At 72.4% G+C, this 56,694-nt stretch carries 53 protein-coding genes, 1 pseudogene and 1 riboswitch; of the genes and pseudogenes, 35 read left to right on the top strand and 19 right to left on the bottom strand.

The features are described from left to right. Window positions 1-72: 72 nt before the first annotated feature. From AB0K00_RS44185 to AB0K00_RS44125, 13 genes and pseudogenes are all read left to right on the top strand, one after another. The gene (locus AB0K00_RS44185; RefSeq protein ID WP_363534493.1) at window positions 73-1,284 is read left to right on the top strand and encodes a nucleotide sugar dehydrogenase; all 1,212 of its coding nucleotides are present in this window, start codon (window positions 73-75) and stop codon (window positions 1,282-1,284) included. 85 nt (window positions 1,285-1,369) lie between these two features. Next, window positions 1,370-2,173 (top strand): glycosyltransferase family 2 protein, encoded by an 804-nt coding sequence (locus AB0K00_RS44180; RefSeq protein ID WP_363534490.1) that lies wholly within the window; start codon window positions 1,370-1,372, stop codon window positions 2,171-2,173. 9 nt (window positions 2,174-2,182) lie between these two features. Beyond that, window positions 2,183-3,208, top strand: a complete 1,026-nt coding sequence (locus tag AB0K00_RS44175) for an NAD-dependent epimerase/dehydratase family protein (RefSeq protein WP_363534487.1) — start codon at window positions 2,183-2,185, stop codon at window positions 3,206-3,208. Between the two features lie 69 nt (window positions 3,209-3,277). Next, a complete protein-coding gene (locus AB0K00_RS44170) occupies window positions 3,278-4,528 on the top strand; it encodes a hypothetical protein (RefSeq protein WP_363534484.1) in 1,251 nt (416 codons plus the stop codon). Window positions 4,529-4,630: 102 nt separating this feature from the next. Continuing rightward, window positions 4,631-7,348 (top strand): AAA family ATPase, encoded by a 2,718-nt coding sequence (locus AB0K00_RS44165; RefSeq protein ID WP_363534481.1) that lies wholly within the window; start codon window positions 4,631-4,633, stop codon window positions 7,346-7,348. Window positions 7,349-7,652: 304 nt separating this feature from the next. Next, window positions 7,653-8,657, top strand: a complete 1,005-nt coding sequence (gene argC / locus AB0K00_RS44160; protein WP_363534478.1) for an N-acetyl-gamma-glutamyl-phosphate reductase — start codon at window positions 7,653-7,655, stop codon at window positions 8,655-8,657. Continuing rightward, window positions 8,654-9,829 carry a bifunctional glutamate N-acetyltransferase/amino-acid acetyltransferase ArgJ gene (gene argJ / locus AB0K00_RS44155; RefSeq protein ID WP_363534475.1) on the top strand — a complete coding sequence of 392 codons (1,176 nt, stop codon included), beginning with the start codon at window positions 8,654-8,656 and terminating at the stop codon, window positions 9,827-9,829. Before argC ends, argJ begins: the two co-directional genes overlap by 4 nt. A 31-nt stretch (window positions 9,830-9,860) precedes the next feature. Next, on the top strand, window positions 9,861-10,745 hold the full coding sequence (gene argB, locus AB0K00_RS44150) for an acetylglutamate kinase (RefSeq protein ID WP_363534472.1): 885 nt from the start codon (window positions 9,861-9,863) through the stop codon (window positions 10,743-10,745). After that, window positions 10,742-11,908: an acetylornithine transaminase gene (locus AB0K00_RS44145; protein WP_363534469.1), complete on the top strand. Its 1,167-nt coding sequence runs from the start codon at window positions 10,742-10,744 to the stop codon at window positions 11,906-11,908. Before argB ends, AB0K00_RS44145 begins: the two co-directional genes overlap by 4 nt. Continuing rightward, the gene (argF, locus tag AB0K00_RS44140; RefSeq protein ID WP_363534466.1) at window positions 11,908-12,828 is read left to right on the top strand and encodes an ornithine carbamoyltransferase; all 921 of its coding nucleotides are present in this window, start codon (window positions 11,908-11,910) and stop codon (window positions 12,826-12,828) included. Before AB0K00_RS44145 ends, argF begins: the two co-directional genes overlap by 1 nt. A gap of 85 nt (window positions 12,829-12,913) precedes the next feature. Continuing rightward, window positions 12,914-13,330 (top strand): annotated as a pseudogene (gene argR, locus AB0K00_RS44135) (arginine repressor); the annotation flags it as partial. Between the two features lie 217 nt (window positions 13,331-13,547). Next, entirely contained in the window at window positions 13,548-14,987 is a 1,440-nt protein-coding gene (gene argH, locus AB0K00_RS44130; protein WP_363534463.1) for an argininosuccinate lyase, read from the top strand. After that, window positions 14,987-15,892, top strand: coding sequence for an NADP-dependent oxidoreductase (locus tag AB0K00_RS44125; RefSeq protein WP_363534460.1), 906 nt, complete (start codon window positions 14,987-14,989; stop codon window positions 15,890-15,892). Before argH ends, AB0K00_RS44125 begins: the two co-directional genes overlap by 1 nt. 6 nt (window positions 15,893-15,898) lie before the next feature. Here the strand turns inward: AB0K00_RS44125 and AB0K00_RS44120 are convergent, their stop codons facing one another. Next, on the bottom strand, window positions 15,899-16,270 hold the full coding sequence (locus AB0K00_RS44120; RefSeq protein ID WP_363534457.1) for a PH domain-containing protein: 372 nt from the start codon (window positions 16,268-16,270) through the stop codon (window positions 15,899-15,901). 84 nt (window positions 16,271-16,354) lie between these two features. Between AB0K00_RS44120 and AB0K00_RS44115 the strand changes: the two genes are divergently transcribed. Further along, a complete protein-coding gene (locus AB0K00_RS44115) occupies window positions 16,355-16,540 on the top strand; it encodes a DUF4236 domain-containing protein (protein WP_203850031.1) in 186 nt (61 codons plus the stop codon). Between the two features lie 45 nt (window positions 16,541-16,585). Here the strand turns inward: AB0K00_RS44115 and AB0K00_RS44110 are convergent, their stop codons facing one another. Continuing rightward, window positions 16,586-16,996 (bottom strand): ribonuclease domain-containing protein, encoded by a 411-nt coding sequence (locus AB0K00_RS44110; protein ID WP_363534454.1) that lies wholly within the window; start codon window positions 16,994-16,996, stop codon window positions 16,586-16,588. Between the two features lie 45 nt (window positions 16,997-17,041). Further along, window positions 17,042-17,506 carry a hypothetical protein gene (locus tag AB0K00_RS44105; RefSeq protein WP_363534561.1) on the bottom strand — a complete coding sequence of 155 codons (465 nt, stop codon included), beginning with the start codon at window positions 17,504-17,506 and terminating at the stop codon, window positions 17,042-17,044. 68 nt (window positions 17,507-17,574) lie between these two features. On the opposite strand from AB0K00_RS44105, the gene AB0K00_RS44100 reads away from it, so the two are divergent. The 3 genes from AB0K00_RS44100 to AB0K00_RS44090 are packed head-to-tail and all read left to right on the top strand — an operon-like array spanning window position 17,575 to window position 19,513. Further along, window positions 17,575-17,955, top strand: a complete 381-nt coding sequence (locus AB0K00_RS44100; RefSeq protein WP_363534451.1) for a GntR family transcriptional regulator — start codon at window positions 17,575-17,577, stop codon at window positions 17,953-17,955. Further along, window positions 17,952-18,821, top strand: coding sequence for an ABC transporter ATP-binding protein (locus AB0K00_RS44095; RefSeq protein ID WP_363534448.1), 870 nt, complete (start codon window positions 17,952-17,954; stop codon window positions 18,819-18,821). The genes AB0K00_RS44100 and AB0K00_RS44095 overlap by 4 nt, the downstream gene beginning before the upstream one ends. Next, window positions 18,818-19,513: a hypothetical protein gene (locus AB0K00_RS44090; protein ID WP_363534445.1), complete on the top strand. Its 696-nt coding sequence runs from the start codon at window positions 18,818-18,820 to the stop codon at window positions 19,511-19,513. Before AB0K00_RS44095 ends, AB0K00_RS44090 begins: the two co-directional genes overlap by 4 nt. Window positions 19,514-19,541: 28 nt before the next feature. Here the strand turns inward: AB0K00_RS44090 and AB0K00_RS44085 are convergent, their stop codons facing one another. After that, on the bottom strand, window positions 19,542-22,307 hold the full coding sequence (locus AB0K00_RS44085; protein WP_363534442.1) for a BTAD domain-containing putative transcriptional regulator: 2,766 nt from the start codon (window positions 22,305-22,307) through the stop codon (window positions 19,542-19,544). Between the two features lie 171 nt (window positions 22,308-22,478). On the opposite strand from AB0K00_RS44085, the gene AB0K00_RS44080 reads away from it, so the two are divergent. The 8 genes from AB0K00_RS44080 to AB0K00_RS44045 all read left to right on the top strand — a co-directional run bounded on the left by AB0K00_RS44080 (window position 22,479) and on the right by AB0K00_RS44045 (window position 29,065). Then, on the top strand, window positions 22,479-23,603 hold the full coding sequence (locus AB0K00_RS44080) for a M20/M25/M40 family metallo-hydrolase (protein ID WP_363534439.1): 1,125 nt from the start codon (window positions 22,479-22,481) through the stop codon (window positions 23,601-23,603). Next, window positions 23,600-24,457 carry a GNAT family N-acetyltransferase gene (locus AB0K00_RS44075; RefSeq protein WP_363534437.1) on the top strand — a complete coding sequence of 286 codons (858 nt, stop codon included), beginning with the start codon at window positions 23,600-23,602 and terminating at the stop codon, window positions 24,455-24,457. The genes AB0K00_RS44080 and AB0K00_RS44075 overlap by 4 nt, the downstream gene beginning before the upstream one ends. Then, on the top strand, window positions 24,458-25,564 hold the full coding sequence (gene menC, locus AB0K00_RS44070; protein WP_363534434.1) for an o-succinylbenzoate synthase: 1,107 nt from the start codon (window positions 24,458-24,460) through the stop codon (window positions 25,562-25,564). Window positions 25,565-25,632: 68 nt separating this feature from the next. After that, on the top strand, window positions 25,633-27,141 hold the full coding sequence (locus AB0K00_RS44065; protein WP_363534431.1) for an MFS transporter: 1,509 nt from the start codon (window positions 25,633-25,635) through the stop codon (window positions 27,139-27,141). Window positions 27,142-27,148: 7 nt separating this feature from the next. Next, window positions 27,149-27,793, top strand: coding sequence for a TetR/AcrR family transcriptional regulator (locus tag AB0K00_RS44060; protein ID WP_363534428.1), 645 nt, complete (start codon window positions 27,149-27,151; stop codon window positions 27,791-27,793). Next, on the top strand, window positions 27,790-28,395 hold the full coding sequence (locus AB0K00_RS44055) for a DNA-3-methyladenine glycosylase (RefSeq protein ID WP_363534425.1): 606 nt from the start codon (window positions 27,790-27,792) through the stop codon (window positions 28,393-28,395). Before AB0K00_RS44060 ends, AB0K00_RS44055 begins: the two co-directional genes overlap by 4 nt. Window positions 28,396-28,409: 14 nt before the next feature. Beyond that, entirely contained in the window at window positions 28,410-28,712 is a 303-nt protein-coding gene (locus tag AB0K00_RS44050) for a metalloregulator ArsR/SmtB family transcription factor (protein ID WP_363534422.1), read from the top strand. Then, window positions 28,709-29,065, top strand: coding sequence for a hypothetical protein (locus AB0K00_RS44045; RefSeq protein WP_363534420.1), 357 nt, complete (start codon window positions 28,709-28,711; stop codon window positions 29,063-29,065). The genes AB0K00_RS44050 and AB0K00_RS44045 overlap by 4 nt, the downstream gene beginning before the upstream one ends. Window positions 29,066-29,114: 49 nt before the next feature. On the opposite strand, the gene AB0K00_RS44040 is transcribed toward AB0K00_RS44045, so the two are convergent. The 7 genes from AB0K00_RS44040 to AB0K00_RS44010 form a co-directional block, all read right to left on the bottom strand. Next, window positions 29,115-30,797, bottom strand: a complete 1,683-nt coding sequence (locus tag AB0K00_RS44040; RefSeq protein WP_363534417.1) for a sodium:solute symporter family protein — start codon at window positions 30,795-30,797, stop codon at window positions 29,115-29,117. Next, complete coding sequence (locus AB0K00_RS44035; RefSeq protein WP_363534414.1) at window positions 30,794-30,991, bottom strand: DUF3311 domain-containing protein; 198 nt, start codon at window positions 30,989-30,991, stop codon at window positions 30,794-30,796. The genes AB0K00_RS44040 and AB0K00_RS44035 overlap by 4 nt, the downstream gene beginning before the upstream one ends. A gap of 20 nt (window positions 30,992-31,011) precedes the next feature. Continuing rightward, on the bottom strand, window positions 31,012-31,773 hold the full coding sequence (locus tag AB0K00_RS44030) for a LysR family transcriptional regulator (protein WP_363534411.1): 762 nt from the start codon (window positions 31,771-31,773) through the stop codon (window positions 31,012-31,014). A 7-nt stretch (window positions 31,774-31,780) separates the two neighbouring features. Continuing rightward, a complete protein-coding gene (locus AB0K00_RS44025; protein ID WP_363534408.1) occupies window positions 31,781-32,794 on the bottom strand; it encodes a LysR family transcriptional regulator in 1,014 nt (337 codons plus the stop codon). A gap of 171 nt (window positions 32,795-32,965) precedes the next feature. Beyond that, window positions 32,966-33,439 (bottom strand): cupin domain-containing protein, encoded by a 474-nt coding sequence (locus tag AB0K00_RS44020; RefSeq protein ID WP_363534405.1) that lies wholly within the window; start codon window positions 33,437-33,439, stop codon window positions 32,966-32,968. A gap of 142 nt (window positions 33,440-33,581) precedes the next feature. After that, window positions 33,582-34,724, bottom strand: a complete 1,143-nt coding sequence (locus AB0K00_RS44015; RefSeq protein ID WP_363534402.1) for an Ig-like domain-containing protein — start codon at window positions 34,722-34,724, stop codon at window positions 33,582-33,584. Window positions 34,725-34,833: 109 nt separating this feature from the next. Next, a complete protein-coding gene (locus AB0K00_RS44010) occupies window positions 34,834-35,694 on the bottom strand; it encodes a hypothetical protein (protein ID WP_363534399.1) in 861 nt (286 codons plus the stop codon). A 289-nt stretch (window positions 35,695-35,983) separates the two neighbouring features. Then, a riboswitch (cyclic di-AMP (ydaO/yuaA leader) is annotated at window positions 35,984-36,126 on the top strand. A gap of 200 nt (window positions 36,127-36,326) precedes the next feature. Here AB0K00_RS44010 and AB0K00_RS44005 point away from each other — a divergent pair. After that, window positions 36,327-37,172, top strand: coding sequence for a C39 family peptidase (locus tag AB0K00_RS44005; protein ID WP_363534396.1), 846 nt, complete (start codon window positions 36,327-36,329; stop codon window positions 37,170-37,172). Between the two features lie 43 nt (window positions 37,173-37,215). Here the strand turns inward: AB0K00_RS44005 and AB0K00_RS44000 are convergent, their stop codons facing one another. Then, complete coding sequence (locus AB0K00_RS44000; RefSeq protein ID WP_363534393.1) at window positions 37,216-39,387, bottom strand: transglycosylase domain-containing protein; 2,172 nt, start codon at window positions 39,385-39,387, stop codon at window positions 37,216-37,218. 387 nt (window positions 39,388-39,774) lie between these two features. Between AB0K00_RS44000 and asnB the strand changes: the two genes are divergently transcribed. Beyond that, window positions 39,775-41,697 (top strand): asparagine synthase (glutamine-hydrolyzing), encoded by a 1,923-nt coding sequence (asnB, locus tag AB0K00_RS43995; RefSeq protein ID WP_363534390.1) that lies wholly within the window; start codon window positions 39,775-39,777, stop codon window positions 41,695-41,697. Window positions 41,698-41,776: 79 nt separating this feature from the next. Here the strand turns inward: asnB and recQ are convergent, their stop codons facing one another. The 3 genes from recQ to AB0K00_RS43980 all read right to left on the bottom strand — a co-directional run bounded on the left by recQ (window position 41,777) and on the right by AB0K00_RS43980 (window position 45,197). After that, window positions 41,777-43,615, bottom strand: a complete 1,839-nt coding sequence (recQ, locus tag AB0K00_RS43990) for a DNA helicase RecQ (RefSeq protein ID WP_363534558.1) — start codon at window positions 43,613-43,615, stop codon at window positions 41,777-41,779. 74 nt (window positions 43,616-43,689) lie between these two features. Further along, window positions 43,690-44,040, bottom strand: a complete 351-nt coding sequence (locus tag AB0K00_RS43985) for a YciI family protein (protein WP_363534388.1) — start codon at window positions 44,038-44,040, stop codon at window positions 43,690-43,692. 68 nt (window positions 44,041-44,108) lie between these two features. After that, on the bottom strand, window positions 44,109-45,197 hold the full coding sequence (locus tag AB0K00_RS43980) for a hypothetical protein (RefSeq protein ID WP_363534385.1): 1,089 nt from the start codon (window positions 45,195-45,197) through the stop codon (window positions 44,109-44,111). Between the two features lie 119 nt (window positions 45,198-45,316). Between AB0K00_RS43980 and AB0K00_RS43975 the strand changes: the two genes are divergently transcribed. From AB0K00_RS43975 to AB0K00_RS43955, 5 genes are all read left to right on the top strand, one after another. Continuing rightward, window positions 45,317-45,913, top strand: a complete 597-nt coding sequence (locus AB0K00_RS43975; protein ID WP_363534382.1) for a hypothetical protein — start codon at window positions 45,317-45,319, stop codon at window positions 45,911-45,913. Window positions 45,914-45,976: 63 nt separating this feature from the next. Then, on the top strand, window positions 45,977-46,591 hold the full coding sequence (locus AB0K00_RS43970; protein WP_363534379.1) for a hypothetical protein: 615 nt from the start codon (window positions 45,977-45,979) through the stop codon (window positions 46,589-46,591). Window positions 46,592-46,670: 79 nt separating this feature from the next. Then, the gene (locus tag AB0K00_RS43965) at window positions 46,671-47,297 is read left to right on the top strand and encodes a helix-turn-helix transcriptional regulator (RefSeq protein ID WP_363534376.1); all 627 of its coding nucleotides are present in this window, start codon (window positions 46,671-46,673) and stop codon (window positions 47,295-47,297) included. A 197-nt stretch (window positions 47,298-47,494) separates the two neighbouring features. Beyond that, window positions 47,495-48,451: an ATP-binding cassette domain-containing protein gene (locus AB0K00_RS43960; protein WP_363534373.1), complete on the top strand. Its 957-nt coding sequence runs from the start codon at window positions 47,495-47,497 to the stop codon at window positions 48,449-48,451. Window positions 48,452-48,536: 85 nt separating this feature from the next. After that, window positions 48,537-49,262 carry an ABC transporter permease gene (locus AB0K00_RS43955; RefSeq protein WP_363534370.1) on the top strand — a complete coding sequence of 242 codons (726 nt, stop codon included), beginning with the start codon at window positions 48,537-48,539 and terminating at the stop codon, window positions 49,260-49,262. Here AB0K00_RS43955 and AB0K00_RS43950 read toward each other — a convergent pair. Further along, window positions 49,247-49,876 (bottom strand): NAD(P)H-binding protein, encoded by a 630-nt coding sequence (locus AB0K00_RS43950; protein WP_363534367.1) that lies wholly within the window; start codon window positions 49,874-49,876, stop codon window positions 49,247-49,249. The genes AB0K00_RS43955 and AB0K00_RS43950 overlap by 16 nt on opposite strands. Window positions 49,877-49,944: 68 nt before the next feature. On the opposite strand from AB0K00_RS43950, the gene AB0K00_RS43945 reads away from it, so the two are divergent. Together AB0K00_RS43945 and AB0K00_RS43940 are read left to right on the top strand one after the other, a co-directional pair. Next, entirely contained in the window at window positions 49,945-50,316 is a 372-nt protein-coding gene (locus AB0K00_RS43945; RefSeq protein WP_363534364.1) for a helix-turn-helix domain-containing protein, read from the top strand. After that, on the top strand, window positions 50,316-51,095 hold the full coding sequence (locus tag AB0K00_RS43940; protein ID WP_363534362.1) for an SGNH/GDSL hydrolase family protein: 780 nt from the start codon (window positions 50,316-50,318) through the stop codon (window positions 51,093-51,095). Before AB0K00_RS43945 ends, AB0K00_RS43940 begins: the two co-directional genes overlap by 1 nt. Before the next feature lie 673 nt (window positions 51,096-51,768). Here AB0K00_RS43940 and AB0K00_RS43935 read toward each other — a convergent pair. From AB0K00_RS43935 to AB0K00_RS43925, 3 genes are all read right to left on the bottom strand, one after another. Next, the gene (locus AB0K00_RS43935) at window positions 51,769-52,701 is read right to left on the bottom strand and encodes an NADP-dependent oxidoreductase (protein WP_363534359.1); all 933 of its coding nucleotides are present in this window, start codon (window positions 52,699-52,701) and stop codon (window positions 51,769-51,771) included. Between the two features lie 109 nt (window positions 52,702-52,810). Further along, window positions 52,811-54,316 carry a class I SAM-dependent methyltransferase gene (locus tag AB0K00_RS43930; protein WP_363534356.1) on the bottom strand — a complete coding sequence of 502 codons (1,506 nt, stop codon included), beginning with the start codon at window positions 54,314-54,316 and terminating at the stop codon, window positions 52,811-52,813. 3 nt (window positions 54,317-54,319) lie between these two features. Beyond that, window positions 54,320-54,640 carry an antibiotic biosynthesis monooxygenase gene (locus AB0K00_RS43925; RefSeq protein WP_363534353.1) on the bottom strand — a complete coding sequence of 107 codons (321 nt, stop codon included), beginning with the start codon at window positions 54,638-54,640 and terminating at the stop codon, window positions 54,320-54,322. Between the two features lie 157 nt (window positions 54,641-54,797). Between AB0K00_RS43925 and tyrS the strand changes: the two genes are divergently transcribed. After that, window positions 54,798-56,066, top strand: a complete 1,269-nt coding sequence (gene tyrS / locus AB0K00_RS43920; RefSeq protein ID WP_363534351.1) for a tyrosine--tRNA ligase — start codon at window positions 54,798-54,800, stop codon at window positions 56,064-56,066. Window positions 56,067-56,694: the final 628 nt, after the last annotated feature.

Genomic DNA, 56,694 nt, shown 5'->3' with positions numbered 1-56,694 from the left:
GTGAGGTCATCCCGAGGGTTCGGCCCGCGCCAAGCGCCGGCTTCGATCTCGGCTCTCCTGGAGGGGCAGCGCGTGTCAGACGATAGTGCATCGGCAGGCTTCACGACCGACGTCGTGATCATCGGGGGTTGCGGCCGGGTCGGATTGCCGCTCGGCATCGCCATGGCCTCCCGGGGTCTGCAGGTCACCCTGTACGACATCAACGCGGCCGCGGTCGCTGTGGTGAACGAAGGCAGGCTGCCGTTCGACGAGGAGGGCGCGGCCGAGCCGCTCGCCAGCGCCGTCAAGGACGGCAGGCTCACCGCGAGCACCGACCCGGCAAGCGTCGCGTCGGCCGAACACCTCGTCGTGATCGTCGGCACGCCCGTCGACGAACACCTCAACCCGAACATCGGCGCGGTCCCCGCGGCGATCGAGCGCTGCGCGGAGTTCCTCCGTGACGGGCAGCTCATCGTGCTGCGCAGCACCGTCCACCCCGGCGTCACCGCCCTCACCGAGAAGCTGATCAAGCGGCTCGGCGTCAAGGCCGACGTCGCGTTCTGCCCGGAGCGCATCGCCGAGGGCAAGGCGATGACGGAGCTGTTCGAGCTGCCGCAGATCGTCGCCGCCCGCAACCCGGAGGCGGCGGAGCGGGCGGAGAAGCTGTTCCGCAACCTCGCCAACCAGATCGTGCGCCTGGAGCCCGAAGAGGCCGAGCTCGCGAAGCTGTTTACCAACACCTGGCGGTACATCAAGTTCGCCGCCGCCAACCAGTTCTGGATGATGTCCAACGACTTCGGCCTGGACTTCGAGCGGATCCGGCACGCCATCCGCTTCCAGTACCCGCGCGCGTCCGACATGCCGGGCGCCGGGTTCGCGGCGGGCCCGTGCCTGCTCAAGGACACGATGCAGCTGGCGGCGTTCACCAACAACACGTTCGTCCTCGGCCACAGCGCCATGCTGATCAACGAGGGCCTGCCGCTCTACGTGGTGTCGAAGCTGCAGGAACGCTTCGACCTGTCGGAGATGACGGTCGGCATCCTGGGCATGGCGTTCAAGGGCGGCAGCGACGACATCCGCGAGTCCCTGGCCTACAAGCTGCGCAAGGTCGTCATGCTGAAGGCCAAGGAGACGCTCTGCACCGACCCGTACGTCAAGGACGACCGGTTCGTCCCCCTCGACGAGGTGCTGCAGAAGGCCGACCTGCTGATCGTGGCCGCACCTCACCCCGAGTACCGTGACCTGCAGACCGACATCCCGGTCGCGGACATGTGGGGCGTCACCAACAAGGGGGTTCGTGTATGACCGGTCCGGAGCGCAGCGGAGAGACCGGTCATCGGAATAGCAGGCTCAGGTCACGCCGGCGACGGAGCGCAGCGGAGGCGACGAAGTGACCCTCTTGCCGCAGGTTTCTGTGGTCATTCCCGTGTACAACGAGGGCGAGGCGATCGTGCCCTGCCTCGAGCGGATCCTGCGGGCCGTGCTGATGCCGGCCGAGGTGCTCGTCGTACACGACATGCCGGAGGACACCACGGTGCCCTTCGCGCACACCGTCGCGGCCCGCGACCCGCGGGTCCGCACCGTGCTCAACACCTACGGTCGCGGCCCGGCCAACGCGATCCGCTTCGGCATCGACGTGGCGCAGGCCCCGGTCGCCGTGGTCACCATGGCCGACGGCTCCGACGACCCGCGCCAGATCGAGGACCTCGCCCGGCTCGTCGAGCGTGGCGTGGTCGTGGCGGCGGCGTCGCGGTACATGCCCGGCGGCCAGCAGGTCGGCGGTCCCCGGTTCAAGCGGGCGCTGTCCCGCGGCGCGGGGCGGACCCTGCACATGTTCGCCCGGGTCGGCACCCGCGACGCGACCAACAGTTTCAAGGCGTATTCGACGACGTTCGTCCGGCAGGTCGGCATCGAGAGCAAGACCGGGTTTGAGATCGGCATCGAGCTGACCGCGAAGGCGGCGCGGCTGCGGCTGCCCGTCGCGGAGATCCCGACGATCTGGCTCGACCGGCAGCTCGGCGAGTCCCGGTTCGACGTCGGCCGGTTCCTGCCCAGCTACCTGAAGTGGTGGCGGTTCGCGTTCGGTCGCCGCCTCACCATGGAGCAGGTCGCGAAGCGGCCCGCTTCGTCGGCGGCGCGGGACGACGCGCAGGCCGCACGCGCCAACTTTTCCAGCAACGCTGTTCAGAACTAAGGAGTGTTAGTGGCAAAGGTCCTGGTCACCGGCTCGGCCGGCTTCATCGGTGGATACGTCGTCGAGGAGCTGCTGTCCCGCGGCTACCAGGTGGTCGGCCTGGACAACTACTCGAAGTACGGTCCGGTCACCCGTAGCTACGACTCGCACCCCGACTACCGGTTCGTCGAGGGCGACGCGCGTGACGTCGACCTGGTCACCGAGCTGCTCGACGGCTGTGACCACTTCATCGCCGGCGCGGCGATGATCGGTGGCATCTCCTACTTCCACGCCTACGCCTACGACCTGCTCGCCACCAACGAGCGGATCATGGCCTCCTCGTGCGACGCGGCGATCAAGGCGCACCGCGACGGCACCCTCAAGAAGATGACCTACCTGTCGTCGTCGATGGTCTTCGAGTCGACGACGCACTGGCCGTCGAAGGAGGGCGACGAGCGGCTCGTGCCGCCGCCGCTGTCGTCGTACGGCTTCCAGAAGCTGGCCGTCGAGTACTACGCGAAGGCCGCCTGGGACCAGTACAAGCTGCCCTACACGATCGTGCGCCCGTTCAACTGCGTCGGCGTCGGCGAGGGCCGCGCGCTCGGCGAGGTCGAGGTGCTGTCCGGCAACGTGAAGCTCGCGATGTCGCACGTCGTGCCCGACCTGGTGCAGAAGATCGTCAAGGGTCAGGACCCGCTGCACATCCTCGGCGCCGGCGACCAGGTCCGCCACTACACCTACGGCGGTGACCTGGCCAAGGGCATCATCGCCGCGATGGAGCACGAGGACGCGGTCAACCAGGACTTCAACATCTCCACGGCCGAGTCGACCACGGTCCTCGAACTGGCCGAGGTGATCTGGAAGAAGATCAAGGGCGCCGACGTGCCGTTCAGCGTCGTGTCCGACGACCCGTACGAGTACGACGTGCAGAAGCGCGTCCCGGACGTGTCGAAGGCCAAGCAGGTCCTCGGCTACGAGGCGAACACCTCGCTCGACGAGATGCTCGACGAGGTCATCCCGTGGGTGACCCAGGCCGTCAAGGACGGCAAGCTGTAAGGCCCACCGCCTGCAACGGGCGCCTCGCACTTCGGTGCGGGGCGCCCGTTCGTTTGACCCGGTGTGACCGTGCTGCGCTGGACCTTCCCGGTGTTCGTCGCCGTCGGCCTCTTCAGGGGCGGGCTCAACAGCGTCTGGGCCGAGGACGGGCAGGAGTTCCTCACCGACGCGCTCACCCTGCCCTGGTACGAGCCCCTCGCCACGCCGTTCAACGGGTACTTCCACACCGTGGCCCGCGCCTGCTTCGCGGTGATCGCCCTGTTCCCCGTCTCGTGGGCGGCGGCGCTGAACGCGGGGACCGCCGCCCTGCTCACCGCGCTGCTCGCACTCGCCGTCGGCGCCGCGGCCCGGGACCGGCTCGGCACCGCAGCGGCCTGCGTCATCGGCGGGAGCGCGGCCGTGCCGATGGGGTACGTGCCGAACGCCCTCGCCCAGGTGCAGTTCCCCCTCGTGTACGCGGGACTGTGGATGCTGCTGTGGACGCCGCGGCACCGCGGGTTGCGGGTCGTCGCCGTCGCGCTGCCCGCCCTGGCCGTGCTCAACTCGATCCTCGGGCTGCTGCTCGTGCCCGTCGCGCTGCTGCGCCTCGCCCGGCGCCGCGACCGGGACGCGGTGTGGCGGGTTGTCGCGCTGCTGCCCGGTGCGGTGCTGCAGCTGGCGCCGCTGCTCGCCGGCGGCTCGCGGCGCGACGTGGGGGAGCGGCCCGACCTCGACCCGGTGTCGGTGGCCGGCACGTACCTGCGCTGGGGGGTGCCGCGCTCGTTCCTCGGCGACGCGTGGCTCGCCCCGCCGGTCACCGACCCCGTGGGCCACCGGGCCCTGGTGCTGCTCGGCCTGGCCATCCCCGCCGCGCTCGTCGCCGCCGCGCTGCTGCGCTGGACCCGGCCGCAGTGGCGGCTCGCGGCGCTCCTCGCCGGGTTCGGCCTCCTCGCCGGCGTCTTCCAGCTCGCGGTGCACGGCGCGCCCGAGGGGCGGTACCTGGTGCTGATCACCCTGCCCAACATCGCGGCAGCCGTAGCGCTTGCGCTTCCGGGTGGCGGTGGGGGTACCGGCGACGCCGTCGATGCCTCCGCCGACGCTTTGGGAGGCCGTTTCGGAGCCGTCCCGTTTGTCGCGTTGGCGACACTCGTGGCCGTGGTGTGCGCGGCGAACCTGCGGCCGGGTGGCTTCACCGACGGCCTGCCGCGCTGGGACAGGACCGTCTCGGCGGCACGTGCGCAATGCCAAGCGGAGCCACGTTTGCGGAGGGTGACGGTCCATATCGCACAGTGGCCGGTCCTGGGTTGGGAGGCGGTCCTGCCCTGCGACCGGCTCCGCTGACGGTGTTCAACATCGCGTCGCCGGAAGGTCCTCGGGCGTTGGGCAGGCGTTGCGGCGCGGTGGCGTTCGGGAGAGACTCGGCGTCGTGGTGGAACAGTGGTGGTGAGCACCTGGCCGGCCGCGCCGTTCGGCCGCGCTGATCTGCTGGCTCAGGCCCGCGAGCGGCTCACGGGCGGCGGTGGCGTGCTGCTCTACGGCCCGGCCGGGATCGGCAAGTCCACCATCCTCGACGCGATCGCCGGCGCCGAGACCGACGCGCTGGTGCTGCGCGCCGCGGCCGCCGAGGCCGAGGCCGACCTGCCCTATCTCGCGCTCGTCGACCTCTTCGACGGTGCCCCCGACGTCGCCGAGCACCTGCCGCCGCACCTGCGCGCCGCCCTGGACGGTGCCCTGCTGCGCAGCGCCCTGCCGGCGACCCCGCACGACCAGCTCGCGGTGCGCCTCGCCGTCCTGGAGTTGCTGCGCGCCCTCGCCGCGGAGCGCGCCGTCCTCGTCGTCCTCGACGACGTGCAGTGGATCGACGAGCCGAGCGCCGAGGTGCTGCGGTTCGTCGCCCGCCGGCTCGGCGAGGCCCCGGTGCGCATCCTCGCCGCCGAACGCGTCCCCGACGGCGACCCGGCGACGCGCCTCGACCTGTGCCCGCCGCCGGGCACGACCCTGCCCGTGCCGCCGCTGCCGGAGAGCGACGTGGCGGACCTGCTGCGGGCCCGCTTCGGCGCTGAGGCCGGCCGGGCGCACCTGCACCGCATCTACGAGGCCAGCGCCGGCAACCCGCTCTACGCCGTCGAGCTCGGCCGGGCGCTGGGCGCCACGCCGTTCCCGACCACCGACCCGCTGCCCGTGCCGGACCGGCTCCGTTCGCTGCTGGCCGCGCGCCTTGCCGCGCTGCCTGCACCTGACTGGCCGGTGCTGCTGGTCGTGGCCGCCGCCGCCCGGCCCAGCCTGGCGCTGCTGGAGCGGTGCGGCCTCGCCGAGCACCACCTCGACGCGGCGCTCGCCTCGTCGGTGCTGGACGTCGACACCGACGGCGCGATCCGCTTCAGCCACCCGCTGCTGCGCGAGATGGTGTACGCCGACGCGACCGCCGCCGCCCGTCGCGAGGCCCACGAGCGGCTCGCCGACACCGTCTCCGACCCGGTCGACCGGGCCAGGCACCTCGCCGCCGCCCGCCCCGAACCCGACGAGGCGCTCGCCGAGTGCCTCGCCGACGCGGCGTCCGCGGCCCGGCTGCGCGGCGCCCCGGCGATGGCCGCCGACCTCGCCGCGCTCGCCGCGGAACGGACCCCGCGTGACACGCCCGGCGTCGGCGCGGTCCGCCGGCTGAGCGCCGCGCAGTATGCGTACGCCGCGGGCTCGCCCGCCGACGCCCGCCGGCACGCGACCTCGGCGCTGCGCGACGCCGCGGACCGGCGCACCCGCATCGGCGCGCGGCTGCTGCTGGTGGAGATGTCCGGCGAGGACCACTCCAACTCCGGGCCGCTGCTGGACGCCGCGTTCGTCGAGGCCGTCGACACCCCCGACCTGCTCGCCCACGTCCGGCTGTACAAGGGGGTCAAGGCCTACTACGACGGCGACGGCGAGGGTGCCCTGGCCGAGCTCAAGCGCGCCGAGGAGGCCGCCGAGCTGTGCGGTGACATGGAGCGGCTCGTCGAGGTGCTCAGCTGGAAGGGCAACATCCTGCTCGGCACCCAGGGCGACGAGTACCTGGAGCGGGCCGGGAAGCTCGCCCGCGGGCTGTCGCTGACCCCGGCCACCGTCGCGGCCCGGCAGGTCGCCGCGATGAGCCGGCTGTTCAAGGGCGAGACCGCCGAGGCGGTCCGCCGCATCGAGGCGCTGCGCATCGCCGTCGAACGGGCCGGCACGGTCCGCGACCTCGCCTCGGTGCTGGTGTCCGTGGCCGGCATCTACTGGCGGGCCGGCCGCTGCGCCGACGCGGTCGCCGCGGGCCGCGAATGCGTGCGGCTCTACGTCGACGTCGAGACCACCCCGGGCCCCGGCTACCTCGTCGCCGCGCTCGCCGAGAGCGGCGGCGGCACCGCGACCGCCGCCGCCGGCTACGCGGAGCGCGGCCTCGCCGCCTGCCTCGCCGCCGGCGACGAGGACTGGATCAAGCTCGCCTACGCCTCCTCGGGCCTCGTGCACGTGCTGCGCGGCGACCCGGTGGCGGCGGCCGAGGCGATGCGCGAGGCGTACGCCCTCGACCAGCGGCTCGGCCGGCTCGACCCGGGCATCCTGCCGTGGCACGCCGACTTCATCGAGGCGCTCGTCGGTGCCGGCGCCCGCGCCGAGGCCGCCGAGGTCCTCGACGAGGTCCACAAGCACGCCCGGCACCTGGACCGCACCATCGTGTTCCTCGGCCTGGCCCGGGCCCGGGCGGTCCTCACGGCCGCCACCGGCGAGGCCCGCGAGGGCGCCGAGGCGCTGCACCGGGCGATCGAGGAGTGGCAGGACCACCCGTATCCGCTCGAGGTCGCGCGGGCCTACTACACGCTCGGCGGCCTGGAGCGCCGCGCCCACCGCCGCGGCGCGGCCCGGGCGGCGCTGTCGGAGGCGGTGCGCCGGTTCGCGGCCGCCGAGGCCCACCCGTGGCGCGAGGTCGCCGCGGCGGACCTGGCCCGGCTCGACGGCGGTCGCGGGGCGGGGCTGTCGGAGACGGAGCGGCGGATCGTGGAGCTGGTCCGCGCCGGGGCCACCAACCGGGAGATCGCCCGCGCGCTGTTCCTGTCGATCAAGGCGGTCGAGGCGAACCTGACCCGGCTCTACCGCCGGCTCAACGTCCGCAACCGCGCCCAGCTCGCCAGGGTCCTCGACCCCGAGTAGCGCTCCCGACGTGGGGCACCACCTGACGTCGGGCTCGACGCCGAACTTTTCCGCCAGCTTCTCGCTGATGCTGCCGCTCGGCGTTCTGCATGTGCGGTCAGGTATCCGCGTACCCCGCGCCCTGGCGTGCCCCAGCGGGCACCATGAAGTCGTGCCTGGCCTTCCGTACGTGCAAAAGCCGGGTGAGGCAGGTGACCTGCTGCGGGTGGGTCGCTCGGTGTGGTGGGTGGACACTCAGTGGGGTGGGTGATACGCGCCGCAATGTGCTTGAAACACGGCGATGCATAGAGATACAGTGCAACGCATGGGAATACGAGTCGCTGTCGCCGGTGCGTCCGGGTATGCGGGTGGGGAGTTGCTCCGGCTGATCGCCGGGCATCCGCATCTCGACCTGGCCGTCGCCACCGGGTTCGCGCAGGCCGGATCGAGGATCGGCGCGGTGCACCCGCACGTGCGCTCGCTGCGTGACGTGGTGCTGGCGCCCACCGAGCCGGGTGTCCTCGCCGACGCCGACCTGGTGTTCCTCGCCCTGCCGCACGGGGAGTCCGCGGCGCTCGCCGCGCAGCTGCCCGACTCGGTGAAGGTCGTCGACATCGGCGCCGACTTCCGGCTCAACGCCGCGGCCGACTGGACCAGATACTACCCGGGTCCGCACGCCGGCACCTGGACCTATGGCCTGCCCGAGCTGCCCGGCCAGCGGGAGCGCATCACCGCGTCGAGCCGGGTCGCCAACACCGGATGTTATGCGGTGTCGGTGATCCTGGCCCTCGCGCCGCTGATCGCCGCCGGGGTCGCCGACCCCGAGGACGTCGTGGTGGTCGCCGCGTCCGGCACGTCCGGCGCCGGTCGCTCCGCGAAGGTGCACCTCCTCGGGTCGGAGGTGATGGGGTCGCTGTCGCCGTACAAGGTGGGCGCGCACCAGCACGTGCCGGAGATCAAGCAGGCGTCGGGTGCCAGGACGCTGTCGATGACGCCGGTGCTGGCGCCCATGCCCCGGGGCATCCTCGCCACCGTCACGGCCCGGCCGCTCACGGGTGCAGACCCCCGCGAGGTCCTGGCCGAGGCGTACGACGGCGAGCCGTTCGTGCAGGTGCTGCCGGAGGGGCAGTGGCCGCACACCGCGTCGACGTTCGGGGCGAACGCCGCGCACCTGCAGGCGACCGTCGACGTCGACAGCGGCCGGATCATCGTCGTCTCCGCGATCGACAACCTTGTCAAGGGTGCCGCGGGACAGGCCGTACAGAATGCCAACCTGATGCTCGGGCTGCCTGAGACGGCCGGGCTCACCGCTGACGGGATCGCGCCATGACAGTCACCGCTCCGAAAGGGTTCCGGGCATCGGGCGTCGCCGCCGGGATCAAAGCCACCGTGGGTGCGCTCGACGTGGCGCTGGTCGTCAACGACGGGCCCGACTGGACCGCGGCGGCCGTGTTCACCGGTAACCGGATCAAGGCCGCGCCGGTGCTGTGGAGCCAGCAGGTGCTGCGCGCCGGCATCGTGCGGGCCGTCATCCTCAACTCCGGCGGCGCCAACGCGTGCACCGGACCGGCCGGCTTCCAGGACACCCACGCCACCGCCGAGCACACCGCGGCCGTGCTGTCCGGGCGGGCGTCGCGGTTCCCGGTCGGCGCGGGCGACGTCGCCGTGTGCTCCACGGGGCTCATCGGTGAGCGGCTGCCGTTGAAGAAGCTGCTGTCGGGGGTCGACGCGGCCGCCCGCGGGCTCGCCCGGGACGGCGGGGCGAACGCCGCGTCCGCCATCATGACCACCGACACCGTGCCGAAGACCGCCGTCCACAGTGGACAAGGGTTCACCGTCGGCGGGATGGCGAAGGGCGCCGGCATGCTCGCGCCGGGCCTCGCCACGATGCTGGTCGTGCTGACCACCGACGCGGTCGCCGACGCGGACGTGCTCGACGCCGCGCTCAGGAGCGCGACCCGGGTCACGTTCGACCGGATCGACTCCGACGGTTGCATGTCGACCAACGACACGGTGCTGCTCATGGCCAGCGGCGCCGCCGGCATCCAGCCGACCCCCGACGAGCTGGCCGAGGCCGTGACCGCCGTCTGCAAAGACCTGGCCGAGCAGCTCATCGCCGACGCCGAGGGTGCGACGAAGGAGATCGCGATCGAGGTCACCGGCGCGGCGAGCGACGACGACGCGGTCGAGGTCGGCCGGTCGATCGCCCGCAACAACCTGGTGAAGACCGCGTTCTTCGGCAACGACCCCAACTGGGGCCGGGTCCTCGCCGCGATCGGCACGACCCAGGCCGCGTTCGAGGCCGACGAGGTCGACGTCGCCATCAACGGCGTGTGGATCTGCAAGGGCGGCGCCGCGGGGGAGGACCGCACGAAGGTCGACCTCAGCGCCCGCGCGGTCACCGTCACCGTCGACCTGCACGCCGGCGACGCCGCCGCGACCGTGCTGACCAACGACCTGTCGATGGGGTACGTGCACGAGAACTCGGCGTACAGCTCGTGAACGGTCCGCGGGACAGCGAAGCGGGGGCGGCGTGAACGGCAGGAACCTCGGGATCGCGCTGGGCAAGGCGAACACGCTCATCGAGGCGCTGCCGTGGCTGGAACGGTTCTCCGGCTCGACCATCGTCATCAAGTACGGCGGCAACGCCATGCTCGACAACGAGCTGAAGCGGGCGTTCGCCGCCGACATGGTGTTCCTGCGGCACGTCGGCATCAAACCGGTCGTCGTGCACGGCGGCGGCCCGCAGATCTCGGCGATGCTCAAGCGGCTCGGCATCGCCAGCGAGTTCAAGGGTGGCCTGCGCGTCACCACCGCGGAGACCGCGGACGTGGTCCGGATGGTGCTCGTCGGGCAGGTCGGCCGGGAGCTGGTGGGGCTCATCAACGAGCACGGCCCGCACGCGGTCGGCATGTCCGGTGAGGACGCCGGGCTGTTCACCGCGGTGCGCCGGCCCGCCATCATCGACGGTTCGCCGGTCGACATCGGCCAGGTCGGCGACGTCGAGCACGTCAACATCTCCGCCGTCGCCGACCTCATCGCCGCCGGGCGCATACCGGTCGTGTCGACGGTCGCGCCGGACGTCGACGGGGTCCTGCACAACCTCAACGCCGACACCGCCGCCGGGGCCCTCGCGATCGCGTTGAAGGCCCGCAAGCTCGTCGTCCTGACCGACGTGGAGGGGCTGTACGCCCGCTACCCGGACCCGGACTCATTGATCTCGCAGCTGACCACGGACCAGCTCGCGGACCTGCTGCCGACACTGGAGTCGGGCATGGTGCCGAAGATGGAGGCGTGCCTGCGCGCCGTCAAGGGCGGGGTGCCGGCCGCGCACGTCGTCGACGGCCGCGTGCCGCACTCCCTGCTGCTGGAAGTCTTCACATCGGAGGGGTTCGGGACCATGGTGGTGTCAGAATGACGCTCGTACAGCGGTTCGAGGCGTCGGTGATGAACACGTACGGGCCGCCGTCGCTGGGACTGGTCAGCGGCAGCGGGTCCGTGGTCGTCGACGAGGCCGGACGCTCCTATGTGGACCTCCTCGGCGGGATCGCGGTCAACCTCCTCGGCCACGCCCACCCGGCGGTCGTCGCGGCGGTCACGTCGCAGATCTCGACGCTCGGGCACGTGTCCAACCTGTACGCGTCGCCGCCGGTCGTCGCGCTTGCCGAGCGGCTCCTCGACCTCGCCGGGCGCCCCGGTGCGGTGTTCTTCGGCAACTCCGGCGCCGAGGCGAACGAGGCCGCGTTCAAGCTGTCCCGGCGGACCGGGCGCACGAAGATCGTCGCCGCGCAGGCCGGGTTCCACGGCCGCACGATGGGTGCCCTCGCACTCACCGGGCAGCCGGCGAAGCAGGACCCGTTCCGGCCGTTGCCGGGCGAGGTCGTGCACATTCCGTACGGTGACGTCGCCGCGCTCGAAGCCGCCGTCGGCGACGACACGGCGATGGTGCTCCTGGAGCCGATCCAGGGCGAGTCCGGGGTCATCGTCCCGCCCGCCGGCTACCTCACCGCCGCCCGGGAGATCACCGCCCGGCACGGCGCGCTCCTGGCCCTCGACGAGGTGCAGACCGGGATCGGCCGGACCGGGTACTGGTTCGCCCACCAGGCCGAAGGGGTCCGCCCCGACGTCGTCACCCTCGCCAAGGGCCTCGGCGGCGGGCTGCCGCTCGGCGCGATGATCGCCTTCGACGACGCGGCGACGCTGCTCGGCCCCGGCATGCACGCATCGACGTTCGGCGGCAACCCGGTCTGCTGCGCCGCGGCCCTCGCGGTGCTCGACACCATCGAGTCCGAGCAGCTCCTGGACCACGTGAAGCAGCTCAGCGAACGGATCCGCCGCGGCGTCGAAGCCCTCGACCACCCGCTGGTGGGCGGGGTCCGCGGCGCCGGCCTGCTCCTCGGGGTCGTGCTCAACGGGCCGGCCGCGGGTGCGCTTGCCGCCGTGCTGCGCGACGCCGGGTTCCTGGCCCAGGCGGCGCAGCCGGACGTGCTGCGCATCGCCCCGCCGCTGATCCTCACCGACGGCCAGGCCGACGCGTTCGTCGCCGCGCTCGGCCCGGCGCTGGACGCGGTGCGGGCCTGATGGCCGGTCACCCGCCCCGTCATCTGCTCAGGGACGACGATCTGTCGCCGTCCGACCAGGCCGAGGTCCTCGACCTGGCCGCGGCGATGAAGGCCGACCGGTACGGGTTCAAACCCCTGGCCGGGCCGAAGGCCGTCGCCGTCATCTTCGAGAAGCAGTCGCTGCGGACCCGGGTCTCCTTCGAGGTCGGCATCGCCGAGCTCGGCGGCACCCCCGTCATCATCGACGCGCTCAGCACCCACTTCGGCCGCGGCGAGGACATCGGCGACGCGGCGAAGGTCCTGTCCCGGTACGTCTCGGCGATCGTCATCCGGTCCAATGTGGACGCGCGGGTGGCCGCGCTGGCGCGGCACGCGACGGTGCCGGTCGTCAACGCGCTCACCGACGGTTTCCATCCGTGCCAGCTCCTCGCGGACCTGTTGACCGTCCGCGAGCGCCTGGGCGGGACGCAGGGGCGGGTGCTGACGTACCTCGGCGACACCGCCAACAACATGGCCAACTCCTACGCCCTGGCGGGGGTGACCGCCGGCATGCGGGTGCGGCTGAGCGGCCCGCCCGGCTTCGAACCCGACCCGTCCGTCATGGACGTCGCCCGCGGGCGGGGCAGCGTCGACTGGGTCCCGGACCCGGCCGAGGCGGTCAAGGACGCCGACGTCGTCGTCACCGACACGTGGACGTCGATGGGTCAGGAGTCCGACGGGCTCGACCGGATCACGCCGTTCCAGCCGTACCAGATCAACGCCGCGCTCATGGCGGTCGCCGGGCCCCAGGCGATCGTGCTGCACTGCCTGCCGGCCCATCGCGGCGACGAGATCACCTCCGAGGTCATGGACGGGCCGCAGAGCGCGATCTGGGACGAGGCCGAGAACCGCCTGCACGCGCAGAAGGCACTGCTTGCGTGGTTGCTGGAACAGTCGTGAGCGGTCCGGAGCGCAGCGGAGGAGCCGATCACCAGCATTGCAGGTCTGGCTCACGGCGGCGCCGGAGCGCAGCGGAGGTGACGCCGTGAGCACCCCGGTCTCCAAGGCGGCCAGGCACGACCGGATCGCGGCGCTGATCCGCGGGTCGGCGGTGCGGTCGCAGACCGAGCTCGCGGAGCTGCTGTCCGGCGACGGGATCCAGGTCACGCAGGCGACGTTGTCGCGGGACCTGGAGGAGCTGCGGGCGGTCAAGGTCCGCGGCGAGTACCTGATCCCGGAGGACGGCGAGCGGGCGTTGCGGCCCGCCGAGGAGGCGCCGACCCGGCTGATCCGGCTGCTGCGGGAGCTGCTGACCGGCGTGGACTGCTCCGGCAACCTCGTCGTGCTGCGGACCCCGCCGGGGGCCGCGCAGTTCCTGGCGAGCGCGATCGACCGCAGCGGCCTGCCGGACATCGTCGGCACGATCGCCGGCGACGACACCATCCTCGTCGTCGCCCGGGAGACCCCCGACCCGCAGGGCCGCCCGACGGCCGGGGAGATCCTCGCGGCGAAACTCACCGAGTGGGCGCACCTCGACGGCCAGTCGAAACAAGCGCTCGACGGCCAGTCGAAACAGACGCTCGACGGCCAGCCGAAGCAGACCCCTGACGGCCAGCCGAAACAGACCCTCGACGGCCCGTCGAAATAGACGCGATCTTGCACTATGGAAGGATCGTCGCGTGGCAACTTCGTCTTCTGAGTCCCCGACCCGCCTCTGGGGCGGCCGTTTCGCCGGCGGCCCGGCCGAGGCCCTCGCCCGGCTGTCCGTGAGTGTCCAGTTCGACTGGCGGCTCGCGCCGTACGACCTGGCCGGGTCGCGGGCGCACGCGCGGGTCCTGGCCCGGGCCGGGCTGCTCGACGCCGACGAGCTCGGCAGGATGCTCGCCGCGCTCGACGACCTCGAGTCGGCGTGCGCGGCCGGGGACTTCCGCCCGACGGTCGACGACGAGGACGTGCACACCGCCCTCGAACGGGGCCTGCTGGAGCGGCTCGGCGCGCTCGGCGGGAAGCTGCGCGCCGGCCGGTCCCGCAACGACCAGGTCGCCACCGACCTGCGGCTGTACCTGCGCGACCACGCCCGCGGGGTCGCCGCCCGGATCGTGGAGCTCGCCGACGCCCTCACCGAGCAGGCCGCCCGGCACATCGACACGCCCGCGCCCGGGTTCACGCACCTGCAGCCGGCGCAGCCGATCGCGTTCGGCCACCAGCTGCTCGCGCACGTGCAGGCGCTGCTGCGGGACCTGGACCGGCTGCGGGACTGGGACGTGCGCTCCGCCGTCAGCCCGCTCGGCGCCGGCGCCCTCGCCGGGTCGTCGCTGCCGCTGGACCCGACGCAGGTGGCGAAGGAGCTCGGCTTCACCTCCGCCGCCGCCAACTCCATCGACGCCGTCTCCGACCGGGACTTCGTCGCGGAGTTCCTGTTCATCGCGGCCCTCACCGGCGTGCACCTGTCGCGGCTCGGCGAGGAGGTCGTGCTGTGGACGACCCCCGCGTTCGGCTGGGTGCAGCTCGACGACGCGTTCGCGACCGGGTCGTCGATCATGCCGCAGAAGAAGAACCCCGACATCGCGGAGCTCGCCCGCGGCAAGTCCGGCCGGCTCATCGGCCACCTCACCGGCGTCCTGGCGATGCTCAAGGGCCTGCCCCTGGCCTACGACCGGGACCTGCAGGAGGACAAGGAACCCGTCTTCGACGCGGTCGACACGCTCCAGCTGGTCCTGCCGGCGCTCGCCGGCATGATCTCCACGATGACGGTCCGCGTCGACCGGCTCGCCGAGCAGGCGCCGGTCGGCTACACCCTCGCCACCGAGGTCGCCGAGTGGCTGGTCCGGCAGGGCGTGGCGTTCCGCGACGCGCACGAGATCACCGGGAAGCTCGTCGTCCTCGCCGCGGCCCGCGACGTCGGCCTCGACGAGGTCTCCGACGAGGACCTGCACGCCGTCAGCCCGCACCTGACCCCGGACGTCCGGTCGGTGTTCTCCGTCCCGGGTGCCCTCGCCGCGCGCACGACCCCGGGGTCGACGGGTCCCGGCCCGGTCGCCGACCAGCTCGCCGTCGCCGGTGGCAAGCTCGACCGTTGGCGGTCCTGGGCGGCGGAGCCGGTGCTACCGTCCGAATGATGCGACGGGTGACGCAGGACGTCCTCGGCGACGCGTCGGTGCTGCGGGTCGTCGAGGTCGACGTGCCCGCGCCCGGCCCGACCGAGATCCTGGTCGAGATGCGCGCCGCCGGTGTCAACCCGGTCGACTGGAAGGTCCGCGCCGGCGGCGGCGTCCTGGGCACCCCGCCGTTCACCGTCGGCTGGGAGCTGTCCGGGGTCGTCGCCGCGACCGGCACCGGCGTGACCCGGTTCGCCGTCGGCGACGAGGTGTTCGGCATGCCGCGGTTCCCCGGGGAGGCCGCCGCCTACGCCGAGTACGTCACCGGACCCGCCCGGCAGTTCGCCCTCAAACCGCTGAACCTGAGCCACGAGCAGGCCGGTGGGCTGGCCCTGGCCGGGCTCACCGCCTGGCAGGTCCTCGTCGAGACCGCCGGGGTCCTGGAAGGTCAGCGGGTGCTCATCCCGGCCGCGGCCGGCGGCGTCGGGCACCTCGCGGTGCAGATCGCGAAGGCCCGCGGCGCGTACGTCATCGGCACCGCGTCGGCACCGAAGCACGACTTCGTGCGGTCCCTCGGCGCCGACGAGGTCCTCGACCACCGCACCGACGACCTGTCGTCGGTGAAGGACGTCGACGTGGCCGTCGCCACCGTCGCCGGGCAGATCCCGCGGCTGGCGGCGACCCTCGCGCCGGAGGGCGCGCTGATCGCCCTCAACGGCGTCGACGCCGCCGCCGTGACCGAGGCCGGCGGGGTGTTCCTGCTCGCCGAGCCCGACCGGGCCGGCCTGGAGCACCTGGCCGCGCTGGTCCTCGACGGGCGGCTCACGGTCCACGTCGACCGGGTCTTCCCCTTGGACCGGGCCGCGGCCGCCCACGAGTTCGGCGAGCTCGGTCACACCACCGGCAAGCTGGTCCTGACGCCCTGAAAAGGGTCAGTGTCCGACGGCGTAGTGCAGGATCACGTTGTGGATGTGCTGGGTCTTCTCGACCCCGCGGACCTCGATCTCATACGTGTGGGTGCCGACGTGCACCGCGATGTTGCCGCTGCTGAAGAAGCTGCCGGCCCACGACTTGTTGCTCACGATGGAGACCGCGGTGACCTTCGCGTAGGGGATCGACGTGAGGGCGAGCCGCTTGCCGACGAACGAGCGGTCCTGCAGGATCACGCGACGGTCGGTGAGGCCGATGAACCCGGTGCCGATGCCGACCGCGTCGTAGACGGCGATGATCGTCTCGCCGGGCAGGAGCCCGGACACGATCTGGTCGTACTGCTCTTTACGGTCGTACTTCACCTGTTGCGCCATGCGTCCAACGTAGACGGACCCCTCAACCCCGCCGCTGGCACGCATAGGTCATCCTGGACGGCACACCACCGTCGAGGAGGACCCGTGCCGATCCTGTTCCGCAAGGCGATGCGCTTCGGCCCACTGGTGCTGAACTTCACCCCGAAGGGCCTGTCCTCCTGGGGGTTGAAGATCGGCAAGTGGTCGTGGAACTCGAAGACCAGGGCGCACCGTTACGACCTGCCCGGCCCGTTCTCGTGGCGCAGCCGCGGCCGGCGCGGCGGCAGCTGAGCCGGTGCCGCCCCGGGCCGACCACAGCCCGGGGCGCCGGTCGGGTCAGAGCCGGTAGAAGTTTCCGTAGTGGTCGGGGGAGTACCAGGTCACACCCGTGCTGCGGTTGATGATGATGCGCTTCGCGTCGCGGGCCGCGCCCTGGTTGCGGGGGACGACGTCGTACTCGTAGTAGGTCGCGCCCGAGGGCAGCTGAGCCTCGCGGTTGTAGTACTGGCCGCCGGCGAAGTTGTACTTGCCGGCGGGCCACTTGTACCAGTTGCGCGCGGTCGGGAAGCCCAGGCTGCTCCAGCCGGAGCGGGCGGTGCGCGCGGCGGCGCAGCCTGAGATGGTGCACGAGGAGTAGACCGACGCGTGGGCCGCGTCGACGGTTGAGGGCGCCACGACGGCGGGGCCGGCGATCAGCCCGGCGACGAGCACCAGGGCGAGGGCGAGCTTCTGCAGCAGGCGAGTCATGCGTCACAGCCTGCGGCACAGACATTGACGCATGGAAGATTCTATTTATGTCCTACTGCTGAACACTCGGACCGGCACGTTCACCGTGCCGGGGTCGACGCTCCACTGCGCCGCGACCCGGTGGACGTCGCCGTCGTCGACGAGGTCGCCGAAGGACCGCTCCAGCTCCGAGCGCTCGCCGAGCTCGTCGATCTCGCCGTCCTCCGAGGCGAACGAGCGCAGCAGGTCCCCTTCGCGGGCGCGCTGCCACCGGTACACCTGCAGCCCCCGGTGTGACGAGAAGAACTGCACCTCGGTCTCCAGGGTCGCGGACAGGCCGGTCACGTCGGGCCGGTCCTTCAGCAGCGCCATGCCCAGGACCAGGATCCATCCGTTGACCGGCGGGGTGACGATCACCCGGTCGTCGGTGAAATACGCCAGGTCGACGCCGGAGCGCCAGTCGACCTCGCCGAGCTCCGTGAGCCCGAGCGCCGCCGCGGGATCCTGCTCGCGCACGGCCAGCCACGCCATCTTCTGCACGTTTCGACGCTACCCGTTGACTTCCGCGCCCCGGGGTTGCATGGTTCATTACATGAGTAATGAACCGACGAACCAAGCTGATGGATGACGGCCGGCCGATCTTCCTGCAGATCGCAGAGCAGATTGAGACGTCGATCATCGACGGGTCCCTGGCCGAGGAGGCGCAGGTCCCGTCGACGAACGAGCTCGCGGCCTTCCACCGGATCAACCCCGCCACCGCGGCGAAGGGCGTCAACCAGCTCGTCGACGACGGCGTGCTCTACAAGAAGCGAGGCATCGGCATGTTCGTCTCCCCCGGCGCGCAGGCCAAGCTGCGGCAGCGCCGCAAGGACCAGTTCAGCGAGCTGTACCTGCAGCCGCTGCTGGCCGAGGCCGCGAAACTCGGCATCCACCCGGCCGAGCTCAAGACGATGATCGACCGCTACGAGGAGCAACGATGACCCCGGTCGTGTCCGTGCAGGACCTGTCGAAACGCTACGGATCGGTGACTGCGCTGGACGGCGTCAGCTTCGAGCTGCACCGCAACGGCATCTACGGCCTGCTGGGCCGCAACGGCGCCGGCAAGACCACCCTCATGCAGCTGCTCACCGGCCAGCAGTTCGCCAGCGGCGGCAGCGTCCGCGTCTTCGGCGCCGACCCGGTGGAGAACGAGCAGGTCCTCCAGCAGGTCAGTTTCGTCAAGGAGAGCCAGCGCTACCCCGACACGTTCCGGGTCCGGCACGTGCTGCTCGCCGGCCGGCTGCTGTTCCCCGCGTGGGACGAGGCGTTCGCCCGCTCGCTGGTCGCCGACTTCCAGCTGCCCCTGAGCCGGTCGGTGAAGAAGCTGTCCCGCGGCATGCTGTCCGCGCTCGGCGTCACCGTCGGGCTCGCCTCCCGCGCGCCGCTGACGTTCTTCGACGAGCCGTACCTCGGCCTCGACGCCGCGGCCCGCCAGCTGTTCTACGACCGGCTCCTCGCCGACTACGCCGAGTTCCCGCGCACCGTCGTGCTCTCCACCCACCTCATCGACGAGGTCAGCGACCTCATCGAGCACGTGCTGCTCATCGAACGCGGCCGGCTCGTCCTCGACGAGGCCGCCGACGCGCTGCGCGGCCAGGTCGTCACCCTCACCGGCCCGGCGTCGGCCGTCGACCTGCTCACCGTCAACGCCGACGAGCTGCACCGCGAACACCTCGGCCCGCTGACCCGCGCCACCGTGCGGGGCACCGTCTCCGCCGGCCGGGCCCGCGAGGCCGGTGTCCAGCTCGAGCCCGTCTCGCTGCAGCAGCTCGTCGTCCGCATCACCGCCCGGGAGGCCGTGTCATGAACCGCGTCATCGCCATCGCCCGCCTCCAGGCGGTCGGCCGCCGCGACGGGCTGCTGTGGCCCCTGGTGGTCCTCGGCATCGCCTTCGCTGTCAACCTGTTTGTCTTCGGCTCCATGGGCGACGAGATCGGCGACCGTCCCGTCACCGGCGGCCTCGCCAGCGTCTACATCACCGGGCTCGCCTTCGGCGCCGTCGCGGTCGCCCAGCAGTTCCCGTTCGCCCTCGGCATGAGCGTCACCCGGCGCGAGTTCGCCGCCGCGCTCGGCCTGTTCACCCTCGCCCAGACCGTGATCTATGCGGTCCTGCTGGTCGTCCTGCAGGCCGTGGAGGACGCCACCGGCGGCTGGGGGCTGCGGCTGCGGTTCTTCGGCCTCGGGTTCGTCGACACGTACGGGGTGCCGACCCAGCTGCTGATCTACGCCGTGCCGATGCTGCTGATGAGCCTCATCGGGATCACGCTGGGCACCGTGTACGTGCGCTGGCGCACCAACGGCATCTTCGCCGCGATCTGCGGGGTCGTGGTCGTGCTGGGCGCCGCGGCCGGGCTGATCACGCGGTACGGGCGCTGGCCCGCGGTCGGCGAATGGTTCGTGGACCAGAGCGCGCTGTCGCTGTTCGCCGGCTGGCCGTCGATCGTGGTCGTGCTGCTGACCCTGCTCTCCTGGACGGCCCTGCGCCGCGCCACCGCCTGACCCGGCCCGCCTGACCGGGCCCGATCCGTCACACGCCGGGCGGGGCCGGGCTGAGGGTGGCGAGGATCGACTGGCCCCGGCGGCGGTGCTCGGCGGCGGTGACCGGGTCGGCGGCGGCGTCGTGGGCGTCGGCGAGGTGGACCAGGACGCACGCCTCGCCGGAGCGGTCGCCGAGCTCCCGGTATGCCCGCAGCGCGTGGCCGTAACAGGCGATCGCCTGGTGCGGGTCGCCGAGGTGGTGGTGGGTGTGGCCGACGGCGTCCCAGGTGCCGGCCTCGCCGTGCCGGTCGCCGAGCTCGATCGTCTCGGTGAGGGCCTCGCGGCAGCGGTGCAGGGCATGGCGGTGCTGGCCGAGCCGGCCGTGGATCCAGCCGGTGGCGTTGAGGGCGCGGGCCCGCCAGAGCCGGTCGCCGAGCCGGTCGAAGAGGCGCAGCGCCTGCCCGGTGAGGGTCAGCGCCTCCTGGTAGCGGTGCAGGGCGTGCGCGAGCCAGCCGAGGTGGTAGCTGGCGCGGGCCAGGCCGGCCGCGTCGCCGAACTGCTCGTAGACCCACATGGCGGCGCCGAGGTGGTGTTCGGCGTCCTCGTAGCGGCCGATGCGGGCGTAGGTCTGGCCGAGCGCGCACGCGGCGTCGCCGAGGCCGGCCTGGTTGCCGGCGCGCCGCTGGGCGCGCAGCGCGGCCTCCTGGGTGGCGGCGAGGTCGTGCCACTGGCCGCGCCGGTCGAGATACGTGGTCGTCGCGGCGGCGAGCCGCCACGTGTGCGCGTCGAGGCCCGCCTCGGCGGCCAGGTGCACGGCGGCGAGCAGCGGGCGGCGTTCGGCGTCGAACCAGGCGAGGGCCTCGTCGCGGTCGCCGTGGCGGGGCAGGACGGTGCCGGGTTGCGGGTCGCCGAGCGGCTCGGCGGCGAGGGTCGGGTCGAGCAGCCGCGCCGCGGCGTCGGCGGTGTGCAGGTAGTGATCGAGCAGCCGGTGCACGGCGAGCCGGTAGCCGGGTGCGGCGTCGTGGACGGCGGCCTGCTCGGCGGCGTACGCGCGCAGCAGGTCGTGCAGCCCGTCCCGGCCGGGGGTGTGCTCGGCGACGAGGTTGGCCCGCACCAGCTCGCCGAGCGGCGCCCGGGCCGCGGCGACGGGCACGCCGGCGAGGCTGGCGATCGCGTCGGTGCCGAGGTCGGGGCCGGGGGCGAGGCTGCAGCGGCGCAGCAGCTCCGCGGCGGCCGGCCGCAGCGCCCGGTAGGACCAGGAGAACACCGCCCGCGGGTCGCAGACCGGGTCGTCGCCGGCGATCGCGTCCAGGGTGCCGGCGGCGCGCAGCGACGCGGCGAGGTCCGCCAGCGGCAGGTCGGGGCGGGTCGCGGCCCGGCCGGCGACGACGGCGAGGGCGAGCGGCAGCCGCGCGCAGCGGGTCACGATCTCGGCGACCGCGGCGGGTTCGGCGGCCACGCGGGCCGCGCCGAGGCGGCGGGCCAGCAGGTCGACGCCCTCGCCGTCGCTGAGCAGCCCGACGGCGACGGGCAGGGCGCCCTCGAGCACGACGAGGGAGGTGAGCGCGTCGCGGCTGGTGACGACGGCGAGGCAGCCGGGGGTGCCGGGCAGCAGCGGGCGGACCTGCGCGGCGTCGCGGGCGTTGTCGAGCACGATGAGGACCCGCCGGCCGGACAGGAGGCTGCGCAGCAGGGCGGCCTGCGCGGCGAGGTCGGCGGGGATGCGGTCGGCGGCGACGCCGAACGCGTCGAGGAAACCGCGGACCGCGTCGGCCGGGTCGACGGGGCGGCCGCCGGGGTCGAAGCCGCGCAGGTTGACATACAGCTGCCCGTCGGGGAACTGCTCGGCGGCGCGGTGCGCCCAGTGCACGACCAGCGCGGACTTACCGACGCCGGCGGTGCCGGTGACGACGGCGACCGCGGCCTCGCGGTCGTCGGTCAGCAGCTTGTCGAGCCCGGCGAGTTCGCCGGCCCGGCCGGCGAACGTGCGCACCGCGAGGGGCAGCTGCGCGGGCGCGGCGTCGCGGGGCGCGGCGACGGTGACGACCTCGGCCGCGGGCCCGGGCCAGGGTTCGGGGGCGTCGAGGTCCGGGTCCTGGCGCAGGATCGCGGACTCCAGGTCCCGCAGCGCCGCACCCGGTTCGATGCCGAGGTCGTCGTCCAGGGTGCGGCGCAGCCGCCGGAACGCGGCGAGGGCGTCGGCCTGGCGGCCCAGCCGGTACAGCGTGAGGATGAGCTGCCCGTGCAGCTGCTCGTCGAACGGGTGCTCGCGGGTCAGCCGCTCCAGGTCGGGCAGCAGGTGCGCGTGCTGCCCGAGGCCGAGCCGGGCGTCGAGGAGGGCGCGCTTGCCGCGCAGCCACAGCTGGCCGAGGCGCTCCGCCTGCTCGTCGAGCCACGGCAGCCCGCCGGTGTCCGCCAGGGGCGTGCCCCGCCACAGCTCGAGGGCGGCCTGCAGGTGCCGGGCGCGGGTGGCCAGGTCGGCGCTGCCGGCGCCGTGCAGGCCGGCGGCGATGAGCCGCTCGGCGACCGCGACGTCGGTGCCGTCACCGCCGGCGTCGAGCAGGTAGCCGGGCGGGCGGGAGGTGATGGCGGCCTTGTCGTCGAGGGTACGCCGCAGGTAGGACACGTGGCTCTGCAGCGCGTTGACGGCGTTCGGCGGGGCGGCGTCGCCCCACACCAGGTCGACGAGCCGGCCGGTGCTGACGACCTCGCCCGGGTGCAGGCCGAGGACCGCGAGGACCGCCTTGCGCCGCTGCCCTCGCACGGGCCGTGCGGCGCCGTCGACCACCACGTCGATCGGACCGAGAAGCCTCACCCGCAATCCCGCCGCCCCCCAACGGTTGATTGGTTCGAATCTATCGACGCGCGGGCCCTGGCGCGGCCGGGAGTCCGACTTTTGACGACGCAACCATCCATGCGCATCGGCGGTCGTGCATCGGCGGCCGCAGCGAGCGACGCCGGCGGAAGATCCGGATAGGTTGGACCGATGAGCGCGTTGGAGAAACTCCGGGCCGCCGCGCCCGTCATGCGTGAGGACCTTGCCGGGCTCGTCGCCGTCGAGTCGCCGTCGGCCGACCTCGACGCCCTGGCCAGGTGCGCCGACGTCGTCGCCGAGCTGGGCCGGCGGTGCACCGGGCTGGCGCCGGAGCGGGTCGTCGTCGCCGACCGGCCGCACCTGCGGTGGCGCTTCGGCAGCGGGCCGGCCCGGGTCGTGCTGATCGGGCACTTCGACACGGTGTGGCCGGTGGGCACCCTGGCCCGGTGGCCGTTCACCGTCGACGGCGACCGCTGCACCGGCCCCGGCGTGGTCGACATGAAGGGTGGCCTCGTCGTGCTGTTCCACGCCCTCGCCGCCCTCGCGGCGGTCTCGGACCTCGACGGGGTCGCCGTGGTGTGCAACTCCGACGAGGAGATCGGCTCGCCGACGTCGCAGGCGCTCATCGAGGACACCGCCACGGGCGCGGCCGGCGCGCTGATCCTGGAGGGCAGCGCCGAGGGGCGGCTGAAGATCGCCCGGAAGGGCATCGCGCACTACACGCTGCGCGTCACCGGGCGGGCGTCGCACGCCGGGGTCGCCCCGCACCTCGGCATCAACGCCGGGATCGAGCTGGCGCACCAGGTGCTGCGGATCGCGGCGCTCGGCGCCCCGCCCGGCACGACCGTCATCCCGACCGACTCGAGCGCCGGCACGACCAGCAACACCGTGCCGGCGACCGCGCGGCTCAGCATCGACGCGCGGTCCTTCGACCCGGCGGAGCTGGCCCGGGTCGACGCGGCGCTGCGCGACCTGCGGCCGGTGCTGCCCGGCGCCGACGTGCGGGTGGAGCTCGGCCCGGCCCGGCCGGCGATGCCCGAGTCGGCGTCGGCGGCGCTGTTCGCCCTGGCCGGGCGGCTCGCCGCGACGCTGGGCCTGCCGCCGGTGGACGGCGAGGCGGTCGGCGGCGGCTCCGACGGCAACCTCACCGCCGGGATCGGCGTGCCGACCCTCGACGGGCTCGGCGTCGTCGGCGGCAACGCCCACGCCGAGGGGGAGTGGGCCGACCTGGCGGGCATGCCGGAGCGGGCCGCGCTCGTCGCGGGTCTCGTCGACGCGATCGGCCGCGAGCCGTGAGCGGGACCCCGGATGCCCTGCTCGCGGACGCGTGGGCGGGCGCCCGCGCGGCGGGGGAGCGGGCCGGGGTCGAGGTCGCCGAGATCGGCGGGGCGGCGTTCGAGGACACGTCGCTGCTGCTGCAGCGGGTGTGGCGGGCCGGCCACCCGGCGGAGATCGCGGCGCCGAGCCTGCTGCGGACCTACGCGCACTCGGGCAACTACGTCGCCGGGGCGTACCGCGGCGAACGGCTCATCGGGGCGGCCGTCGGCTTCTTCGGCCGGGACGATGACGGCACGCCGCACCTGCACTCGTTCGTCGCCGGGGTCGAGCCCGGCGGCCTCGGCAAGGGCGTCGGGTTCGCGCTCAAGCAGCACCAGCGGGCCTGGACCCTGGCCCGGGGCGTGCCGGAGGTGCACTGGACCTACGACCCGCTCGTGCTGCGCAACGCGTACTTCAACCTGTGCAAGCTCGGCGCCCGGGCGGAGCGCTACCTGCCGGAGTTCTACGGCGCGCTGGACGACGGCATCAACAGCGGCGACCTCAGCGACCGGCTGCTGGTCGTGTGGCGGCTCGACGCTCCCGAGGCCGTCGCCGCCGCGCACGGCAGACATGCCGGCATCGATGCCGCCGGTACGGCGAAGCTCCTGGACCGGGCCGCGAACGGCGCTCCGGCCGACGTGCCGGACGTACCGGGGACGCGGTTGCTGGTGGCGGTGCCGACCGACGTCGAGGACCTGCGGCGGCACGACCCGGCCGCGGCGACGGCGTGGCGGCTCGCGGTGCGCGAGGCCATGGCCGGGCGCCTCGCCGCCGGCTGGCGGGTCGCGGGTGTCTCCCGCGACGGGTTCTACCTGCTCACCAAGGAGACGTAGATGCGGCTGGACGGCTTGGAGCTGCGGCGGATCGCGATGCCACTCGTCGCGCCGTTCCGCACTTCGTTCGGGACCGAACGGGAGCGGGACGTGCTGCTCGTGCGGGCGGTCGGCGCCGACGCCGAGGGCTGGGGCGAGTGCGTGGCGATGAGTGCGCCGCTGTACTCCTCGGAGCACGTCGACGGCGCGGCCGAGGTGATCCGCCGCTTCTTCGCGCCGGCCCTCGCCGGGGCCGACCTGGACGCCTGGGCCGTGGAGACCCGGCTGGAGCCGTTCAAGGGCCATCCGATGGCGAAGGCCGCGGTGCAGACGGCGGTGCTCGACGCGGTGCTGCGGGCGGCCGGCCTGCCGCTCGGCGGGTTCCTCGGCGCGGTCCGCGACCGGGTCCCGGCCGGGGTGTCGGTCGGCATCATGGACTCGATCCCGGCACTGCTGGACGCCGTCGCCGGCTACCTCGACGCGGGGTACCTGCGGATCAAGCTCAAGATCGAGCCCGGCTGGGACGTCGAGCCGGTCCGGGCCGTCCGGGAGCGGTTCGGCGACGCGGTGCTGCTGCAGGTCGACGCCAACACCGCGTACACCCTGGGCGACGCGCGGCAGCTGGCCCGGCTGGACCCGTTCGACCTGCTGCTCATCGAGCAGCCGCTGCCCGAGGACGACGTACGCGGGCACGCGGCTCTCGCGCGGCTGATCCGCACGCCGATCTGCCTCGACGAGTCGATCGTCAGCGCCCGCGCCGCGGCCGACGCGATCGCGCTCGGCGCGTGCTCGATCGTCAACATCAAGCCGGGCCGGGTCGGCGGCTACCTGGAGGCGCGGCGGGTGCACGACGTGTGCGCCGCCAACGGGGTCGCGGTGTGGGCGGGCGGGATGCTGGAGACCGGCCTGGGCCGGGCCGCGAACGTGACCCTGGCCGCGCTGCCCGGGTTCACGCTGCCCGGTGACACGTCGGCGTCGGACCGGTACTACGCCCGCGACATCACGCCGCCGTTTCTCTTGGAAGCGGGACATGTGGCGGTCCCGTCGGGTCCGGGGATCGGGGTCGCGCCGATCCCGGACGTCCTGGCGGAGGTGACGACCGACACGTCATGGATTCCGCTCAAGTAACTTTACATGCGTTAGCTAACGTGGCTATCTTTACGGGCGTAAACAAACGTCTGTAAGGGGTGCTTGCAATGTCCGAACATCCGCGCCGGTGGGCCGCGCTCGCGGTGCTCAGCCTCACCCTCGTCGCCGTAACCCTCGACAACTCCGTGCTGAACACCGCCCTGCCGTCCCTGGCGCACGGGCTGCACGCCACCACGTCGGACCTGCAGTGGATCACCGACGCGTACACGCTCGTCTTCGCCTCGGCGCTGATCCTCGCCGGCAGCCTCGGCGCCCGGCTCGGCTCGCGGCGGGCCCTCATCGGCGGCCTCGCGGTCTTCGGCGGCGGGTCGGCGATCGCCGCCCTGTCCGACACCCCGGAGCAGCTCATCGCGTGGCGGGCGGTGATGGGGCTCGGCGCCGCGTTCGTCATGCCGGCCACCCTCGCGATCATCACCAGGATCTTCACCCCGGCGGAGCGGCCGAAGGCGTTCGCGGCCTGGTCGGCGGCGGCCGGCATCGGCGTGCTCATCGGCCCCGTCACCGGCGGCGCGCTGCTGGAGCACTACTCGTGGAGCAGCGCCTTCTGGATCAACGTGCCGCTCGTCGCGTTCGCCCTCGCGGCGGTGTTCTACCTGGTCCCGGCGGTCCCCCGGGTGCGCACCGGCCGGCTCGACGTGCTCGGCGCGATCCTGTCCACGGCGGCCGTCGGGCTGCTGGTGGACTTCGTCATCCAGGCCCCGTCGCGGGGCTGGACCTCCGGCGTCGGGTTCGCCGAGCTCGCGGCGGCTGCGGTGCTGTCCGTCGGCTTCGTGATCTGGCAGCTGCGGGCCTCGTCGCCGCTGGTGCGCCTGGACCTGTTCGCCAACCGCACCTTCGCGCTCGCGGCGCTGTCGCTGGCGGTCGTGTTCTTCGTCCTGTTCGGCACGCTGTTCGAGCTGTCGCAGTACCTGCAGCTGGTGCACGGCTACAGCCCCCTCGTCGCCGGGCTGGGCGCGATGCCGTTCGCCGTCGCGATGGCGACCACGTCGGCGACCTCGGCGTTGCTGTCCAAGCGGCTCGGGGTGCGCTGGACCCTGGTCCTCGGCCTGTCCCTCGCCGTCGTCGGCCTGCTGTCGCTGTCCACCACCGGCGTGCACACCGCGTTCTGGCAGGTCGCGTTCGGCACCGGCGTCATCGGCCTCGGCATGGGCATGATGATGGCCCCCGCCAGCCTGCAGATCAGCGGCTCCGTCCCGGCCGAGTACAGCTCGATGGCCGGCGCGCTCAACAGCGTCATCCGTGAGCTCGGCGGCGTCCTCGGCATCGCGGTCCTCGGCACGGTCGTCTCCTCGGCGTACCGCGGCGACCCCGCCCTCGTCCTGCCCGACCTGGACCTGCCGGCCGCGCACGCCGCCGCGGCCGCCATGCCACCGGCCGACGCGTCCCGGGTCCTGTCCGCCGCCGACGCCGCGTTCACCGCCGCGATGGACCGCGGCGCGCTGGTCGCCGCCGGGATCGCCGTGCTGATGGCCCTGGCCGTGGCGTTCATCCGCCCGGCCGCTCCCGCACCGGCCGCTGATCCCGCTGCCGCCGCGCTCGTCCCCCAACCGGCATGATGGACCGATGAACACCTCGGGAGGCCGCACTCGCAACCGCAGGGGCGAGGGCGGCCTCCTGCGTGACGAGATCGTCGCCGCGGCCGAGCGCATCCTCGAACGCGAAGGCGACGAGGCCGCGATCACCCTGCGGTCCGTCGCGCGCGAGGCCGGCATCGCCGCCCCGTCGATCTACGCGCACTTCGCCGACCGTGACGCCATCGTCGAGGCCGTCCTGGACATCGCCTTCGAACGGCTCCGGCAGTTGATCGTCGACACCACCGGCGACTCGCACACCGACCCGGTCGAGGCGCTGCTGGCCGGCTGCCACGCCTACGTCGACTTCGCGATGCGCGAGCCGGCCCGGTACCGGGTGCTGTTCAACCGGCTCCGCGAAGGCCGGCCGGAGCTGAAGCTGCCGCTGCGCCTGGAGGACGTGCCGCCGCGGTGGCGCAGCCGCCTGCAGGCGTTCGAGGTGCTGGTCGAGGGGCTGAGTGCCTGCGTCGCGGCCGGCCGCTCCGCCAGCACCGACCCGTTCGCCGACGCGACCTGTCTCTGGACGTCGATGCACGGCGCGGTCATGATGCGCCAGTTCGTGCCCGGCTTCCCGTGGCCGCCGTTCGACGAGACCGTCGACGCGCTCGTCCTGCGGATCGGCCGGATCACCGGATGACGGCCCTGGACCTCTCGACCCCCGTCGACCACGCCGCCCGGGCGCTGCTGGGCTGCACGCTCACCGCCAACGGGGTGACCGTCCGCCTCACGGAGGTCGAGGCGTACTCCGGCACCGGCGAGGACCCCGCCTCGCACGCCCACCGCGGCCGCACCCCGCGCAACGCCATCATGTTCGGGCCCGCCGGGTACGCGTACGTCTACTTCACCTACGGCATGTACTACTGCGTCAACGTGGTCACCGGCGTCGAGGGCACCGCGTCGGCGGTCCTCCTGCGCGCCGGCGAGATCGTCGAGGGTCTGCCCGTCGCGCGGGCCCGCCGCCCCGCCGCCCGCACCGACGTGGAGCTGGCCCGCGGCCCGGCCCGCCTGTGCGCGGCACTCGCCATCGACCGCGACTTCTACGGCACGTACCTGCTCGGCGACCCGCCACTGCTCAGCCCGCCGGCCGTTCCTCCCGGTGCTTTTTCCGTGGGCCCGCGCGTCGGCGTCACCGGCGCCCACGACGTGCCGTGGCGCTTCTGGCTCACCGGCGACCCGACCGTCAGCGCCTACCGCCGGCACGTGCCGAAGCGGGTTGCGCTGGGCGGGTCGGACGCGTAAGTTTTTTCTTACCGATGGACGTTGACCTGGACGTCGTGCTGGCGGCGATCGCCGATCCGACCCGCCGGACCCTGCTGCAGCGGCTGGCCTATGGCGCGGCGACCACCGGTCAGCTCGCGGAGCTGCTGCCGATGAGCCGCCCCGCGGTGTCCCAGCACATCAAGGTCCTGCAGGACGCCGGGCTGATCCACACCGCCGTGCGGGGGCGGCACCGCTGGCACGAGCTGGTGGTGGAGCGGCTCACCGTCGTCGACCGCTGGACCGCGGGCCTCACCGCCCGTCACGCCGCCATGCACCCTGAGAAGGAGCCCCGATGACCCAGCCGGTCAGCTATGTGGAGCTGCACAGCCCCGACCCTGCCGCAACGAATGCGTTCATGTCGGCGGTGTTCGGCTGGCAGCCGACACCGTTCGCGGCGCCGGACTATCTGGTCGCTCCGCACGGCGACGCGCCCGGAGTGGACACGGGGCTGCTGGCCTCGCAGGACGGGCAGCCGCGGGCCGTGCCGGTGATCCGGGTCGGTGCGCTTGCCACGGCGACGGCGCTGGTCGAGGAGCATGGCGGGCAGGTCGTGGTGGAGCCGTTCACGCTGCCCGGGGTCGGGAGCGGGTGTTACATCGTCGATCCGGCGGGGTTGCTGATCGGCCTGCATGCCTATGACGCGAGCTGACCCCGCTTTCGTTGGGCGCCACCAGCGCATCGGCGGAAAAGGCGGGCCGTCAGAAGCGGGACCGGCGGTGCATGGAGTTGATCCGCTGCTGTTGCGGCGGGACCACAAGCGGCCGGATGTGAGCGCCGCCCTGAGGCCGGGGAAGCCCGTCGAGCAGGTCGTCGAGGCGCTTCACGAGCGGGTCGTCGACGTCGGCCGTGTAGTCGTCCGGGCGGGTCTGGTCGACACCCCCGGGCACCCGTGCGAGCCGGAGGAGCACCGTGCCGGTCACGGCGACCACGAGGTTGGCGAGGAGGGCGATGAGGCCCACGTACACCATGATGCCGTTGCCGAAGGACCAGCTGGAGCCGCCGAAGTGGGCCTTCACCACGACGCCGCCGGGGCCGAGCTGAGGGATCTGGTAAAGCATGACGACGGCCGTGACGAGGCCGGTGACCAGGCCGGCGATGAGGGCGGCGCGGTGGAACCAGGCCGTGGTCAGGCCGAACATGACCGCCGGGATCGTCTGCAGGATGACGGCGCCGCCGATGAGCTGCAGCTCCGCGGAGTACGCGGGGTCCAGCAACAGGATGACCGCGACCGCGCCGAACTTCACGACCAGGGACGCCCAGCGGCTCACGCGGGCCTCCTCCGCGGGGGCGGCGCCGGGGCGGATGTACTGACGGTAGATCGAGCGGGTGAACGCGTTCGCGGCCGCGATCGACATGACCGCGGCAGGGATCAGCGCGGCGACGCCGAGGGTGGCGTACGCGATCCCCGCCGACCAGCCCGGCAGCAGGCTGTGGAACAGCTGCGGGGTGATGGTGTTGAGGTCCCGGCCGACGGGCAGGACGCCGTTGGCGACGGCGAACAGGCCGAGCATCCCCATCAGGCCCAGCGCCAGGCAGTAGACCGGCAGGGCGGCGGTGTTGCGCTGCACCGTGGAGCGGTCGCGGGCGGCGATGATGGCGATGACGGCGTGCGGATACGCGAAGATCGACAGCGCCGAGCCCACGACCATCGTCAGGTAGCCGACCTGGCCGGCGTCGGTGAGCAGCAGGCCGTCCGTCGGTGACGGGGTGCGCGCGAAGTGGTCCGCCGCGAGCCGGAACGTGGTGCCCCAGCCGCCGGACATCGCGACGATCAGCACCCCCGACACCACGACCCAGACGAGCAGGATGTCCTTCGCGATGGACAGCAGCGCCGGCGCCCGCAACCCGGAGCGGAACGTGCTCACCGACACCAGGCCGACGGCGACGAGCAGCGGCCACTCGCCGGCGACGCCCAGGGTCTTGAAGACCGCCTGCAGCGACAGCAGCTGCACCGACACGTACGGCATGGTGGCCACGATGCCGGTGACGGCGACCAGCGCCGACAGGCCCGGCGAGCCGAACCGCGCCCCCGCCATCTCGCCCGGGGTGACGAACCCGTGCCGGTGCGACACCGACCAGGCCCGGGCGGACAGGATGAAGGCGATCGGGGTCGTCGCGATCGCGAACGGCACCGCGAAGAACCCGAGCGCGCCGACGCCGTAGGTCAGCGCGGGCACCGCGACGAACGTGTAGGCGGTGTACATGCTGCCGCCGAGCAGGAACCAGGTGACCCAGCTGCCGAACGCCCGGCCGCCGACGCCCCACTCCTCCAGGCTGTGGATGCTCTGCGGCCGCCGCCACCGCGCCGCGGCGAATCCCACGATGATCATTGCGCCCATGAGGACCGTGAACACCGTGATCTCGACATCGCGGTCGGTCATCGCCGCACCCCGAGGTAGACGATCGAGATGACCACGGTGGCGAGGAGCGCGCACGCCAGCTGGTACCAGAAGAAGAACGGCACCCCCAGCAGCTGCGGGTCCATGCGGTTGTAGAACGGCACGGCCAGGGGCGCGACGGTCGGGACCACCAGTAGCCAGTACAGAGGGCGGCGGCGCTGATCAGGCTCGGGCATCGCTTGATAACAGTGTGCGATCACCGAGATTGCAAAGACGAAAAGTCATCGACCCCATAGGTGCGCAGCATCGTCTCCAGGCGCCGCGCCGCCGGCGACAGGTGCTGGTGCTGGCTGACGACCCCGACCTGCACGCACTCCGGCGGGTCGAACCTGCGCAGCACAGCCCCTGCCGCCGCGGCCCGCCGCGCGTAGCCGCCGGCGACGACCGCCCTGCCCCCGGCGAGCAGGAGCTGGACGACCGCCTCGCTGTGCCGCGTCCGGACGTCGGTGCCGTCGATCCGGAACCGCTCCTGCCTCGCCAGGGGTTCGACGCGTACCGCGGGATGCTCGACCGGCAGGTACGTGACGCCGAGCTCGCACCGCCCGTCGACCACGTGCCGGACCAGGTCGTCCTCGTCCCGGGGCCCGTGGACGCGGACCGGCACCCCCGGATGCCGCCGCCGGAACGCCGCGATCGCCGGCGCCACGTCGACGGCGAGGGGGTCCAGGACCGCGACGTCGAGCCAGCCCGCGGCGAGCCCGACCACGCAGCCGACGGCCGCCTTCGCGTCGGCGACGTCGGCGAGGACCTTCCGGGCCGGGTCGAGCAGCGCCTTGCCCGCCGCCGTCAACGCCAGGGGCCGCTGCCGCCGGTCGAACAGCTCGACGGCCATGTCCCGTTCGAGCGCCCGGATCGACTGCGACAGCGACGGCTGCGCCACGTGCAACGCGCCCGCCGCCGCCGTGACGCTGCCGTGCTCGACGACGGCGACGAAGTACTCCAGCCTGCGCAGATCCATGGCGCCGTCACCTCTGCCGCTGCGCGTGGTCGATGAACGCCCTCGCCGTGCCGGACAGCTCACCCGAACGGTGGACCAGGCCGTACGGCAGCCGCAGCGCCGGCACGACCCTCCTGACCACCGCACCCCTGGCGGTGGCCTCGTGAGCGGCGACGTCGGGCATGAACGCGGCGCCGACGCCGGCGATGACCAGCTCGGTGATGAGGTCGCGCTGCCCGCTCTCGACGACGACCCTGGTCCTGACCCCGGCGGCGCGCAGTGCGGACTCGACGAGGAGCCGGGATGCGCTGCCCCGCGGGACCCCGAGCAGGTCGACGCCGGCAAGGTCCGCGAGGCGCACGGCGTCGTCGGGCTGGTCGGCGATGAGCTGCCACGCCGCGCGGCCGGGCATTCCCCGGCGCGAACCACCGCCCGCCGCGCCGGCCGGGTGTGGCGTGCCGGGCAGGCCGGTCGGCTGCGGCGCGCCGGGACGGTGGGGTGCCGGGCGTGCGGCGCCGGTCCGGTCCATGTCCGGCGGCGGGAACACCAGGACGAGATCGTGCGCGCCCAGCGCCACCTCGCACAGCCCCAGCCGGGCCGCCGGCAGGTGGACCAGGCCGAGCTCGCTCACCCCGTCACGAACCCGCGCGAGCAGCGCCTCGTCGGTGTCCCGGTCGAGGCTGACCGAGACCCCCGGGTGCGCCCGCAGGAACCCGCCGACGAGCGCCGCCCCCGGATGCGCCCCGAGCGGCGCCGACGCCACGATCTCCAGGCTGTCGTGCTCGGGTCGCCCGCCGACGGCCTCGCCGGCGACCGCGACGTCGCGCATCAGCAGCCGGGCCGGGCCGAGGAACGCCCGTCCCGCCGCCGACAGCGTCACCCCGTGCGACGCCCGGTGGAACAGCGCCGTGCCGAGGTCCCGCTCAAGGGCCTTCACCGACTGCGACATGGTCGGCTGGGCGACGTTGAGCGCGGCCGCCGCCCTGCCGAACCCGCCGTGCTCCACCACGGCGAGGAAGTACCTGATCTGCCTGGTGTCCACAGATCACACGTCTTTCGGCACGCACCGTGCAGAAAACATTCCGACAGTGTTACGTGCGTGTGCCGAGCGTGTCCAGGATCTGCTCGCCGAACTTCGCCGGCTTGTACCGCAGGCACACCTCCCGGGCCCGGACCCCACAATCGTGACGGCCGCGGACCCGGGAAAGAACCGCTACCAGCACGCCTCGCGCTGCGGGACCCGGTCCGCGTCCGGCCGGCGGATCATCGCGGTGAGCGGTGGCAGCCGGTACTCGGCGTCGGTCACGTGCTCGCCCCATTCGGTGCCTGTGTCGGTGCCTGTGCCGTCCGGTCCGGTCTCGTGGGCCGACACCACCGCCAGGAACGTGTTCGGCGCGGCGCCGTGCCAGTGCCACTCACCGGCCGCGACGACGACGGTGTCCCCGGCGCGCACCTCGTGGATCGGGCCGCCCCGGCGCTGCACCCGGCCCACGCCGTGCAGGACGGTCAGGATCCGTCCGTACGCGCAGCGGTGCCAGGCCGTCCGCGCGCCAGGGCTGAACTGCGCATGGAACGTCTGGAGATGGGACGGCTCCAGACCGGTGACGTCCCGGTCGATCCACACGACGCCGGAATAGCACTGTTGCGGGGCCTGCCGGCCTCGGCTCGGGGCACGGATGACTTCCATGGATTTTCCTCCCTGGTCGAACTTCTGGATCGAACTTCTGGATCGAACTTCTGGATCGAACTTCTGGATCGAACTTCTGGATCGAACTTCTGGATCGGACTCGCTGGATCGAACGCCCGTGCGGCGCTCGTCGTGGACGGCGTCAGGTCTTGTAGTCGGCCCAGGACATGTCCCACGCGGTCCAGCCGTCGCCGGGGTCCAACGGCACCCCGGTGTTGTGCGTGGTGACCGGGTCACCGACGAGTGTCTGCTCGTACAGCCACTTCGCGTTCGCGGTCGAGACGTTGGTGCAACCGTGGGAGACGTTGCGCTTACCCTGGTCGCCCACCGACCACGGCGCGGCGTGGATGTACTGGCCGCCCCACGTCAGTCGCATGGCGTACTGCACCGCGACGGTGTACTCCGGAGTGCGGAACACCGTCGATGCCTCCCGCGACATGACCACGGTGGTGCCGCTCGACGTGGGCGTCGACGGCTTGCCGAGGCTCACCGGCATGGTCCGCACGAGCGCGTCGTTCTGGTAGACGTTCAGCTGTTTCGTGGCGTTGTCGATGTCGATGGTCAGCTTCCGGCCGATCGTGACCGTCGCCGCGAAGTCCTCGTCGGCGTGGCCGTTGCCGATCCGCACCCCGTTGAGCGCCTTCCGCGCGGTGATCTTCGTGCCCGGCTGCCAGTACTGCTCCGGCCGGTACATCACCTGCCGGCCGCCGAACCAGTGCCACGCACCGGCCTGCGGCGGATCGCTCTTCACGAAGAGACGCTGCTGCACGGCGGCGCGCGACTCCTGCGGCACGTCGGAGCCGAACTGCACGACGATCGGCATGCCGACGCCGTACGTCCCGCCGTTGGTCAGCATCAGATCGGACGTGATGGCCGGGCCGCTGGGCTTCGCCGCCGTGGTGAAGGCCGTCTCCCGGGTCACGGGTTTGTTGTCGGCGCCGACGGCGGTGACCTTCGCCGTGTAGGACGTGCCGTAGCGCAGCGCGGTCGCGGGCACCCACGAGGAGCCGTCCTCCCGGAACTCGCCGGCGACCCGTTGGCCCGCCGCGTCGGTCAGGGCGACCTCGGTGATCTTCCCGTCGTTCACCTTCGTGCCGATCTCGGCGCTGACCGCCACGCCCGACTCGCCCGCAGCCGGAGTGACGGCCAGCCCGACCGCCGGGACCGGTGGAGCGGTCCATTTCGCCGCCGTGTGCTTCTTCGGACTGTGACACCCCGACAGGCCCAGCTGCGCTCCCACCGCGAGCGCGACCAGCGCGACCGCGGTCCGACCGGGCCCCCTCATGTTCTCTGCCTGTACATGGACATGCGGGCATCGTCGTTCGCGTCCGGGCGAGACCGGGGCGGCAATCGAGTGACAATGCGAAGGACTCGGACCCGCCGCGGCGGACTTCCTACATGACGGCGTCCACGATCTGCTGTGCGAGCCCCTCCCATTTCGCGTAGGCGTCCGGGAAGGCCGACCGCTGCACCAGCTGCGCCGCGACGGTGACGGCCTGCTGCTCCCAGCCCTGGATCTTGGCCAGTGCCGCGTAGAACCTGCGCGCGGACTCGCGCGGGTCCATCAGCTGGTCGACCGTGCCCCAGCTCGGCCGCTGCTGGAAGAGGCCGACCGAGTCGTAGTCGTAGCCCACGCCTTCGTTGGGTCGCCGCAGTGACTGCGGCAGGTTCGGGTTCGCGAGGTTTCGCAGGTGACTCTCCTGCAAGGCGGTGGCGATCCCCACGACGGCCGCGCGGCGCGGCAGGTTCAGCTGCCGGGCGACGTCGATGATCGCGACGGCGTTGTTCATCTCCGCCTGGGTCAGCCCGCCGACGGGCGCGGGCACGGTCGGCGACGCCGGTTGCGTGGCGGCAGGCGCCGGGGCGGCCTTCGTCGGTGTCGGGGTGGCATTCGCCGCCGGTGGGGTGCCCTTCCCCGCCGGTGGGGTCACGGTGCCAGCGCCGTCGGCGGGTTTCCGGTTGCGGCTGCGTGAGGCGGGCCCGTCGGCCGCCGAACGTCCGGCGTCGCCGGCGAGCGCCACACCATTCGCCGGCGTGGCGCCGGGTCCGGGTCCGGCCGACGACGACAGCGTCGAGGACAGGCCGACCGCCGCGACCGCGACGGTGACCACGGCGTACCGGCCGATCTCGAGCGGAACGGCTGCGCGCAGCCGGAAGCGGGCCGCGTGCCGGCCCCGGCGGGAGCGCCGAAGGTGGCGGGGGCCGCGCCCGTGCCCCCCGTTGGGCTGCTGGTCATCGTCGGCGACCGGAAGCATCCGGCGAGCCTAGGGCGACCCGGATCCGGGTCCCTGCCAGGCGTTCGAATCAGCCGACGGGACAGTTGGCGGGCCGCACGCCGCCGGGGTGCGGTCGGCGAGACGCACCGGGGGATGACGCACCTGACCGGCGGGCAGCCCGCGTGGTCCGCGGTGTGCACCCGGTCCATTCGCCACGACGTCGTCACGCCCGGTAGCCGAACAGCGTGCCGGATTCGAGGCCGCTGCGCCGCCCCCTATAGGGTCCTCGCATCCGTCCGGCCCACCGTCATCCAGTTCGGGTGACACCGCGGCGGATCCGCTGAGTCGCATCCACGCGAGCCGGGGACCCAAGCACCACCGGGGTGAATCCGCGGGGCCTGAGCCTCGAGGTAGGGCGATCTTCCCGCCCGAACCCGTCAGCTAACCCGGTAGGCGGCACCGGAAGGAGCACTCCGTGCGGCCTCTGACCCGGCATCACCCCTGTCGCAGCACCTCGACCCGCGGCCCGGCCCGGTAGCCGTCCCCGACGCCCGCCGGCCCGCCGCCGGCTCTCACCACACCTGCCGCAGGCCGGTGTGGACGCCCGCTGCCCGGATCACGTCCGGCACCGGCAACAGCAGCCGTCATCCAGCATGTCTGTCGAGGTACCCGTGAGTTACCTGTACAAACCCAGGCACCAGAACCCCACCTCGCCGCGCTCCCGCGTGCTGCCGATCGCGGCGGCCGCGGCGGTCCTCGCGGTGACGGTGGCCGTCGGCGTGGCCGTGCACGCCTCGACCCCCGCACCGGTCGCCGACGCGCAGTCGCTGACCTCCGCGGATTCGTCGCAGCCCGGCGCCGGTCAGGCCGCGCGCGATCGGCAGCGGACGCAGGCGGCACCCGATCCGGCGACCAACCCGCCGAAGGCCGGCGCCAGCGCAAAGCCGTCCGCGCCCGCCACGCCTGCCGCGCCCAGCACGCCCGGCACGACCGCACCGGCCCCCCCGGCGGCGAAGGAGCTCGCGTACCGGTTCGCCTGGCAGGAGAACTACTACTTCTGCGGTCCGGCGGCGACGCGTATCGCCCTGACCGCGCGATCGATGTATCCGTCCCAGTCCGAGGTCGCCCAGAGCCTACGCACGACCGTCAACGGCACCAACTCCGCCGACGACACCACCCGGACGCTCAACGCGTACACGAAGACCTCCTTCTACAAGTCGCGCTACATCACCGGTCAGTCGGCCACCCAGGCGGAGATCGACCGGATGCAGGCGGACGTCGTCAACGCGATCGCCAACGGCTACGCCGTGGTCGCCAACATCGCCGGTTCCACTGTGGACGACAAAGGGGGCGCGCACTCGTATCCGGGCGGCCACTACCTCACGGTGGTGGGCTACAGCAACGGCGGCAAGACGGTGAAGATCGCCGATCCCGCCGACGCCCTGGGCGTCGGGTACTACACGCTGACGACGGCCAAGCTCGCGCACTGGACCGCGCTGCGCGGATACTCCGCCTGACGCGGCCACCAGCGGCTCGTGGGGCGGCGCGCCGGGCGGCTCGTCAGCGGCCCAGTGCCCGCACCCGGCTGGGTGGCTGGAACGCCTGGACCGGCTGGCCGCGCAGCGCGCCCGCCATGGTCTGCGCGACGGCGCTGTTGACCGAGCCGGCGATGCCGCTGCCCACCTGGTCGTTCGGGTTGTCCACGTTCACCGCGATGCCGGCCGCCGCGATCTGCGGGGTGAAGCCGGCGAACGTCTCGGTCGAGTTGTACTCGGAGCTGCCGGTCTTGCCCGCGACCGGGCGGCCGCCCAGGATGCCGGACACGTTCTCCGCCGTGCCGCCGTCGCACTTGCCGTACGCCGATGCCCGGCTGACCGGGCACCGTGCCGCGTCGGTCGCGGCGGCCGCCACGTCGGCGCTGACCACCTGCCGGCACTTCGGGTTACCGGCGTCGACCGGTTTGCCGTTGGCGTCGGTGATCGACAGCACCGGCAGCGGCTGGCAGTACAGGCCGCCGGCGGCGACCGCCGCATAGGCGTTGGCGAGATCCAGCGGTGTGGTCGAGGCGACGCCGAGGGTGAACGACCCCCACTGATCCGCCTTGGCCGCCATCGCCGCGTCCGCGCCCGAGCGGAACGTGATGCCGAGCCGCTGCGCCATCTCGACCACGCGGCGCGCACCGACCTGCTGTTCGAGCCAGACGAAGTAGGTGTTGACCGAACGGCCGAAGCCGTTCCACATCGTCCGGTCCCCGTTCATCCAGCTCGGGGACTCGTTCGCCGGGCACCACCTGCCCCCGCAGCTGCCCGGGCCGCTCGCCGGCCACACGGAAGCCAGCCGGCTCGGTGCGTTGAACCTGGTGCTCAACGGCATGCCCGCGTCGAGGGCGGCGAGCATGGTGAACATCTTGAACGTCGAACCCGCCTGGTACCCGGCGACACCGCCACCGCCGGCGACGAGCTGGTTGACGGTGTTCGGGTACCGCGGATGCTGGGGCGGGTTGGGATCCAGGCTGTAGTGGCGGTTGACGGCCAGCGCGAGGACCCGGCCGCTGCCGGGGGTGACGACGGCCAGCGGCATCGACCGCGCGCTGCCGTAGCCGTAGACGCTCAGCGACTGGTTGAGCGCGATGGCCTGGATCGCCGGGTCGAGCGAGGTAACCACCGTGTAGCCGCCGGTGCGCAGCGCCTCGTCGCGGTCGGCGCGGGTGGCGCCGAACTCCGGCTGGCTGCCCCACCACTGCCGGAAGTAGTCGCAGAAGAAGCCCCAGTCGTTGTGCCCCGGTGGGACGGACACGCAGTTGTTGGGTAGCTCACGCTGATTGAGCTTCAGCTCCTGGGCCTGTGCCGCGGTGGCGTCCCCGGCGCTGATCACCCCCATCTTCGTCATCGCGTCGAGGGTGTAGGCGCGCCGCCGCAGGGCCGAGTCGCGGTCGCCGCTGATCGGGTTGTCGGCATCCGGTGACTGCAGCAGCCCGGCGAGCAGTGCCGCCTCGGGCAGCGTCAGGTCCAGGGCCGTCTTGCCGAAGTACGTCTGGCTGGCGGCGTAGATGCCGTAGGCGCCGGCACCGAAGTAGGCGATGTTCAGGTAGCCCTGCAGGATGTCCTGCTTGCTCAGGTGCTGTTCGAGCTCCGTCGCGTAGCGCATCTCGCGTATCTTGCGCGCGGGCGTGTCGGCGGCCGCGTCGATCCGCTGCTGCGGCGACAGGCTCGGGTTGTTCTTCAGCACGTTGCGGACGTACTGCATCGTCAGCGTCGAAGCGCCCTGCTGGGCGCCGCCCCGGCCGTTGGAGACCAGCGCGCGCAGGACGCTTTTGCCGTCGACGCCGCGGTGCTGGTAGAAGCGGGTGTCCTCGGCCGCGACGACGGCCTGCTGCATCACCGGTGCGATCTGCTCCAGCGGTACGTCCTTACGGTTCTCGTCGTAGAACGTGGTGATGAGCGTCTTGCCGTCCTTGGCGTAGACGTAGGTGGTCTGCGGCGGCGGCGGCAACGCCAGGTCCGACGGGAGGTTCTTCCACACGTCGCCGCCGGCGTTCACCGCGGAGCCGCCCATGAGTGCGAGCGGGAGCACACCGGCGGCCACCACCAGTCCCGAGATGACACCGCACAGGATGAGCCGGCCGAGCCCCCTGAGCCCGCGCGCGAACGTCGAGCGCCTCGGCGCCTCGTCTGCTGCAAGGCGGGTGCCGGCGTCGTGCTCGGGCCGGCGTCGGGCACGGACGAGACGCATTGACTTCTCCCAATGAGACAGCGGGTGGTTCGCAGGCCGCCGATCCGGGTGGACCGATGCGACGGGCGCGCCGCTACCCGGGGGGTTTCCGGCCAAACGGCAGGGGGCACCCGGCCGCCCGGATCGTCACCCCCTGGCGGGGATCACCCTCCCGCCGGCCGGTGATCCCCCTGGTGAGGAGGGATCGGATGACGGCCGGGCAATCGGGCGCCGAACCCGGCGGGCTCTGTTCGGCTGGATCGCACGGCGCACTGTGGCCGTTCGAGCGGGGGGCTTCGCCGGCACCGGCGAAGGCTCACCCGGACAACGGCTCACCGGCGACCGTCGACAGAGCGGTCTGCGGCCCGACACCGCTGCCACGCGAGGCGACCGAAGGGAAACGACGCCATGTGCGGCTTCCTGATGTACGTGGGGGACTTCGCCATCTCCCCAGAGGCCCTTGGCCAGGTGGAACGGCAACTCGAGTTGCTCGATCACCGCGGCCCCGACGACATGGCCCTGGAGAGGGTCGGACAATGCGTGGCGGCCGGTTTCAAGCGGCTCGCCATCATCGACGTGCACGGCAGCCGGCAGCCGTTGCGGTACCCGCCGACCGGGCCGGACGCGGGCCGATGGACGCTGGTCTTCAACGGCGAGATCTACAACTTCGAGTCGCTGCGCGAGGAACTGATTCGCGTGCACGGCGCGGAGTTCGCCACGGACGGCGACAGCGAAGTGGTCGCCGCCGCCTACCACTACTGGGGCGAGGAGGCCCTCGACCGGTTCCGCGGCATGTTCGCGTTCGCCCTCTGGGACGAGGCCACCGAGACGGTCCACGCGGCACGGGACCCGTTCGGGATCAAACCGCTGTACTACATGCCGACCCAGGAGGGACTGTGGCTGTCGAGCGAGAAGCCGCCGCTGCTGGGGATCGCCGACGGGGAACTCGACCAGACCGCGCTGTCGCTCTACCTGACGATGCAGTACGTGCCCGAGCCGTACACCCTGCACCGGAACATCGCCCGGCTGCCCAGCGGCGGGCTGCTCACCCGCGCGCTCGGCTACCCGCCGGTGGTCCGGCGACGCGGCAGGCCCAGGTTCCGTCCGGAACCGGCCGTCTCCGAAGCGTCCATTGTGGAGGAACTGCGCGACGCGCTGCGGGAGAGCGTGCGCTGCCATCTACGGGCGGACGTCCCGGTCGGCGCGTTCCTGTCCAGCGGCATCGACTCGACAGCCATCGTTGCGCTTGCCGCCGAGGTCCATCCTCGCCTACGCGCCTTCACCGCCGGCTTCGACACCGCCACCGCATACTCCGAGTTCGACGTGGCCGAGCGGTCGGCCCAGCACCTCGGGGTCGAACTGGTGCCCACGATCGTCAAGCCGGAGCAGGTGATGGAGGCGCTGCCGGGCATCATCTGGCACCTGGGCGACCCGGTCGCCGACCCGTCGATCGTCCCGCTCTACTTCCTGGCGAAGACGGCGGCGGAACACGTCACCGTGGTGCTGTCGGGCGAGGGCGCGGACGAGCTCGCCGGCGGCTACACCATCTATCGGGAGCCGCGTTCCCTCGCGCCGGTCCGCCGGCTCGGCGAACCGATCCAGCGTGGCCTGCGCGCCCTGGCCCGGGTGGTCCCGGACGGCGTCAAGGGCAAGAGCTACCTGCTGCGGGCCACGACGCCGATCGAGACGCGGTACTTCGGCAACGCCCGTGTCCTCGGCGACGAGGAGAAGGCACGGATCCTGCGAAGCGGCGAACCGGGGGTGGGTCACCCGCACGTGACCGCGGCGCTCTACGCCGAGGCGGTGGACCTCGACGACGTCACCACCATGCAGCACATCGACGTCAACACGTGGTTGCCCGGTGACATCCTGACCAAGGCCGACCGGATGTCGATGGCGCACTCGCTGGAACTGCGCGTGCCGTTCCTGGACCGGGGCGTGTTCGAGGTCATGTCGCGGCTGCCCGACCGGCTGAAGGTGCCACCACACAGCCGGACCACCAAGTACGCGCTGCGCCGGGCCCTGGAGGGCATCGTGCCGGACTTCATCACCGAACGGCCGAAGCTCGGCTTTCCGACGCCGGCCCGGCGGTGGCTGCGCACGGAGCTCGCGGAATGGGCACACCACGTGCTGTCCACGTCGGGGGCGGGGCACCTGATCGACCTTGACTACGCGCACGAGCTGCTGAAACAACACGAACGCGGCGACGCCGACAACGCCCGGAAGCTGTGGATCCTGCTGTCATTCAGCCTGTGGCACGGCATCTTCGTCGACGGCTCGATCGTGCCGGCGCTGCCCAAGCGGCAGCCCCGGCCCGTGGGCACCGGGTGACGTCCGGCCGCCTGTCCCTCTGATGATCGCCGCAGTCGATCGGGTGCCGTCCACGGCGAGGCGTGGACGGCACCGCCGATCACGCAGGGTCCGGGTCGCGGAGGGCGTCGAGGATCTGCTGGCCGAACTTGGCGAGCTTGTTCTCCCCGACACCGCTGACCGTCGACAGCTGCGCGAGCGTCGTCGGGGCCTCCGTTGCGATCTGCCGCAGCGTCGCGTCGTGGAAGATGACATACGCCGGGACGCTCTGCTCCTTCGCCGTCGCCGACCGCCAGCTGCGCAGCCGCTCGAACAGCGGCGCCGCCTGCGCCGGCAGCTCCGTCGCCGCGGCCGCGCTGCGCTGCTTGGCAACCTTCGCCGCCGACACGGGCCGCTCCGGCTCCCGGCGCAGCATCACCTGCCGCCGCCGGCCGAGCACCTCGGCGCTGTCGTCGGTGAGCACCAGCGTGCCGTAGTCACCCTCGACGGCGAGCAGCCCCTGCGCGAGCAGCTGCCGCACCACCGCCCGCCAGTCGGCCTCGCGCAGGTCGGCGCCGACGCCGAACACCGTCAGCTCGTCGTGGTGCCACTGCACCACCTTGTCGGTCTTCTTGCCCAGCAGGATGTCGATGCACTGCCCGGCGCCGAACTTCTGGTTGCGCTCCTTCTGCAGCCGGAACACCGTGGACAGCAGCTTCTGCGCCGGCACCGTGCCGTCCCACGACTCCGGCGGGCTCAGGCACGTGTCGCAGTTGCCGCACGGCCCGCTCTGCTGCCCGAAGTAGGCGAGCAGCTGCACCCGCCGGCACTCCACCGTCTCGCACAGCGCCAGCATCGCGTCGAGGTGCCGGCCCAGCCCCCGCCGGTGCGCGGCGTCGCCCTCGGAACCCTCGATCATCTTGCGCTGCTGGACGACGTCCTGCAGGCCATAGGCCAGCCACGCGTTGGACGGCAGGCCGTCGCGCCCGGCGCGGCCCGTCTCCTGGTAATAGCCCTCCACGGACTTCGGCAGGTCCAGGTGCGCGACGAACCGCACGTCGGGCTTGTCGATGCCCATCCCGAACGCGATCGTGGCGACCATGACCAGGCCGTCCTCGCGCAGGAAGCGCGACTGGTTGTCGGCCCGGACCCGCGCGTCGAGCCCCGCGTGATAGGGCAGCGCGGGCACGCCGTTGTCCTTCAGGAACTCCGCGATCTTCTCCACGCTGTTGCGGGACAGGCAATAGACGATGCCGGCGTCGCCGCGGTGCTCGGTGCGCAGCAGGTCCAGCAGCTGCCGGCGCGGGTCCTGCTTCGGCACGATCCGATACTGGATGTTGGGCCGGTCGAAGCTCGACACGAAGTGCCGTGCCCCGGTCAGCCCGAGCCGGGTGCCGATCTCCTTGTGGGTGGCGGTCGTCGCCGTCGCCGTCAGCGCGATCCGCGGCACGTCCGGCCATCGCTCGTGCAGGACCGACAGGTTGAGATAGTCGGGGCGGAAGTCGTGACCCCACTGCGACACGCAGTGCGCCTCGTCGATCGCGAACAGCGCGATCCGCCCCCGCTCCAGCAGCCGCATCGTCTGCGGCGACGCGAGGGCCTCGGGTGCGAGATACAGCAGGTCCAGGTCGCCGCCGACGAACGCGGCCTCGACCGCCCGCCGGCTGTCGAAGTCGAGCGTCGAATTGATGAACCCGGCCCGCACGCCCAGCGCGGTCAGCGCGTCGACCTGGTCCTGCATCAGCGCGATCAGCGGCGACACCACGACCCCGACGCCGTCGCGGACCAGCGCCGGAATCTGGTAGCACAGCGACTTGCCGCCACCGGTCGGCATGAGCACCAGCGCGTCGCCGCCGCCGATGACGTGCTCGATGATCTCCTGCTGGCTGCCCCGGAACGTGTCGTAGCCGAACACGCGGCGCAGGACCTCGACTGCCGGCCCTGTCGTCTCAACCCCCACGGTGCTGTCCACGCGGCGATTCTACGGACGGCGACCGACAAGAATCGCCGCGCGGACCGTCAGTGCCCGTTCACCTACTGGCTGAACACGATCGGGCGCACCTCGATCGCGTTCCATTTCGCGTCGGGGATCATCGCGGCCAGCTCCACCGCGCGTTCCTTCGACTCGCACTCCACCAGGTAGAAGCCGGCCAGGAACTCCTTGGCCTCCACATACGGGCCGTCGGTCACCGTCTCGGCGCCGGCCCTGATCCGGACCACGGCGCTGTCCTTCGGATCGGCCAGGGCGTGCGTGCTCACCATCTCGCCCGATTCGGTGATCGTCGTGATGAACCGGTCGTGCCCGGCCATCACCTCGTCCACGTCGGCCTGGGTCAGTGTCGCCCAGACCTCCGGGTTCATGTGGATCAGCAGCAGATACTTCACGGGTGCGCTCCTGTCGCGTCGGTGTCCTCTGGTGACAGGTCGGAGCCGGACGGCCCCGCTCGACACACCTACGGTGCCTTGACCGCGGCCGGCAGCGGCAGCGACTTCGTCAACTTGGTCAGGGTCGCGGCGGCCTTCGCGAACTGCGTGCCGTTCGGATGGACGGACAGCACCGCGACGATGTACCGGTCGTTGTCACCGACGGTGCCGGTGGTGTGCAGGACCTCGCCGCTCATGTCGGGCTGGTTGGGCGCCGCGACGTCCACGAACGCTCCCGGCCCGCCGGCGGGTTCGCCCTGGGACAGGGCCGCGTTCGCCACGCATGGGGTCTGCGGGTTGTCGCCGAACCCGGACCAGCCCTGTTTCGCCGACCACGGCTTGCGGAACGTGCTCGGGATGCCGAAGGACTGGTCGTACTTGTCGGTCCCGCACTTCGTCGACTCGTGCAGGTTGCCCATGATGTAGTCGCGCACCGGCGCCGGCGCCTTGCCCAGGATGTACTGGTACACCCGGACCAGGTCACCGGCGCTCACCGCGGTGTATCCCCAGTAGCCCGGCTGGCTCGCCGGCGGCGGCGCGGTGTCCTGCAACCCGAGCCGCTGCACCATCCGGGTCACGATCTCCCGCTGCCCGTCGGCCTTCCACAACCCGGTCGCGGCGGTGTCGTCGCTGCTGCGCAGCATGACGTCGAGCTTCGGCCGGTCCGCCGCCGGCACCGTGTAGGACGGTCCCCGGTTCCAGAAGTAGTCCAGCGCGATCATCAGTTTCACCAGCGACGCCGACCTGAACCGCCAGCTCGCCTTCTGCTGTATCACGAACGTCCCCGACTGCCGGTCGAAGATCACGATCCCTGCCGTCACCCCGGCCGGCACCGTGACCGTCGCCGCGGCTGCCGTCGACGGGCTCGCCGCCACGGACGGCGTGGAGGGTCCGGCCGGGGGGCTGCTCACGGCGCTGTCCGACGGGGCTGGACGGGCCGGCTGCGCGGTGCCCTTGTCCCCGGACCCGCACCCTGCCAGGACGGCCAGCGTGAGACACGCGATCACGGCGCCGCGCACGAGCCTCACCCGCCGGGGCCGGGCCACGTCCTGTGCCGGCGGGAGCGCCGGCGAGGTGGTGGACGGTGCCGCCGGCTGGATGACCAGGATCGAGAGCATGGCCCATCCTCACGCGCCGCCTGCCCCAGCACAAACCCCGGGCGGTATTTGGCGTGAGGCGCGCGGGCGGGAGCGTTCGCCGAGGTCGGGCGGGGTCCGGCGTGCGCCACCATGGCGGGGTGGGGGACCGGGGGCGTCCGTGGTGGGCCGCTCTCGTCCTGGCGGTCCCGGTGGCGCTGCTGCTCGCCGGCCTGTGGGAGGCCATCGCGCTGTTCGCCGCCGTGTGCGCCGGTCTTGCCGGTCCGGTGCTCGCCCGGCAGTGGTGGAGCCGCCGCGAGCAGCGGGCGGCGCACGCGGACGGCGTGCAGGAGTGGTTCGGCCACGTTCCGCTCGACATCGTCGTCGCGTTCTGGGACATGAGCGTCGGTTCGGCGTTCCGGTTCGGCGCCGGCGTGCCGGTGCGGCTCGCCCCGAGGCCGCTCGGGCTGCTCGTCGAGGCCCGGCGGTCAGGTCCGGGCCGGCTGCGCGCGGAGCCTTCCACGGCCACCACGCGGGCGCCGGTGCTCATCGCGTGGACCGACATCGCAGCGGTACGGTGCAGCCCCCGCACCCGCCTGACCGGCTGGGGGAGGGTGGGGGTGCTGCCGTTCGCCGTCGTCGAGTTCGACCTGGACGGCGGCGGGGTGCTGCCGTTCGCCACGCTCGACCCCACCGGACTGGCGGAGCTGATCACGCACCAACCCGGAAGCCGGGCCGCGGGACCAGCGGGTGGGTGATCGGTCCAGCACCCTGCGTGGTTGAGTTGCGTCGGTTTCTGACGGTTCCGTACGGTGGCCTCCATGGCAGAACTGATCGAGATCGGTGTTTGGTTCGAAGCCCGGCCGATCACTGTTGAGCAGGGCGTCGACCGTTTCGAGGCGCTGCGGCGCGGCGACACGGGATGGGCCGCTGCCGATCCCGGGGTCGAGCGGTTCCACCGCGAGGTCGTCGCCGGGATCGACGCGGCGTGGTGGGCCGGGCCGGTCGTCGCGGCGGACACGCACGTGCTGCTGAGCCTGCGGCCCGACACGCCGGAGGAGGCGCTGCACCTCGTGCACAAGCTCGCCGACGACTGCGAGCTGCTCTGCTTCCAGCGGCCAGGCCGCCATCAGCCGGCGGCGTTGTGGCAGCCCAGGCGGCTGCTGCGGGTGCCGGTGCCGCGGCTGTCGACCGACGACGGTTCGCTCGCGCACCACCCGACCGGCGACGTCATCCGGGAGTTCCTCGGGCGGCTCGGCGCTGACAACCCCTCGGCGGTGCTGTGGCGCGGCGACGGGTCCTCGATCCGCGCCACGTATGTGCCCGGCCAGCGCGGCTGGCGCCTGGAGACCGTCGTCGGCGACCAGCGGAGCGAGGCGGCCCAGGACGACCTGGCCGGCGTGGTCGCGCAGTTCGAGGCGTTCGCCCATTCCTGACGGCAGCCCGTTGTGGTCGGGCACTCGTGGACGTATGCTCGTGGACGAGTAAACGTCGGCGAGTGAACCGGGGGTGGGCATGGCCAAGCGGCGCAAGGTCGGCAACCTGCTCGGCCTCCAGTTGCTCGCCACGCTGGTCGAGCGGCCCATGCACCCCTATGAGATGGCCACCGAGCTGCGCGGCCGCGGCAAGGAGCAGGATCTCAAGATCCAGTGGGGCTCGCTGTACACGGTCGTGCAGAACCTGGAGAAGCACGGATTCATCGAGGTGGCGGAGACGACCCGGGAAGGTCGCCGGCCGGAGCGCACGGTGTATCAGCTGACCCAGGCGGGCCGCGAGGAGGCCGCCGACTGGCTCCGCGAGATCGTCGGCGTCCCCGAGCGGGAGTATCCGAGGCTCAAGACCGCCCTGTCGGTGATCGGCGTGCTCCCACCCGACGAGGTGATCGACCTCGTCGAGCGGCGGATCGCCGTCCTGGAGCGGCAGCTCGCCGAGGAGCGGGCCGACCTGGCCAAGTTCCAGGCCACGGTGCCGAGGCTCTTCCTGGTCGAGGTCGAGTATTCGATCGCGATCGAGCAGGCGGAGGTCGACTGGCTGCGCGGGCTGCTCGCGGAGCTGACGGCCGGCACGCTGCCAGGCATGGCGGCGTGGCGGCACTACCACGAAACGGGCGAGCTGGACGTCACCGCGTTCAACGACCCCTGAACCGCGTTCAACGACCCCTGAACACCGTTCGACGACTCCTGAACAGGCAGAAAGACCCCGGACCGGTGCGGGAACACCGGACCGGGGCCCGACCTCGACCGAATCCCGCGGGAACGAGCCCGGCGAAGGTGTGTGCAACCGCCAGGATAGCGAACGCCCGTGGGACCGGTCTGCGACCAACGGAACCGGAGACCACCATGCCCGCTGCCGTCACGGCACACGACCTCGTCAAGACGTATCCCAAGGGCGTCACCGCACTCGACCGGCTGTCACTGACCGTCCAGCCCGGGGAGGTGCTCGGCCTGCTCGGCCCGAACGGGGCCGGCAAGTCGACCACCGTCAAGATCCTCACCACGCTCGCCCGGCCCGACTCCGGCACCGCCACCGTCTGCGGCCACGACGTGCTGCGCCACCCCGAGCGGGTGCGCCGCGTCATCGGCGTCGTCTCGCAGCGCTCCGGCCTCGACCCGGCCGCGTCCGGCCGGGACAACCTGATGCTGCAGGGCCACCTGTTCGGCATGCGGGGCCAGACCCTGCGCCGCCGCGTCGACGAGCTGCTCGACACGTTCGACGTCGCCGACGCCCAGCACCGGGCCGTCCGCGACTGGTCCGGCGGCATGCAGCGCCGCCTCGACGTCGCGCTCGGCCTCGTGCACCGCCCGGCCGTGCTCTTCCTCGACGAGCCGACCACCGGACTCGACCCGGTCGGCCGCGCGCAGCTGTGGGCCGAGATCACCCGGCTCGCCGGTGCCGAGCTCGCGATCCTGCTGACCACCCACTACCTCGACGAGGCCGACCGGCTCGCCGACCGGGTCGCGATCGTCACCGGCGGCCGGATCGTCACGGAGGGCACCCCGGCGAAGCTCAAGGCGGAGCTGCGGGGCGATGCCGTACACCTGGAGCTGCGGGAACCCGACGAGGCCCTCGACGCCATGCAGGTGGTGCGGGCGGTGCCGGGACTGCGGGACGTCAGCGTCGAGCGGCGGCGGCTGTCCGCGCGCGCCGACGACGGGGCGGCCGCGGTGCCCGGGGTCCTCGCGGCCCTGGAGACCGCGGGGCTGCCGGTCGCGAGCGTCACCGTCGCCCGGCCGTCCCTGGACGACGTGTACCTCAAGCACGCCGGCCAGCGCATCGCAGCGGAGGTGGCGGCATGAGCGGTCCGGAGCGCAGCGGAGGGGCCGCTCATCATGGGCGCAGTTTCAGCTCAGGCCGACGCCGGAGCGCAGCGGAGGTGGCGGCATGAGCGGCATGGTGTGGTTGACGGTGCGGCGGCTGAAGGTGTTCGTCCGGCAGCCCGCGTTCCTGTTCATCATGCTCATCCAGCCGGCGATCTGGCTGTTCCTGTTCGGCAACCTATTCCGGCGGGTCGTCGAGCTCCCCGGCTTCGGCACCGGCAGCTACCTGGACTACCTGGTGCCGGGCGTGGTCGTGATGAGCGCCGTGTCGTCCAACATGTGGTCCGGCATGGGTGTGCTCGAGGAGATCGACCGCGGCACCATGAACCGGTTCCTGATCACCCCGGTCAACCGCGGCGCGATCCTCAACGCCGCCGTCGTCGAGCAGGCCATCAGCACCACCGTGCAGTCACTGATCATCGTGCTGCTCGGGATGGCGGCCGGCGCGAGCTTCCCCGGGGTGCTGCTGATCGTCGCGTCGGTGCTGCTCGGCACCGTGTTCAGCGCGTTCTCCAACACGATCGGCATGCTGGTCCGGCAGCGCGAGACGCTCATCGGGCTCAACACGTTGCTGCTGCTGCCGTTGACGTTCCTGTCCTCGGCGTTCATCGCCAAGGACCTGATGCCGGGCTGGATGCAGGCCGTGGCCGCCGGCAACCCGGTCAACTGGGCCCTCGAGGCCGGGCGTGCGTCGCCTGACCTGGCCGCCGGCGGTGGCCTGCTCGCCCTCGCCGCGGCCATGGTGTGGCTGTCGACGCGGACGTTCCGCACGTATCAGAAAGCGGTCTGACTCCGGACGGTGAGCTGGATGCGGTGGTGCGCCGGGGACACCGCCTCATCCAGCATCGCCGCCGCCAGATCCGTGTACGTGGTTGTCCCGTCGACGAGGCGGCCGTCGTCGAACACCTCGAAGGCGCCGCTGCCCGGCTCGTCCTCCAGCTGCATCGTCGGGGTGAACAGCACCCAGTCGACCGGCCCGCTGCCGAGAGCCTCCAGCTCCGCCGCGCGGCCGAGGGAGAACGGCCGGTAGGCGTCGGGGAAGTCGGCGGCCTCGTACACCTTCACCCCGCCGGGGCCGTCGAGGGTCGTGGCCAGGCCCACCACGAGCAGCCGGCCGACGCCGGCGCGGACCAGGCCGTCGAGGAGGGAGCGGGTGCCGTCGCCGTACAGCCGCACCGGGTCGAGATCGGCGGTGTAGACCGCGCTGACCGCGACGTCGTGCCCTGCGGCGACGGCCGCGACACTGTCCGCGTCCGTGACGTCCCCGGCGACCGCGCCTTCCACATCCGGGTGCCGCGCCGGATCCCGCACGACCGGAGTCACCCGCAGTCCCCGCTCCCGCGCCCCGGCCGTGATCCGCCGACCGGCCCGCCCACCTGCTCCGAACACCACCAAAGAGGTCATGCCGGCGACCGTAGAACGCGAGACGTCGGTAACTGCAACGTAACCGGGGCGTGCGTTACGGTCGCCGGGTGAGCTCGCCGCTGCCACGAGACCTGTTCGACCCCGCGTGCCCGTCCAACGCCACGCCGTTCCAGATCGGCGACAAGTGGGCCGGGATGGTCCTCGTGTGCCTCCAGGACGGCCCGCGCCGCTTCACCGAGCTGCGCGTGCCCATGCACCGCGTCTCCGCGAAGGTCCTCGCCGAGACGCTGCGCGCCCTGGAACGCGACGGCATGATCACCCGCACCGCGTATGACGAGGTCCCGCCCCGGGTCGAGTACGCGCTAACGCCGCTCGGCCGCACTCTCTTCCCCGCCATGGACGCCTGCCGCGCCTGGGCCGCCGAGCACCTTCCCGCGGTGCTGACCGCCCGCGAGGACTACGCGTCGAGGGGTGCGTGATGTACCAGCGGTACGTGGCGATCGGCGACAGCACCACCGAGGGCATGGACGACCCGGACGGCGCCGGCGGCTACCGCGGGTGGGCGGACCGGTTCGCCGCGCACGTCGCCCGCGCGCAGCCCGGACACCCCCTCGAATACGCGAACCTGGCGATCCGCGGCCGCACCACCGCCCGCATCCGCGCCGAGCAGCTGCAGCCGGCCGTCGACCTGGCACCCGACCTCGCCACCGTCGTCGCCGGCATGAACGACATCCTGCGCGGGTCGTTCGACGTCTCCGCCGTCGCCGGTGACCTCTTCGCGATGCAGGAGGCCCTGGTCACCCGCGGCGCGACGGTGCTGACGTTCACGCTGCCCGACCCGGCGCCGGTGATGCCGATCGCGAAACCGCTGCGGGGGCGGGTCATCGCCCTCAACGCCGCGATCCGCAAGGCGTGCGCCGACAGCGGGGCGATCCTGCTCGACCTCGGCGCGTACCCGGTCGCATCCGACTCGCGGCTGTGGAGCGACGACCGGCTGCACGCCAACAGCGCCGGCCACGAACGCATCGCCGCCGCCCTCGCCCACGCCGCCGGCCTGCCCGGCACCGACGACACGTGGACCCTGCCGTTGCCGTCCGCCCCGCTCCGCCGCCGGCACGAGGTGCTGCGGGCGGAGCTGGCATGGAGCCGCCGGCATTTGCTGCCGTGGGTGGGCCGCCACCTGCGCGGCCGGTCGTCCGGCGACGACCGCTTCCCGAAACGCCCGGACCCGTCGCCGGTCGAACTCCCCGACACCTGAGCCCCGCCCTCGCCCCCGCCAGCCGACGCGGTGATGCGCGCCGCCTGCGCTGCTCCGGCCGTGGGCGCAGTGCCGGCGGCGTCGGTCTGGTCGGCGTGACCAGCGCGCCGCCCGTGCCGTTGGAGCCGTGTCGGCGCGCTGGTCCACAGCTCGGGCCGAGCGGTCGCCCGGATGAGCAGCGGCTCCCCGTGCCGGCGCAACGCCCAACCGCGGCCGGGCTCCGTGGGCATGTGAAACTTCGGCGGCTGGTGCGGGTGCCGGCGAAGAGCGACCGGCAACGGTCAAGATCGCAGTCGCTTTATCCCGGTGCGGGCCCTGGGTCGAGCGCTGGGACCGTGCGCATGAGCGCCCGCGTGATCATGGAACTTCGGTGGTGCCCCGAGGGCGTTGTGAAATGGAGCAGTACGGCGCCGCATCGGTCCGGCTCGCGACACGCCACGGTCTCGCGCGGGCTCGGGCACGCATCCCAGTCCGAACGCCGGACGGCTGCGGGTCAACGCGAAGCCATCCTGCGCGGGCCGAATCCCCGCGGACGCCAACACCCCGCGGTTCTCCCACAACGCGCACTGGGCGCGGAGCCCGCGACCGGGGCGCGCCGTCGATGTCTCCGGTGGGCGGCGCGCCGGTTGCCGGTCGTTCGAAGCTCCGTGCTCATGCGTGGGGCGGCCAGGTGTCAGGGGACCAGGATGACCTTGCCGCGGACGTGGCCGGACTGGCTCAGGTCGTGGGCCGCGGCCGCCTCGGACAGCGGGAAGACGCGTTCGACCGGCATGGTGAAGCGGCCCTGCCGGTACAGGTCGGCGGCCTCGTCCAGGGTCTGCCAGGCGCGGCCCTCCGACCCGTCGGTGACGCGGGCGCCGAGCTTCGGCGCGTCGAAGTCGACGATGCTGACCACGTCGGCGGGGGCAGGGGTGAGCGTGACCAGGTCGGCGACGGCGCCCCGGCCGGCGGTGTCGAGGGCCAGGTCGACGCCCTGCGGCGCGGCGGCGCGGACCCGGTCGGCGAGGCCTTCGCCGTAGGTGACCGGGGTGGCGCCGAGCGAACGCAGGAACTCATGGTTGCGCTCGCTGGCGGTGCCGATGACGGTGGCGCCGTGGGCGACGGCGAGCTGCGTCGCGGCGATGCCCACGCCGCCGGCGGCGCCGTTGACGACGATCGTCTGGCCCTTCTCAACGCCGCCGAGCAGTGCCAGCGCGCGGCCGGCCGCCTCGACGACGCCGGGCAGGCCGGCGGCCTCCTCGAACGGCATCCCCGACGGCTTGGCCACCCACAGCTTCAACACCGCGAACTCGGCGGCGCCGCCCCCGGCCGCCAGGCCGAACACCTCGTCGCCGACCTGCGGCGCGGCATCCCCGCCGGGCGTGCCGTCGGGTGCGGCGGGGCCGACGGCGTCGACCACGCCGGAGACGTCGCCGTGCGGGATCACCGGGAGACGGCTGGGGGTCGTGTCGCCGAAGGCGCCGCTGCGGACCTTCCAGTCGAACGGGTTGATGCCGACGGCGCGCACCCGGATCCGGACCTGGCCCGGGCCGGGCTGCGGCTCGTCGACGTCGACGACGTGCAGGACGCTCGACGGACCGTACTCGGAATACCGCAACGCTTTCACGTGAGCCACCTCCGGTGGGTGAGACGGACTGAGCGGGCGACGGGCACGACCCCGGCGCCCGGGTCCCGCAACGGTGCCCCGGGAGCCGGTGTGGAAACGGCGGCAGGGGTCAGGTGTTGAGCGGGCGGCGGGCCACCAGCAGCACGTGCGTGTCGGGCCACGGCAGCGGTGTGCCGTCCTGGGAGGACAGCTCCGCGACCGGGGCGAGCCGGTGCTCCACGATCCAGTCGTTGCGCCACGAGTGTGACGCGCCGTCGACCTCGAAGCCGATGTCGGTCAGCAGCGCCTTCCAGTCCGCGAACTCCAGGCCGCAGAACTGCTCGTGCGCCTCGGACAGCCAGTTGTCGGGATAGTCCTTGTGGGTGAGGAACTCCATCGCGTCGCTGAGGGCGATGTCGACGGTGCCGTCGGGCCGGGCGTCGAACGGCAGCGGGAAGTGGAAGTCGGCGGCGAACCGCTCCAGCCGCGCCCGGGCCGGCAACCCCTCGACGAGCGCGGCGATCTGGTCCCGGGACAGGCCCGTCAGGTCGGCAGGGGCGGCGGGGGCCACGCCGGCGGCGCCCTGCAGCGCGAGCCGGACCCGCAGGCCGCGGTTGTCGGGGCCGCACACGTCGGAGTTGATCCAGACGCCGCCGGGCACCGTGTGGTCATAGATCGCCTGCGCGAAGCGGCGCAGCGACTCCATCCGCCGCCCGTATGACCAGATCTCGTGGGTCAGCGCGAACGTCAGCGTGGTGTCGACCGACCGCGGCGCGAACACGGCGCCGCCGAGCACGTTGCGGCAGTAGAAGTAGACGTTGGGGTTGGTGAACCAGCCCTGCGCCTTGCGGTGCACGCACTCCTCGAACAGGTGCCGGGCGACCTCGACGCCGATCAGGTCGCTCTCCCGCAGCGCCGGCTCGCGGTCGGCCAGGGCGAGGACCGCGCCGGCGCCGCAGCCCACGTCGACGATCCGGCCGGGACGCACGTGCCGGCGCACCATGTCCCACTTGCGCTCGGCGCTCGCCTCGAACGCCTCGGCATAGGTGCGGTAGTCGCGGGTGGTGGTGAGGCCGCCCTCCTCGCCGACGACCGGGTCGTTGACGACCTGCGCGACCTGCTCCTCGAGGCGATAGCGGCCGTAGACGTCGAGGCTCGCCGGGTGCGCCAGGTCCCGCCACGCCTGGTCGCCGGCGGCGAGCCGCAGCAGCACGTCCCACGGCCGGTCCGGCGCCGGGTCCTGCTCGGCCTCGACGCCGGCGATGGCGAACCCGAGCTCCGCATACATCGCCGCGACCTCGGGCGTCGAGCACGCCACCACCGTGTCCTGCGGCGTCAGGGTGTGCCCGAGCACGGACTCGACGCTCTTGAGAGTGACGTCGGCGAACCGGTCGGTGTGCGCCGTGTCGAACACCGGCACGACCAGCGACCGCAGCCCCTCCTGGACGCTGAACCGCTCGATCGCCGCCTGCCGCCGGTCATAGCCGACGGGGTTGCGTTTGGTGTTCTGATGGTTGGCGCTCGTCACCGCCCACACCACCGTCCGCCCGCCGTCGCCGGCGAGTCCGCGCAGGTAGCTCGCCTGGAACCTGGTCAGCAGATGGTGACGGCCCGGGAAGAGGACGAAGCGCTCCAAGGGTCAGCCCTCGGCGGCGGGTGCCGGGTCGGCCTGCTGCACGACCTCGAACTCGAGCAGGCTGGAGCCGGACGCCACCGGCTTCGCCCGCTCACCCGAGTGCGCCTCGAGTGCCGGACCCTGCGCCCACGCCTGGAAGTCCTCCTCGGACTCCCACCGGGTGTAGACGAAATAGCGGGTCTCACCGGCCACCGGGCGTAGCAGCTCGAAGCCCAGGAACCCCTTCGACCCCTCCACGGCACCGTGCCTGGCGCCGAACCGGCGCTCCAGCTCGGGGCCCGCGCCTTCGGGAACCTCGATCGCGTTGATCTTCACAACCGCCATGTCCCAACCCTATCGGTCAGCTACGACACTTCCGCCCCACGACTGGATGAGGGACGTGCGGTGCGGGCTGTGGTCGTACACCTGCCGCTGACGCAGACATGAGCAGCCGGGGGCAATGCGTTGGGCCGTCACCGGGGGTTGGTGCGAGAATCGCGGCGTGACCGATGTGCTTGATGATCTGCAGTGGCGTGGCCTGATCGCGCTCTCGACGGACCTTGACGAGTTGCGCGCCGAGATGGCGAAGGGACCGCTGACGTTCTATTGCGGTTTCGACCCCACCGCGCCGAGCCTGCACATCGGGCACGTCCTGCAGGTGCTGACGATGCGGCGGTTGCAGCTGGCCGGGCACCGGCCGCTCGCGCTGGTCGGCGGCGCCACCGGCCTCATCGGCGACCCCAGGCCGTCCTCGGAGCGGCAGCTGCACTCGCGGGACCAGGTCGCCGAGTGGGTCGAGAAGATCCGCGGCCAGATCGAGCCGTATCTCGACTTCACCGGCGAGCACTCGGCGCGGATGGTCAACAACCTGGACTGGACCGCGTCGATGTCGGCGATCGACTTCCTGCGCGACATCGGCAAGCACTTCAGGGTCAACAAGATGCTGACCAAGGACGCGGTGAGCGCGCGGCTCAACTCCGACGCGGGGATCAGCTACACCGAGTTCAGCTACCAGATCCTGCAGGGCATGGACTTCCTGGAGCTGTTCCGGCGGCACGGCTGCCGCCTGCAGACCGGCGGCAGCGACCAGTGGGGCAACCTGACTGCCGGCACCGACCTGATCCGCAGGGTCGAGGGGCAGTCGGTGCACGTGCTCGCGACGCCGCTGCTGACCAACAGCGCGGGGGAGAAGCTCGGCAAGTCCACCGGTGGCGGCAGCCTGTGGATGGACCCGTCGATGACGTCGCCGTATGCGCTGTTCCAGTACCTGGTGAATCTCGAGGACGCGATCGTCGGTGGCCTGCTGCGGCGGTTGACGTTCCTGTCCAGGGAGGAGATCGAGGCCCTGGAGAAGGAGACGGCGGACCGGCCCGCGGCGCGACTCGCCCAGCGGCGGCTCGCGGAGGAGGTCACCCGGACCGTGCACGGTGCGCACGAGACCGAGCAGGTGATCGCCGCGTCGCAGGCGCTGTTCGGCCGCGGGGAGCTCGCATCCCTGTCCGCGTCGACACTGCGCGCCGCGTTGTCGGAGGCCGGTTTGGTACGAGCTGAGCCCGGCACGTCAGTTGCCGACCTGTTCATCTCCGCCGGGCTCGTCAGCAGCCGCAACGAGGCGCGGCGCACGGTCGCTGAGGGCGGTGCGTATGTGAACAACGAGCGGGTGAGCGACGCGGAGGAGATCGTCGCCGCCGACCGCGCCCTTGCCGGCGGCCTGCTGGTGCTGCGCAAGGGAAAGCGGACCTTCGCCGGGGTCGAGCTCGGCTCGATTTGACTCTGTCGCAGCACTCCACGTAGCTTTTGCGAGCGCCACGGGGCACCTGCCCGGTGGCGCTCTGCGCGACCGGGGCACACGAGCACCACCGAGCGAGTGATCGATTTGGTGGAGATCGGGAAGCCGGGTAACGTAGATGACCGGCAGGGAAACGGACGGCGCGCAGGACGCGGCGGACGGCCTGCCGAAGCTCAGAACGACCGATGACCGGGTGACCGGTCGAAGGTCATGCCCCCGAGGCGGACGGCAGCCAGTCGACAGTGTCGATTTGGATGCGGGTCGCGGAGCGGGTAACGTTGACAGTCGGCAGGGATACGGACGAGGCACGCGGGTCGCTCAAACGAGCCGCAGCGGACGTCCTGCCGAAACCATACGACACTCGACCGGGTTACCGGAAGAGTCGTTGTGTGTCCGTAAAACGGGACAAAGTACGGCGAGCCGGACTTGACACCGTAAAGCGGATGTGCTAGTGTAAAGCGGAACGAAGCGCCCTGGGTGAGCGGAACTGGAAACAGTGAAGCTCTGCGGTGTGCGTTGGTTGTTTGAGAACTCAACAGGGTGCTTGTTAAGCCAGTGCCAATTGATATGACCCCGTGACACGGGCCTTTGGGTTTCGTGTCCGAGGATT

Origin of the sequence: Dactylosporangium sp. NPDC049525 (assembly GCF_040676755.1) — a bacterium.
Classification (GTDB): Bacteria; Actinomycetota; Actinomycetes; order Mycobacteriales; family Micromonosporaceae; genus Dactylosporangium.
Note: the sequence above shows the minus strand (reverse complement) of the source record. Positions and strands in the feature narration are given on the sequence as shown.

Coding starts and splice junctions, on each gene's coding strand:
- argC (WP_363534478.1), top strand. CDS start 7,653: ATGGGAATACGAGTCGCTGTCGCCGGTGCGTCCGGGTATGCGGGTGGG.
- argJ (WP_363534475.1), top strand. CDS start 8,654: ATGACAGTCACCGCTCCGAAAGGGTTCCGGGCATCGGGCGTCGCCGCC.
- AB0K00_RS44145 (WP_363534469.1), top strand. CDS start 10,742: ATGACGCTCGTACAGCGGTTCGAGGCGTCGGTGATGAACACGTACGGG.
- argF (WP_363534466.1), top strand. CDS start 11,908: ATGGCCGGTCACCCGCCCCGTCATCTGCTCAGGGACGACGATCTGTCG.
- AB0K00_RS44125 (WP_363534460.1), top strand. CDS start 14,987: ATGCGACGGGTGACGCAGGACGTCCTCGGCGACGCGTCGGTGCTGCGG.
- AB0K00_RS44120 (WP_363534457.1), bottom strand. CDS start 16,270: ATGGCGCAACAGGTGAAGTACGACCGTAAAGAGCAGTACGACCAGATC.
- AB0K00_RS44110 (WP_363534454.1), bottom strand. CDS start 16,996: ATGACTCGCCTGCTGCAGAAGCTCGCCCTCGCCCTGGTGCTCGTCGCC.
- AB0K00_RS44105 (WP_363534561.1), bottom strand. CDS start 17,506: ATGGCGTGGCTGGCCGTGCGCGAGCAGGATCCCGCGGCGGCGCTCGGG.
- AB0K00_RS44100 (WP_363534451.1), top strand. CDS start 17,575: ATGAACCGACGAACCAAGCTGATGGATGACGGCCGGCCGATCTTCCTG.
- AB0K00_RS44095 (WP_363534448.1), top strand. CDS start 17,952: ATGACCCCGGTCGTGTCCGTGCAGGACCTGTCGAAACGCTACGGATCG.
- AB0K00_RS44090 (WP_363534445.1), top strand. CDS start 18,818: ATGAACCGCGTCATCGCCATCGCCCGCCTCCAGGCGGTCGGCCGCCGC.
- AB0K00_RS44080 (WP_363534439.1), top strand. CDS start 22,479: ATGAGCGCGTTGGAGAAACTCCGGGCCGCCGCGCCCGTCATGCGTGAG.
- menC (WP_363534434.1), top strand. CDS start 24,458: ATGCGGCTGGACGGCTTGGAGCTGCGGCGGATCGCGATGCCACTCGTC.
- AB0K00_RS44065 (WP_363534431.1), top strand. CDS start 25,633: ATGTCCGAACATCCGCGCCGGTGGGCCGCGCTCGCGGTGCTCAGCCTC.
- AB0K00_RS44060 (WP_363534428.1), top strand. CDS start 27,149: ATGAACACCTCGGGAGGCCGCACTCGCAACCGCAGGGGCGAGGGCGGC.
- AB0K00_RS44055 (WP_363534425.1), top strand. CDS start 27,790: ATGACGGCCCTGGACCTCTCGACCCCCGTCGACCACGCCGCCCGGGCG.
- AB0K00_RS44050 (WP_363534422.1), top strand. CDS start 28,410: ATGGACGTTGACCTGGACGTCGTGCTGGCGGCGATCGCCGATCCGACC.
- AB0K00_RS44045 (WP_363534420.1), top strand. CDS start 28,709: ATGACCCAGCCGGTCAGCTATGTGGAGCTGCACAGCCCCGACCCTGCC.
- AB0K00_RS44040 (WP_363534417.1), bottom strand. CDS start 30,797: ATGACCGACCGCGATGTCGAGATCACGGTGTTCACGGTCCTCATGGGC.
- AB0K00_RS44035 (WP_363534414.1), bottom strand. CDS start 30,991: ATGCCCGAGCCTGATCAGCGCCGCCGCCCTCTGTACTGGCTACTGGTG.
- AB0K00_RS44030 (WP_363534411.1), bottom strand. CDS start 31,773: ATGGATCTGCGCAGGCTGGAGTACTTCGTCGCCGTCGTCGAGCACGGC.
- AB0K00_RS44020 (WP_363534405.1), bottom strand. CDS start 33,439: ATGGAAGTCATCCGTGCCCCGAGCCGAGGCCGGCAGGCCCCGCAACAG.
- AB0K00_RS44015 (WP_363534402.1), bottom strand. CDS start 34,724: ATGAGGGGGCCCGGTCGGACCGCGGTCGCGCTGGTCGCGCTCGCGGTG.
- AB0K00_RS44010 (WP_363534399.1), bottom strand. CDS start 35,694: ATGCTTCCGGTCGCCGACGATGACCAGCAGCCCAACGGGGGGCACGGG.
- AB0K00_RS44000 (WP_363534393.1), bottom strand. CDS start 39,387: ATGCGTCTCGTCCGTGCCCGACGCCGGCCCGAGCACGACGCCGGCACC.
- asnB (WP_363534390.1), top strand. CDS start 39,775: ATGTGCGGCTTCCTGATGTACGTGGGGGACTTCGCCATCTCCCCAGAG.
- AB0K00_RS43980 (WP_363534385.1), bottom strand. CDS start 45,197: ATGCTCTCGATCCTGGTCATCCAGCCGGCGGCACCGTCCACCACCTCG.
- AB0K00_RS43970 (WP_363534379.1), top strand. CDS start 45,977: ATGGCAGAACTGATCGAGATCGGTGTTTGGTTCGAAGCCCGGCCGATC.
- AB0K00_RS43965 (WP_363534376.1), top strand. CDS start 46,671: ATGGCCAAGCGGCGCAAGGTCGGCAACCTGCTCGGCCTCCAGTTGCTC.
- AB0K00_RS43960 (WP_363534373.1), top strand. CDS start 47,495: ATGCCCGCTGCCGTCACGGCACACGACCTCGTCAAGACGTATCCCAAG.
- AB0K00_RS43955 (WP_363534370.1), top strand. CDS start 48,537: ATGAGCGGCATGGTGTGGTTGACGGTGCGGCGGCTGAAGGTGTTCGTC.
- AB0K00_RS43950 (WP_363534367.1), bottom strand. CDS start 49,876: ATGACCTCTTTGGTGGTGTTCGGAGCAGGTGGGCGGGCCGGTCGGCGG.
- AB0K00_RS43940 (WP_363534362.1), top strand. CDS start 50,316: ATGTACCAGCGGTACGTGGCGATCGGCGACAGCACCACCGAGGGCATG.
- AB0K00_RS43925 (WP_363534353.1), bottom strand. CDS start 54,640: ATGGCGGTTGTGAAGATCAACGCGATCGAGGTTCCCGAAGGCGCGGGC.